Genomic DNA, 46,376 nt, shown 5'->3' with positions numbered 1-46,376 from the left:
CCACGTCGTCGTCGACCGACCCCGCCGGCCAGGTGAGGTGGTGGTCGGCCACGGTCGTGACCCCGGACAGCAGCGCCTCCGCCAGCCCCACCGACGCCGCGGCACCCACGAGCTCCTGGTCGACGCCCACGGCCCGGTAGTCGGCCGCCATCGCCGCCAGCCACTCGGACATGGGGACGTGCCGGGTCGCCGGCGACGTCCGGAAGGCCGACTGCAGCAGGTGGTGGTGGGCGTTCACCAGCCCCGGCGTCACCACGCACCCCGAGGCGTCGAGCGCCGCCGCGCCGCCGTCGAGCGACCCCACGACCCGGCCGTCGTCGCCGCACAGCACCTCGCCGCCCGGCACCTCCCGGACCCCCGTCCACACCAGCTCGGCACCCGTCACCCGCAGCACCCACGAAGGATGCCGACCCCAGGTCACGACAGCGTGAACTCCTCGTTTCGTCCCGGCCGCCGTCCGGACGCCACCGGTACCGTGCCGGGCGATGCGCCGTCTCGCCGACCTACGGGCCCCCGAGATCGCCGAGCGGCTGAGCCCGGCCTCGGTGGTGATCCAGCCGATCGCCGCCGTCGAGCAGCACGGCCCGCACCTCCCGCTGTCGACCGACCTGCTGATCGCCGAGAGCGTGGTCGACGCGGTGGTCGCCGAGCGGGGCGACGAGCTCGACCTGTGGGTGCTCCCGCCGCTGGCGTACGGCAAGTCGAACGAGCACGCCTGGTGCCCGGGCACGGTGTGGCTGGGCCCGGAGACGCTGCTCAAGGTGCTCAACGACGTCGGCCGCTCGATCGCCATGCTGCCCACCCGGCGGCTGGCGTTCGTGAACGGGCACGGCGGCAACTCGTCGCTGCTGTCGGTGGCCCTGCGGGAGCTGCGCCTGCACCACGGACTGTCGACGTTCCTGCTGCACCCCGGCGTGCCGCCCGACCAGGGTGGGGCATCGACCATCGAGGAGCTGGGCATGGGCATCCACGGCGGCCTGGGCGAGACGTCGCTGGTGCTGCACCTGCGGCCCGACCTGGTCGACATGGGCGCCGCCACCCGCCACGTCCCCGAGGGCCTGTCCGCCTACCGGCACGTTCGCTTCGGCGGCCCCGTCGCCTTCGGCTGGACGTCCGACGACTTCGGCCCCAGCGGCGTGATCGGCGACCCCACCGGCGCCTCGGCCGAGCGGGGCAAGCAGCAGTTCGAGGCCATCGTGGCGACCATGGGCGACGCGCTCGCCGAGGTCGCCCGCTTCACCCTCCCGGCCGGCTGACGGGCGACATCGATGCGGCTGGGCGTCTCACCGTACGGGTCCGACCGGGCGAGCACCCTGGCGTTCGCCGACGCCGCGGTCGCCGCCGGCATCGACACGCTGTGGCTGGGCGACGGCATGTTCCGCCGCCCCGACTTCGCCGGCTGGCGGGGCGGCCTCGAGTCGCTGACCGAGCTGGCGTGGCTGTCGGGTCGCTTCCCCGGCGCCCGGATCGGGATCACCGCGGCGGTGCTGCCGCTGCGCGACGTCGACTGGCTGGCCCGGGAGGCGGCCACGCTCGACCACCTCACCGAGGGCCGCTTCGTCCTGGCCGTCGCGGCCGGCTTCTGGCCCGACGAGCTGGTGTACCGGCGCATCGATCCCGAGCGTCGCGGCGCCGAGCTGCGCCTCCGCCTCCACATCCTCCAGCAGCGGCTGTCCGGCGACGGTCCGCTGTCACCCGCGCCCCACACACCCGGCGGGCCACCCATCTGGCTGGCCGGCGGCGCCGCCACGATGCGCCTCGCCCTCGCCCGCGACCTGCCCTACCAGGCGTCCCGCGCCCTGCCCGACGAGCTGGCGCCCCTCGCCGCCCGGTGGTTCGACGGGGGCGGCGGACTGCTGGCGCACCGCATCTACGTCGAGGCGGGGGAGCCGGGCCACGTGCCCGACGGCGTGCAGGTGGACCGCCACGTCCTCACCGGTTCGGCCGACCGGCTGGCCGACGGCCTCGCCCGCTTCGCGGCGATGGGCGTCGGCGACTGCTCGATGGTCCTCGGCCACGACGACGCCAGCGCCCGCCGTACGTTGGACATGTTGGCCACCTCGGTGCTGCCGCAACTGAACGAAATGTCGGTCGACGCACCGCGGTAGCCGGCCGTTCGTATCGAAGATCAGCCGCGAATCGTGCGATCGGACGACGGACAGCGCGAAAGACCGCGAAATTCGCACCTTTTTATGGATTGACCCTGGCGGTGGGTTGCAGTCGCTGCATTACGATGCGTGCCGTCTCTGAGGTGGACGGAGACGATCTGGGCCCTAGGGGGAGACAGGCATGGGACACCGCTCACGGTTCGTCGGGTTCGTTACCGCGGCCGCACTGATGCTCGGGATCTTGGCGGCGCCGGGCGCGTCGCAGGAGGCGCCCGACTTCACGTCGGCCGGAACGCTCACACCGACGGACGTCGTGTCCGCCGACAAGGCACCCACGAGCCAGCTCGCCCAGAGCGACGAGGCCCTCGTCGCCCGCACCGACGCCGCGTCGGCCCGGGTGATGATCAAGCTCGACTACGACTCGGTCGCCACCTACCAGGGCGGCGTCGACGACCTCGCCGCCACCAGCCCGTCGGTCACCGGCCAGGATCTCACCGGGCGGTCCCAGGCCGAGCGCGCCTACCAGGGCTACGTCGACGACCGGAAGGCCGAGATCGTTGCCGACCTGGAGGCCGCCGTGCCCCAGGTCGACGTGGGCTCGTCGCTCGACGTGGTCTACGGCGGCGTGTCGGCGACCGTGCCCGCCAACAAGGTGAAGGACCTGCTGAAGGTCGACGGCGTGGTCGCGGTCCAGGCGAACGCCCTCAACAAGGTGCTCACCGACAACAGCCCCGACTTCCTCGGCGCTCCTGCGGTGTACGACGCCCTGGGCACCACCGACAACGCCGGCGAGGGCGTGATCTACGGCAACCTCGACACCGGCGTCTGGCCGGAGCACCCGTCGTTCGCCGACCTCGGCAACCTCGCCGCCCCGCCCGCCCCTGCCGGCGGCGGCACCCGCGAGTGCAACTACGGCGACAACCCGCTGACCCCGGCGGCCGACGTGTTCGCCTGCCAGGACAAGCTCATCGGCGGTGCCCACTTCACCGACGACTACGACGCCTTCCAGGGCGACGACCCGCTGGCGGGCACCGCCCGCGACAGCAACGGCCACGGCACCCACACCGCGTCCACGTCGGCCGGCAACGCCGTCGACGAGTCGCCCGTGCAGGGCGTCGACCGGGGCGCGATCCACGGCCTCGCCCCCGGCGCCTGGGTGATGGAGTACAAGGTCTGCGGCCCGGGGGGCTGCTTCTCGTCCGACACCACGCGAGCCGTGCAGCAGGCGATCCTCGACGGCGTCGACGTGATCAACTACTCGATCTCCGGTGGCACCCAGCCCTTCTCCGACTCCACGGAGCTGGCCTTCCTGGATGCCTACGCCGCGGGCGTGCTCGTGTCGGCCTCGGCCGGCAACGAGGGCCCCGGTGCGGGCACCGCCAACCACCTCTCACCGTGGGTCACCACCATCGGCGCTTCCTCCCAGAACCGTCAGTGGACCACCACTCTGAACCTGACGGCCGGCAACGGCGACACGTTCTCGGTCGACGGCACCTCGATCACCGGTGAGGGCATCGACTCGCCGCTGCCCGTCGTGCTCGCCGCGACGGCCCCCGGGTACAACAACGCCCTCTGCACCACCCCGGCGCCCGCCGGCCTGTTCGACGGCAAGATCGTGGCCTGCGAGCGCGGCCCGAACCGGGTGCTCAAGGGCTTCAACGTCCTGCAGGGCGGGGCCGAGGGGATGATCCTCTACAACCCGACGCTCATGGAGATGATGAGCGACAGCCACTGGATCCCGACGGTCGCTCTGGCCGACGGTGCCGACTTCCTGGCGTTCCTCAACGGCCACACCGGCGTCACGGGGTCGTTCGCCCGGGGCGAGGCGGCCGAGAGCCAGGGCGACGTGATGACCGCGTTCTCGTCCCGTGGTCCGGGCGGGCTGTTCATCAAGCCCGACGTCACCGCCCCCGGCCTGCAGATCCTGGCCGGCGCCTCGCCGTTCCCCGGTGACCCGCTGGCCAGCGCCCCGCCGCCGGGCGATCTCTTCCAGTCGATCGCCGGCACGTCGATGTCGTCGCCCCACACCGCGGGCGCGGCGCTCCTGCTGGCCGACCTGCACCCCGACTGGACGCCGGGCCAGATCAAGTCGGCCCTCATGACCACCGCGGTCACCGACGTGGTCAAGCACGACGAGGTCACCCCGGCCGATCCGTTCGACATGGGCGCCGGCCGCATCGACCTGAGCACCGCCGGCACCGCGCCGCTGTCGTTCGACGAGACCGCCGACAACTTCTTCGCCCTCGGCAACGACCCGGTCAACGCCGTGCACCTCAACCTGCCGTCCGTGAACGCCCCGGTCATGCCGGGCGAGCTCTCCACCACCCGCGTGGTCGAGAACGTCAGCGGCCGGCGGCAGAGGTTCACCGTGAGCACGTCGGCGCCCTCCGGTGCCAAGATCACGGTGTCGCCGAAGAACTTCACGCTGGCCCCGGGACGCACCGCCACGCTGAGCATCACCATCGAGGCGCCGGTCCCCGGTCCGCAGCAGTTCGGGCAGATCGACATCGACGCCCAGCGCGGCTCCGACATGCACCTGCCCGTGGCCTTCGTGCCGCAGCAGGCGGAAGTGTCGCTGACGCAGACCTGTGCGCCGAACCCGATCCAGCGGGGCGGCACCTCGGCGTGCACCGTCCAGGCGGTGAACAACAGCGCCGAGGACACCACGGCCGATCTCTTCACCGAGGTCACCGGGGGCCTGCGGGTCGCCGGCACCGATGGCAACGCCGACTGGGTCGACAACCGGAACGCCCAGGCCCTCGACGTGCCGCTGGCCGGACGCAGTCCGGGCGTCCCGGCGGTCGATCCGGGCAGCCTGGCGGGCTACCTGCCGCTCGACACCTTCGGCATCACGCCGGTCGCCGTCGGCGACGAGCAGATCGTCAACTTCAACACGGCACCGTTCGACTTCGCGGGTGAGACGTGGAGCCGGATCGGCGTCGACTCCAACGGCTACGTCGTGGTCGGCGGTGGGGCGACCGAGGACAACAACTGCTGCAACCTGCCCGACGGTCCCGACCCGGCCCGGCCCAACAACGTGTTGGCGCCGTTCTGGACCGACCTCGACGGCACCGGCACCGCCGGCATCTTCGTGGCCACCCTCACCGACGGGGTGAGCGACTGGATCGTCGTCGAGCACCGGGTGAACGTCTTCGGCACCACCGACCTGCAGGTCTTCCAGACCTGGATCGGCATCAACGGCGTCGAGGACATCACCTACGCCTACGACCCGGCGAACCTGCCCACCAACGGCGGCCAGGACTTCCTGGTCGGCGCCGAGAACGTGCTCGGCGAGGGCGACATGGTCGCCACGCTCCCGACGGAGGACCTGCGGGTCACCAGCACCGATGCGGAGCCGGGCGACGCCTTCTCCTACGTCGTGTTCGTGCGGGGCGAGTCGCAGGGCACGTTCCCGGTCACGTCGTCGATGGCGGCCGACACGGTGCCGGGCATCACGGTGGTGAAGTCCGACATCACCGTCGACCGGCGCCGGTAGCGGTAGCAACCCTCGTTCCGGACCTGCCCCCGATCGGGGGCAGGTCCGGTAGCTTGCCGCCGTGACAGGCCTCAGCTACGACGACGCCGTCGCCACGGCGACCGCCGAGGGTGCGGTGTTCGAGACCACCGAGGTGGTGGTCGAGGGCATCGAGCAGACCGTGTTCAAGCACGCCCCGCCCACTCTGGGCGCGCTGTTCGGCTTGTGCCGGAGCCGGGGCGACCAGGTGTTCCTCGTCTACGAGGACGAGCGCTGGACGTTCGAGCGCTTCATGGCCGAGGTCGACGCCCTGGCGGCCACGCTGGTGGGGCGGTTCGGGGTGGAGCGGGGCGACCGCGTGGCGATCGCCATGCGCAACCTGCCCGAGTGGGTGGTGGGCTTCGCCGCCGCGGTGTCGGTGGGCGCCGTCTCGGTGTCGCTCAACGGCTGGTGGACCGCCGACGAGCTCGACTTCGCCCTCGACGACTCCGGCCCCAAGGTGCTGCTGGCCGATCCCGAGCGGGCCCGGCGGTCGGCGGCGTCGTGCGCCCGGCTGGGGATCGACCTGGTGGTCGCCCGGGGCGGCGAGGGCGAGGGCCGGGAGGGCGCGGTGCCCGAGGGCGCCCACCGCTGGGAGGACGTGGTCGAGCCGGGCGCGCCCATGCCCGAGGTCGCCGTCGGCACCGACGACGACGCCACCATCCTCTACACCTCCGGTACCACCGGCCGTCCCAAGGGCGCGGTGTCGACGCACCGGGCCGTCACCCAGTCGCTGATGGCGTTCGCCTGCCGGTCGACGGTGGCGCGCCTGCGCAGCCCGTCCGACGCCGAGGACATCGCCGCCCAGCCGACGGTGTTCATCCTCATCGTGCCGCTGTTCCACGTGACCGGGTGCGTGGCGGTGTTGCTGTCGTGCGTGCTGGCGGGGCTGAAGCTGGTGATCATGCGCAAGTGGGACCCGGGCAAGGCGCTGGAGCACATCCAGGCCGAGCGGGTCACCAACTTCGTGGGCGTGCCCACCCAGGCGTGGGACCTGCTGGAGCACCCCCGGTTCGGCGAGTACGACACGTCGTCACTGGTCAGCGTGGGTGGCGGTGGGGCGCCGGCACCCCCGGAGCTGGTGCGCCGGGTGGAGGCCGGGTTCGCCCGGGGCCGCCCGTCGATCGGCTACGGCCTCACCGAGACCAACGCCTACGGGCCGCAGAACTCCGGTGACGACTACGTCACCCATCCGACCAGCACCGGCCGCTCGGTGCCGATCCTGGAGATCTCGATCCAGGACCCCTCGGGCCGGGCGCTGCCGGTCGGGGAGCGGGGCGAGATCTGCTTCAAGGGACCGCACCTCATCCGGGGCTACTGGAAGCGGCCCGACGCCACCGCCGAGGCGATCGTCGACGGCTGGCTCCACACCGGCGACCTGGGCCGCGTCGACGAGGACGGCTTCGTCTACGTGGAGGACCGGGTGAAGGACATGGTGCTGCGAGGCGGCGAGAACGTGTACTCCGCCGAGGTCGAGGCGGCGATCTACGAGTTCCCGGGCGTGCACGAGGCCGCGGTGTTCGGCGTGCCCCACGAGCGCCTGGGCGAGGAGGTGGCCGCCGCGGTCGTACCCCGGGACGGGGCGACGGTCGACACCGGCGAGCTGGAGACGTTCCTGGGCGAGCGCCTGGCGCCGTTCAAGGTGCCCTCCCGCTGGCTCGTCCTCGACGACCCCCTGCCCCGCAACGCCGCCGGCAAGTTCCTCAAGCGCGACCTCCGCGACCGACTCTCCTGACCGAAACTTCGACAGAGGTGGCGCCATAGCGACGCGTTCTGTCGAGATTTCGGGTGGGGTGGCCTACGCGAGGCGATGCGCTCGTCGTCGTCGAGGGGTGCCAGGAGGTCGAGCCCGGCCTGCGGGTCCCAGCGCCGGTCCTGCTCGACCAGCGTCAGGCGAGGGCGAAGATCCGGCGGAAGCGGGAACGGGCGGCCTTCGTGCCCTGCACCGAGAGGGTGTCGTCGGCGGCCAGGGTGTCGAGGGTGTCGCCCTGGCGGAGGCGGGCGAAGGCCCAGGCCGGGCCCTCGACGGTGACGGCGGCGGGGGAGTCGACCCGGCGTCGGCGGCCGGGCGGGAGCGACGAGAGGTGGACCGGACGTCCGCCGTCGACCACCAGGTCGTAGTGCTCGTCGACGTCGAGCCCCCGGGCCGCGAGCTCGTCGAACCAGGCCAGGAACACGGTCGGGGCCACCGAACGGGGCAGGATCGGCACGTCGGGCGTGGCCGGCTCCAGCTCCGGGGTGCCGAAGCGCACCAGGGCCCGGAGCACCGGGATCACGTCCTTGCCCCGGGTGGTGAGCGTGTAGACGTTGCGGGCCGCGGGCGGCGGGATGGTCTCGAGCACCACCAGGCCGTGCTCGGTGAGGCGCTTGAGCCGCTGCGACAGCACGTTGGGCGGGATGCCGGGCAGCTGCGCCCGCAGGTCGGTGAAGCGCTGCGGCCCGAGCGACAGCTCGCGCAGGACCAGCAGCGTCCAGCGGTCGCCGAGGACGTCGAGGCTGCGGGCGATGGGGCAGTACTGGTCGTAGCTCCCGGCCACGCCCGACACTGTAGCCAAGTTCACAAAAAGTATCTATTGATACGGATTCTGTATCAGTCGATACTGCACCCATGCCCACACCGAAACCCGGGGTCGTCCTGGCGACGGCGGCGATGGCCGTGTTCCTGGTCTTCCTCGACACGACGGCGCTGTTCGTCGCCTACCCGGACCTCCGGGCCGACTTCGCCGACGTGAGCCCGTCGCAGCTCTCGTGGGTGCTCAACAGCTACACGCTCACGGTCGCCGCCCTGCTCATCCCCGCCGGGCGGCTGGCCGACCGGGTGGGCCGCAAGCGGGTCTTCCTCGTCGCCACCGCCCTGTTCTGCGTCGGCTCCACGCTGTGCGGCCTGGCGCCGTCCGTCGAGCTGCTGATCGTCGCCCGGGTGCTGCAGGCGGTCGGCGCCGCCGGCCTGATCCCGTCGTCGCTGGGCCTGGTGCTGGTCGCCTACCCGCGGGAGCGGGTGCCGGTCGCCGTCGCCGTCTGGGGCGCGGTCGGCGCCGTGGCCGGGGCGGTCGGCCCCACGGCCGGCGCGGCGCTGGTCGAGGCCTGGGGCTGGCGGTCCGTGTTCTTCCTCAACATCCCGTTCGTCGTCGGTGTCCTCGTCGCCGGGCCCCGCCTGCTGCCGGAGTCGAAGGAGGCGACGACGGGGCGCCTCCCCGACCCGCTGTCGGTGGCGTTGCTGGCCGGCGGGCTCGCGGCGGTCGCCTTCGGAGTGGTGCAGACCGACGAGTGGGGCTGGACGAGCGCCGGGAGCCTCGGTGCCATGGCCGGCGGCGCCCTGGCCGTCGCCGTGTTCCTGTGGCGGTCGAGCCGGGTGGCCAACCCGCTGTTCCCGCTGGAGCTCTTCCGCATCAACGGTGTGCGCTGGGGGAACCTCGGCATGTTCACCTTCGCCGCCGTCTTCACGATGGCGTTCTTCGGCAACGTGCAGTTCCTCACCGGCGTGTGGGACTGGTCGGTGCTGAAGGCCGGCTTCGCCATCGCCCCCGGGCCGCTGTCGGTGGCGGTGCTGGCGCCGCTCGCCGGCCGCATCGCCGCCCGCCGGGGCCAGCGCCTGCTGCTGGTGCCCGGCGGCCTCGTCTACGGCGCCGGGGCGCTGTGGATGCTCACCCACGCGGAGGTCCGGCCCGACTACCTCGGCACCTTCCTGCCCGCCAACCTGCTGACCGGGCTCGGCGTCGCCCTGTGCCTGCCGCAGCTCTCCAGCGTGGCCGTGCAGCAGCTGCCGCCCGACCGGTCCGCCACCGGCTCGGGGATCAGCCAGTCGATCCGCCAGATGGGGGCGACGATCGGTGTGGCGGTGTTCGTCGCTCTGCTGGGCACTCCCGGGCCGGGCGAGGCGATCGACCGGTTCCAGCGGGTGTGGTGGTTCGTGATCGCCGGCGGCGTGGCCGTGTCGCTCTCGGCGCTGGCGCTGCGGCGTCCGGCCCCCGCGGCCGCGTCGCCACCGGCCGGGGCCGCCGCCGACCTTCCCGTCGCCGTGGAGGTGACGGCATGACCCCCCACTTCCGCCACGACACCGCCGTCACCCGGCTCAGCGACTCCCGCTGGCGGGCCGACCTCGCCACCCGCTGGTCGTCGCTGGTGGGGGTGCACGGCGGCTACGTGGCGGCGCTCGCCTCCCGGGCCATCGACGAGGCGGTCGGCGACCCCGGCCGCCCCGTCCGCACCCTGTCGGCCCAGTTCCTGCGGGCCCTGCGGCCCGGCCCCGTCGAGATCGGGGTCACGATCGAGCGCCGGGGTCAGAGCCTGGTGTTCGCGTCGGCCCGGGTCCACCAGGGCCACCGCACCTCGGTGCTGATCCGCACCACCAGCGCCGGCGGCTCGGCCCACAGCCTGATCTACGACGACCACCGTCCCCGGCCCCGACCCGCCCGGCCACCCGGCGGCGCACCCCGCTTCCTGGCCGAGCCCGTGAAGCACTTCGAGCAGGTCGAGGTGGTGATGGACCCCGACGTCGTGCCGTACTCGGGTGGTGGCCCCGCGTGGCTGGCGGCGTGGCTGCGGCCGCTCGACGACGAGCCGGTCGACAACGCCTGGCTGATCGCGGCCTGCGACATCCTGCCGCCGGCGTCGTTCTCGATGACCCCCGGCCCGACCCGCGCCGCCACGCTCGACTACACCGTCCACCTGCCGCTGGCCGACCCGTCGCTGCGGGTGCCGCCGGGGAGCCACGTGTACCTCGACTGCCGCTCGCCGCGGGCCGTCGACGGCATGGCGGTGGAGAACGGCGAGCTGTGGGGCCCGGACGGCACGGTGCTCGCCGTCAGCCGCCAGACCCGCCTCGCCGACGACCGGGTCCCGGCGGCGTTCGCGAAGGCCTGAGGGGTCGCCCGACGGGCCCGACCTCTACCTCGAGAAGTGGAGGCGGACGGTCGTCCCTCCGGCGTTCGACCGCAGCTGGAGGAGGCGGCACAGCTGGTTGGCCATCCACAGGCCGCGGCCGTCGATCTGGCCGTCGACCGGGGCCCGGCGGCCCACCAGGGGGTCGGCCAGCCGGCCGCGGTCGGTCACCTCGCACACCAGGGCGCCCGGCTCCGTCCACACGGCGACGGTGCCCTCGCCGCCGCCGTGGCGCAGGCTGTTGGCGGCCACCTCGTCGACCGCCAGCACCACGTCGGCGACCGTGGGGCCGTCGAGCCCGGCGGCCACGGCCTCGCCACCCACGAAGTGCCGCACCGGCCACAGGCGCCGGAACGTGAGCCGCAGCGGCGCCCCGGGCGGCGGGTCGAGCGGCTCGGCCAGCAGCTGCCCGACATCCGCGCGCTCGTGGGCCGCCCGCGCCTGGGCGACCACCGCCGGCTCCAGGCGGCCGGCGTCGTAGGGGCACAGCAGCCGGAAGCCCGGGGCGTCGGCGAAGGCGACGTCGAGCAGCGCCTCGTGGACGTGGCACTCCACCAGCTCGGCGGGGCTGCGACCCGGCCACACCGGCGCACTCACGCCCCATCCCACACCGCCGTGGTCGTCGAGGAAGCGCCGCCACAGCGGGATGATCCGGGCCGGGTTGGGGCCGACGGACGCCATGTCGGCGAACTGCACGGCGCCAGCGTCGTCGCCCAGGGCCGCCCGCAGCACGGCGATCGTGCGGGCCTCCGTGACCACGAGCGCGGGCCCGTCGGCGGCCAGCCCCTCACGCAGGAACGCGCCGGCCGACACGGCCAGCTCGCGGTCGTCCCTGTACAGCAGTGCCTGGTGCCGGAACCCGTCGTCCGCAGTCACGGGCCGGGGTCTACCCCGCGATCTGCGCTCCCCAACGGTTCGTCACGACCTTGTCAAGGAACCGGGATCAGCCGGAGAGCGTGGGGCCGGCGCGCTCGACCGTGATGCGGACGATGACGCGGTGGTCGCTCTCCATCACCGCGCGGTAGTCGGCCCAGTCGGGGTGCTCGCCGGAGATGCGGCGGTAGTACTCCACCAGGGGCTCCATGGCGTCGGGGAGCGACAGGACCTCGGCCGGGCCCTCCACCTGCACCCACTCGCCGAAGAACCCGTCGGTGAAGGCGCAGTACGTGGCGTACGGGAGGGCCCGCAGGTGGCGTACCTTGTAGGCGGTCTCCCGTGAGGAGATCTCCACCCGGCCCTCGTCGTCCACACCGGCGGTGACCGGCGACATCTGGGGAGTCCCGTCGGCCCTTGTCGTGGCGAGCACGCCACGGTGGTTCCGGCGGATGAAGTCGAGTGCAGCATCGCGGTCCATGCCACCGACGCTAGGGGGCGGCGGGCCTCAGCGGGCGCGGCCCGCGAAGGTCAGCAAACGAGCGTGCAAGGAGCCAGTAAGTCAATACTTCTGGCGGTTCCGCACGGAGTGTCTCATAATGGGTCACGAATCTGCTGGGGAGTTGGGAAACAGGGGGGAACTCGTGCCGAACGAAGTTCAGCGCGCCCGTGAGCGAGATCTGATCTGGGTCGAAACCCCGTTCGAGGAACCGACGGCCAAGGTCGTCGTCGCCGCGTCGCGGGCCGGAGCCTTCGGAATCCTCGACCTCGGAGTCGACACCGACCGGGCACTCCAGGCGCTCGCCACCGTCACCCGTCGCACCGACGCGCCCTTCGGCGTGCGGGTCGGCGAGCACTGCCGACTCGGGTCGGACGACCTGCCCGCCGCCGTCGACACCGTGGTCCTCGCCGACCACACGCTGGTCGGCGACTGGCGCCACGCCACGCTGGCGAGGATCGTGGTCGAGGTCCGCTCGGCCGACGAGGCCCGCGCCGCGCTCGCCGCCGGGGCCGACGGCCTCGTCGCGCGCGGCGCCGAGAGCGGTGGCCGGGTCGGCACCACCGGCGCCTTCGTGCTGGGCCAGCAGGTCCGGGAGCTCCTCGCCGACACCGGTGACGACGACCGGCCGCTGTGGGTCCAGGGCGGCATCGGACGCCACACCGCCGCGGCCGCCATCGTCGGCGGCGCCACCGGCGTGGTGCTCGACGCCCAGGTCGCGCTGCTCCGGGAGAGCCACCTGCCCCGGGCCGTCCGCCAGGCCGTCGCCGCCATGGACGGCAGCGAGACCCGGGTCGTCGGCGACCACCGCCTCTACAGCCGGCCCGACCTCTGGGTCGCCGACCTCGACGCCCGCACCACCGCCGGCGACCTCGCCGGCCGCCTCGGCGCGACCAGCCTCACCGAGCAGGCCGTCCCCGCCGGGCAGGACGCCGCCTTCGCGGCCCGCTTCGCCCAGCGCTACGGCACCGTCGGCCGCATGGTCACCGGGCTGCGCCAGGAGATCGAGGACCACATCCGAGCGGCCCGCACCGAAGAGCCCCTCAAGCCGGGCAACGGCGTCGCCCCCGAGCTGGGCACCACCTACCCGGTGGTCCAGGGCCCGATGACCCGGGTGTCGGACCGCGCCGCGTTCGCCGGCAAGGTGGCCGAGGGCGGCGGCATGCCGTTCCTCGCCCTCGCCCTGCTGCGGGGCGAGTCCGAGGTCCGCCCCCTCCTGGAGGAGACGAAGGAGCTGCTGGGCGAGCGTCCCTGGGGCGTCGGAGTGCTCGGCTTCGTCCCCAAGGAGCTGCGCGACGAGCAGCTCTCGGTGATCCGCGACGTGCGGCCCCCGCTGGCGCTCATCGCCGGCGGCCGCCCCTCGCAGGCGGTCACCCTCGAAGAGGTCGGCATCCGCACGTTCCTGCACGTGCCCGCGCCCGGCCTCCTGGAGCGCTTCCTCAAGGACGGCGCCCGCCGCTTCGTGTTCGAGGGCTTCGAGTGCGGCGGCCACACCGGCCCCCGGTCGAGCTACGCCCTCTGGGAGTCGCAGATCGAGGTGCTCACCGAGTGGGCGGCCCAGACCGGCAAGGGTCGCATGGACGACCTCGACCTGCTGTTCGCCGGCGGCATCCACGACGAGCGCTCCGCCGCCATGATCGCCGCTCTCACCGGGCCCCTGGCCGCGGCCGGGGCACGGGTGGGCGTGCTGATGGGCACCGCCTACCTCTTCACCGAGGAGGCCGTCGCCGGCGGCGCCATCGGCGAGGAGTTCCAGGCCCAGGCGCTGGCCTGCGAGCGCACCGCGCTGCTCGAGTCCGGCCCCGGGCACGTCACCCGCTGCGCCGAGTCCCCGTTCGTCGACACCTTCGAGCAGACCCGCCGCCGCCTCGTCGACGAGGGGGCCGACCACCAGGTGGTGTGGGCCGAGCTGGAGGGCCTCAACCTCGGCCGGTTGCGCGTTGCCTCCAAGGGCCTGAAGCGCGACGGTGACGTGATCGTCGCGGTCGACCGCGACGAGCAGCGCGACGAGGGGATGTTCATGATCGGGGACGTCGCGACGCTGCGCAGCGAGCGGACGACGGTGCACGACCTGCACGAGGCGGTGACGACGGGCGCCACCGCGCACCTCGCCGCGGTCGCCGAGCAGCTCGACGTCGCCGGCCTGGCGCACCCGCGTCCCGTACCCCAGCCCGTCGACGTCGCCATCGTCGGCATGGCCGCGGTCATGCCCGGCGCCGACGACGTGGAGGAGTTCTGGCGCAACATCGTGGAGGGCGTCAACTCGATCACCGAGGTGCCGCCCGAGCGCTGGGACGTCGACACCTACTTCGACCCCGAGTGGGACCACCAGACCGCCAGCCAGCGTGACGGCAGCGCCTCCAAGTGGGGCGGCTTCCTGCGGGAGATCGCCTTCGACGCCCTCGCCTACGGCATCCCGCCCGCGTCGCTGGCCGCCATCGAGCCGGTCCAGCTGCTGAGCCTCAAGATCGCCGCCGACGCCCTCACCGACGCCGGCTACGACGACCGCCCGTTCGACCGCGAGAACACCTCGGTGGTCTTCGGCGCCGAGGGCAGCACCGACCAGTCGGCCGCGTCCGGGTTCCGGGCCATGTACCCGTCGTACATGGGCGAGATCCCGCCCGAGCTCGACGAGTGGCTGCCGCACGTCACCGAGGACTCCTTCGCCGGGCTGCTCCCCAACGTGATCGCCGGCCGCATCGCCAACCGCCTCGACCTGGGTGGCCGCAACCTCACCGTCGACGCCGCCTGCGCCTCGTCGCTGGCCGCGGTCGACGTCGCCTGCTCCGAGCTGGCGGCCGGGTCGGCCAACGTCGTGCTGTGCGGCGGCGCCGACCTGCACAACGGCATCCAGGACTTCCTGCTGTTCACCAGCGTCCACGCCCTGTCGACCACCGGCCAGTGCCGCACGTTCGACTCGTCGGCCGACGGCATCGCCCTGGGCGAGGGCGTGGCCTGCGTGGTGCTCAAGCGCCTCGCCGACGCCGAGCGCGACGGCGACCGGGTGTACGCGGTGATCAGGTCGGTCGGCGCCTCGTCGGACGGCCGCCACCTGGGCCTCACCGCGCCACGCCAGGAGGGCCAGGAGCGCGCCCTGCGTCGGGCCTACGCCCAGGCGCAGATCGATCCGCAGGACGTCGGCCTGGTGGAGGCCCACGGCACCGGCACGGTGGTGGGCGACCGCACCGAGCTGTCGACCCTCACCCAGGTCTTCACCCAGGCCGGCATGGCCACGGCGTCGTGCGTGGTGGGGTCGGTGAAGTCGAACGTGGGGCACACCAAGTGCGCCGCCGGGCTGGCCGGCCTCATCAAGGCGGCAAAGGCCGTGTACCACGGCGTCCTCCCGCCGACCCTCAACGTCGAGCAGCCCAACCAGGCCTGGGACCAGGCGACGAGCCCGTTCGTGTTCCTCGACGAGTCCCGCCCGTGGACCGACGAGCGCCGGATCGCCGGCGTCAGCGCCTTCGGCTTCGGCGGCACCAACTTCCACGTGGTGATCGAGTCGCACCCCGACGACGACGTGCCCGCGCGGGCCGTCGACTCCTGGCCGGCCGAGCTGTTCGTCTTCCGGGGCGAGCAGCCGGTGGTCGACAAGGCGCTGGCCGACCTGGCCGCCCGCCTGGACGAGCCCGGTGCGGTGCGCCACGCCTGGCGCTTCCGCGACATCGCCGCGGCGGTGTCGGGCAGCGGCCGGGGAGCCGTGAAGGTCGCCATCGTCGCCTCCGACGCCGACGACCTGCGGGCCAAGGTCGAGCGGGCCCGCGCCGGCACCACCGCGCCTGGCGTCTACCTGCCCGACCCCGCGCTCGTCGGCGCCGACGACCGGGAGACGCCCCGCGTCGCCTTCCTGTTCCCCGGGCAGGGCAGCCAGCGTCCCGGCATGGCCGGCGACCTGCTGGTCGGCTTTGCCGAGACCCGCCCGCTGCTGCAGCTGGGCGAGCGCTGGGCGGCCACGATGCTGCCGCCCGCGGCCTTCGGGGCCGACGCCCGCGACGCCCAGCAGCAGGCCGTCACCGACACCCGCGTGGCCCAGCCGACCCTCGGCGTCGCCGGCCTCACGGCGGCCCGGGTGCTGGCCCGCTTCGGCGTCGAGCCGGACATGCTCGCCGGCCACAGCTACGGCGAGCTGGTGGCGCTGTGCCTCTCCGGTGCCTTCGACGAGCGCACCCTGCTGGAGCTGAGCGAGGCCCGGGGCGAGGCCATGCTCGCCGCCGTGCCCGACGGTGACGCCGGGGGCATGGTCGCGGTGTCGGCGTCGCGGGCCCGGCTCGACGAGGTGCTCGCGGGCGTCGACGTGGTCGTGGCCAACGACAACCACCCCGAGCAGCTCGTGATCGCCGGCCCGACCTCGGCGGTGGAGGAGAGCCTGCGCCGTCTGAAGGAGGCCCGCATCACGTGCCGGCGCCTGCCGGTCGCCTGCGCCTTCCACAGCCCGGTGGTGGCCGCGGCCGCCGAGACGCTGGCCCGGCGCCTGGAGGAGGCGCCCCTGTCGGCCCCCGAGCTGCCGGTCTACAGCAACCTCAGCGCCGACCTGTACCCGTCCGACGTGGCCAAGCTGCGCGACCTGCTGTCGTCGCAGGTGGCCAACGGCGTGCGGTTCACCGAGGAGGTGCGGGCGATGTACGCCGCCGGCGCCCGGGTGTTCGTGGAGGTCGGGCCCGGCCGCACGCTCACCGGCTGCGTCGACAAGATCCTGGCCGACCGCCCGCACGTCGCCGTCGCCACCGACCGTCCCGGTGACAGCGGTGTCACGGCGCTGCTGCACGCCCTCGCCCGCCTGGCGGTCGCGGGGGTGGTGGTCGACGTGGCCGAGCTGTTCGAGGGCCGGAGCGTCGAGCCGGCGCTCTGGTCGAAGCCCGGCCGGCCGGCAGGATGGACCGTGAGTGGCCACCTCGTGCGGCAGGCCGACGGCGAGACCGTGCCGGGCGGCCTGAAGCCGGCGACGTCGGTGCCGGAGATCGTGCTGGCCGCGCCCGCCAACGGTGACGGCAACGGCCATGCCCCGGCGTCGGACCAGGTGCTCGTCGAGTACTTCAAGGCCGCGCAGCAGATCATCGGTGCCGGCCACCAGCTGGTGATGAACCACCTCGGGATCGCCCCGACGCAGGCAGCGTCCGTTGTCGCCGTACCAGCGATCCCCGCCGTGCCCCCGGTGGCCCCGGCCCCGGCCCTGACCCCCGCGCCCGCGGCGCTCGCAGACGCCGAGCGCACGGCCGTGGCCGGCGAGGCCGAGAAGAAGGGTAAGCCGTTGCCGTCGCCCGAGGAGATGCTGGCGAAGCTCACGGCGATCGTGTCGGGGCGGACGGGTTACCCGGAGGACATGTTGGGGCCGGACCTCGACGTGGAGGCCGACCTGTCGATCGACTCGATCAAGCGGTTGGAGATCCTCTCGGAGCTGGCCGACGAGATCGGGATGTCCGACGACGGGAACCTCGACGCGTTCGAGGACCTGGTCGCGGAGCTGGCGTCGCGCAAGACCCTGCGCGGCATCGTCGACTTCCTCTTCGAGCACGCCGATCTCCTGGGTGGCGGTGAGGAGGCCGCGGCTCCGGCAGCGGCTCCCGTTCCGGCGGGACGTAAGCCGTTGCCCTCGCCGGAGGAGATGCTGGTTCGCCTCACCACGATCGTCTCGGGGCGGACGGGTTACCCGGAGGACATGCTGGGTCCGGACCTCGACGTGGAGGCCGACCTGTCGATCGACTCGATCAAGCGCTTGGAGATCCTCTCGGAGCTGGCCGACGAGATCGGGATGTCCGACGACGGGAACCTCGACGCGTTCGAGGACCTGGTCGCGGAGCTGGCATCGCGCAAGACCCTCCGCGGCATCGTCGACTTCCTCTTCGAACACGTCGACCTCCTCGGCGGAGAAGCGCCTGCGGGGTCACCTGTCGAGGCCGACGAAGAAGAAAGCGACGAAGAGGAAAGCGATGAGATCCCCTCGGGCGCCAACCGGTTCGTCGTCACGCTCGACGACCAGCCGTTGGAGCAGACCCGGGACCTCGCCGGCCTCGAGGTCCTCGTCACCGGCACCAGCCCCGTCGCCCGGGCCATCGCCGACGAGCTGGGCGGGCGCGGCGCCGACGCCCAGGTCCAGGCCGACGCCGTCGCCTACCGGGGCAGCGCCGGGATCGTCGTCCTCACCGACCTCCTCGACGGCGTCGCCCGCAATGCCGCCGGGCCCGAGGCGGTGATCGAGATCCCCGAGCTGTACGCCCGGGTGCGGGCGCTGCTGCTCGACACCGCCAGCGACATCGTGGTCGTCACCCCGCTCGGCGGGGGCCTCGGCATCGACCCGCCGTCGCCCCTCCGGCCCGGCCACGGCCCCGCCGCCGACCCGCCCGACGCCCTGCCCGTGGGCGCCGGCGTCCGCGGCCTGGTGAAGACCGCGTGGCTCGAGTTCGACCGCCGCGTGCGCCTGGTCGACGTCGACCCGCTCGCCCTCGCCGCCGAGCTGGCCACCGTGCTCGCCGACGAGGTCGCCCAACGCTTCGCCCCCGTCGAGGTGGCGTGGCACGACGGTGTGCGGCGGGCGTCGCGCATCGGCGTGCGGCCCGAGATCCCCGCCGGCTCCGAGCTGCCCCTCGGCCCCGACTCCGTGGTGCTGCTCACCGGCGGCGCCCGGGGCATCACCGCCCGGGTGGCCTTGGCGCTGGCCCAGCGGTCGGGCTGCCGGGTGGAGCTGGCCGGCCGGTCCCCGCTGCCCGAGGGCGTCGAGGACCCCGACATCGCCGCCTGCACCGAGCGCGTGAGCCTGCGCGCCGCCCTCATCCGGGCCGGCTGGCGGGAGCCGAAGGCGATCGAGGGCGAGTGCGACCGGATCCTGGCCGCCCGCGAGGTGCGGGCGACGCTCGCCGGCCTGGCCGCGGCCGGCTCGGGCGTCGAGTACCACCAGGTCGACGTGCGTGACACAGCGGCGCTCGAGGCCGTCGTCGACTCCATCTACGCCCGCCACGGCCGGCTCGACGGGGTGGTCCACGGGGCCGGCATCCTCGACGACCACTTCATCGTCGACAAGACGCCCGAGGCGTTCGAGCGGGTGTTCGCCACCAAGGTCGACGGCGCCCGCACCGTGCTGCGCACCGTCCGCCGGGCGGTCACCGCCGGCGACCGCAGCCGGCCCGCCTTCGTCGTGTTCTTCGGCAGCACCGCCGGCGTGTGCGGCAACCGGGGCCAGGCCGACTACGCCGCCGCCAACGACGCCCTCGACGCCATGGCCGCCGCCAACCGCGACGTCGCCGACAGCATCTTCGCCCTCGACTGGGGACCGTGGTCGTCGGAGGCCGGGATGGTGTCCGACGCGCTGGCTGCCATCTTCCGGTCGGCCGGCATGGGCCTCATCCAGGTCGACGACGGCACTGCGGTGATGCTCGACGAGATCGGCGCCGCCATCGCCACCGGCGACTACTCCCGGCCCCACCAGGTGACGGTGGCCCGCTGCGCGCCGGCGCTGATCGCCGCCGCCTTCGGCCAGGGCTCCGGACAGGGGGTGTGACACGCCGCGCATGCTCTTCGCCACGGCCGAGCTGGGACGGTCCAAGACCCGCTTCGGGTTCCTGACGCTCGGGGCGGGTCTCCTCGTCTTCGTGCTGCTGTTCCAGCAGGCGCTGCTGGCGGCCGTGCTCGACGGGATGTCCGGCGCGCTCACGCACCAGTCGGCGCCGGTGCTGGTGTACGCCCGCCAGGCGCAGCGCTCGTTCGCCGGCAGCCTGGTCACGCCGGACCAGGTGGCCAACGTGACCGGCGCCGAGGGCGTGGCCGACGCCGCCGAGCTGGCGGTCACGCTGCTGAGCTTCCGGGCGCCGGGCAGCGAGGAGCGGGTCAACGCCTCGGTGATCGGCCACCGGCCGGGCCGGGCCGGCGAGCCCGTCGGGATCACCGACGGCCGGTCCGCCGAGGCACCGGGTGAGGTCGTGGCCAGCGGCGAGGACGCCAAGGGCTTCGGGGTCGGCGACACGATCGTGGTGGAGCCGGGCAACAACGAGCTGAAGGTGGTCGGCCTGACCGAAGGGGGGCGCCTCAACGTCGGCGCCACCCTGTGGACGCCGTGGGACACGTACCTCGACCTCGTCCACGACGTCGCGCCCGACGTGCCACTGGTGCCGCCGTCGATCCTGGCGCTGCAGCCCGAGCCGGGCGTGTCGGCCGCGCAGCTCGTGGGGTCGATCAACGAGAGCTTCCCCGAGCTGGAGGCGCTCACCCGGGAGGACGCTGCCGAGCTGACGCCGGGCCGCAGCTCGATCCAGCTCGCCTTCGTGGCGGTGCTGGGGCTGGGCTACCTGGTGGTGGCGGTGGTCATCGGGTTCTTCTTCCTCACGATGACGCTGCAGAAGGAGTCGTCGACCACGCTGCTGCGGGCCGTCGGGGCGCGGGGCAACTACCTCGTCCGCTGCCTGCTCTACCAGGTGGCGGTGGTGACGCTCGGCGGTCTGGCGATCGGCACCCTGATGATGCTGATCGCCGCGCCCCTGCTGGGGTCGACGGTGTCGGTGAAGGTCGACCCCATGGTGATCCTCAGCACCGCGGTGCCGGCGCTGGCCGTGTCGCTGCTGGGCGCCATCCCGCCACTGCGCCGCCTCCTCCGGACCGACCCGTTCGCCGTCGTCGGCCGCCCCTCGCTCGGCGGGCTGGGGTAGGGGCCGACCGTGAGGATCGCGTGGCGGGAGCTGTTCCGGCGGCCGAAGGCGTTCCTGGTGCCCATGGGCGCGCTGCTGCTGCTGGCGCTGCTCCTGCTGTACCCGAGCGCCATCCTCGACGGCGTGGTGGGCGACGGCACCGCCGCCATGCGCAACGCCCAGGCCGACCTGATCGTCTTCGCCCGCGACGCCAACGGCGTGATCCTGCGCTCGCGGGTCGAGCCCACCACCCGGGCGGCCGTCTCGGGGGTGGCGGGGGTCGAGAAGGTCGCCACCTTCGACGTCGCCCTGTTCACGGGCACGGTGTCGGGCGAGGAGGAGCCGGTCGGCTTCGCCGTCCTGACGTCCGACGAGAAGATCGACTCCGCTGCTCCCGGTCCCGGCGAGGCCTACGTCGACGCCACGCTCCAGGACCGGGCGGGGATCGAGGAGGGCAGTGAGATCGTGCTCGGCCCCTTCCGGCTGCCGCTGAAGGTGGTCGGCTTCACCCACGGCACCAACCTGCTGTTCAACGGCGGGATGGTGGTCGACAAGGCGACGTGGCTCGCCGCCTTCGGTCAGGCGCCCGCCGCCGAGGGCGCCAGCACACCGGTCGCCGCCGCGGCGTCGCAGGCGCTGCTGGTGAGCGTCGACCCCGACGCCGACGTGGACGACGTCGCCACCGCGATCGACGACTCGACCGGGAGCGAGACCCAGACCCTCACCCGGTCGGCCGCGGTGCGGGCCATCCCCGGCGTCGAGCAGCAGGAGTCGACGTTCGGCTACATCCGCATCGTCACCCTGGTGGTGGCGCTGGTGGTGGTGGGCCTCTTCCTGTCGTTCGTCACGCTGGAGCGGGCTCCGCTCTACGCCGTGATGAAGGCGCTGGGGGCGTCGTCGTGGCAGCTCTTCCTCGCCCTGGTGACGCAGGTGCTGCTCATCACCGACCTGGCCGTGTACGCCGCCGCGCTGGTCACGTGGGGCCTCACCCGCCTGCCCCTCGAGCTGCCGACGGAGATGCGCATGGGGCGGTTCATCGAGACGGCGGTGGCGTTGCGGACGGCGGCCCTCATCGGCAGCGTCCTGTCGCTGCGGCGCGTGATGCGCATCGACCCCGCGGACGCGATCGGTTGAGGACGGAGAGCTGATGCCGAGCGATGCGCTGGAGATGACGGGGGTCTCGAAGATCTACGAGGTCGGCGGGGTCGAACTGGTCGCCCTCGAAAGCGTCGACCTGAACGTCGGCAGCGACGAGGTGGTCACGCTGCTGGGGCCGTCGGGGTCGGGCAAGACGACGCTGCTGTCGATCTCCGGGGGCCTGCTGTCGCCGACCTCCGGTCGGATCGTGGTGGCCGGCGAGGACATCACCCGGCTGTCGGCCCGGCGGCTCACCTCCTTCCGGCGGGAGCGGGTCGGCTTCATCTTCCAGGCCGTGAACCTGGTGCCGTTCCTGACCGCCCGCGAGAACCTGCTGGTGGTGGCCGAGCTGGCGAAGCGCAAGCGGGGGGAGGCCAAGCGCCGCGCCGAGCGGCTGCTGGAGGAGCTCGGTCTCGGTGGACGGATGAGCAACCTGCCGTCGCAGCTGTCGGGTGGCGAGCGCCAGCGGGTGGCCATCGGGCGGGCCCTGATGAACTCCCCCGAGCTGGTGCTGATCGACGAGCCGACGTCGGCCCTCGACTCCGACCTGGGTCAGCAGGTGATGGAGCTGATCGTGTCGGAGGTGAAGGCGCGGGGCGCGGCGGCGATCGTCGTCACCCACGACGCCCGGATCACCCGCTACGGCGACCGCATCCTCAACATGGCCGACGGCCGCATCGTCGGGGCCGTCGAGCGGGACGAGTGGACGCACCACCGTCCCGCCCTCATGGCGGCCCCCGCCGAGCCGGAGGCGCCGGCGCTGCCGATGCGGATGCCGGCCACCCAGCGTCAGGCCGAGCGCCAGGCCGCCGCCGCTGCCCAGCTCGGCCCCAACGCCCTGCCCCCGGCCGGTCCCCGCCGCCAGGTCCCGGGCCGCGCCCCGGCGGCGCCGGCGGCTCAGAGCCCCTTCACCCCCGCCGCGGCGGGCGACGAGGGGCTGCCGGGGGATCGTCGGGTCTCGGACTCGCCGCTGGACCCGGAGCTGGCCGGCCTGGGTCAGCCCCCGGTCCGCCACGACGAGCCCGGCCGCGACTGGACACCGGCGCCCGACGGGCAGATCGGGCGCCCGGCGGCGCAGCAGGACCTCCCGGACACGCCGATGCGGCGGCTCGCGGCCCGGCGTCCGCCGACGCCGCCCGACGGGGCACGGATGCCGGCCGCCCGCAACGATCCTGCCGGCGGGCCCGCGGCGCCGCAGGGCCGCCCGGACCTGCCGAGGCGGTCGCCGGCGGCCCAAGGGCAGGACACCGGCGACGACGCATGGATGCCGGCCGCCCCGAGGCAGCGGCCGCCGGCATCGCAGGCCCGCCCGATCGCCATGACGACGCCGATGCGGATGCCCGACCAGGAGCCGGCGCCCACCATCTGGCCCCGGCCGGCGTCGCCGCCCCGGCCGAACATGCCCTCGGTCGGCGCGCCGGTGGTCCGGGAGCCCGGCCCGCCGTCGGGTCCGCCCCCACGCCGTCGCCCGCCCGCGTCGGCCTTCCCCGAGTACGGCGCGCCCACGCAGGAGCCGGCACCGCTGCTCCCCGAGCGTCGCCCGCCCCCGGCGCCGTCGCGGCCGCCCGAGACGGGGTCGCAGCCCCTGCTGCCCGGCCTCCCCGGGCCGCCGCCGAACGTCCCGACCGGTCCGACGCCGCGGGTCCCGACATCCCGCGGTCCGGCGATCCCGCCGCTGGTCCCGGGCCTCCCGCCTGCCGGCGGCCGGGCCTCCCGCCACGACCAGCCCGACAGCGGCCGCCAGCCGCAGTACCGCCACGGCGGCCCCCTTCCCGAGGGCTCCGGCGGCCCCCCACCCCGGGAGCCGGCCGGCCCGCCGTCCCGCCAGTACCCGACGGTCGAGGGAGCCCCCGACTGGGACCGCCCCGCACCCCCGCCCGCGGCCCGCCGCCGAGGCGGCCCGCCGCCCCGCGGGAACCCCGTAGGCGCCGGTGGTCCGGGCCGGCCGGGCGCAGGACGTCGGAGCGAACCGCCGTCCCGTGAGCACCCGACGACCCAGGGGCCTCCGCCGCAGACCCAGGGGCCCCCGCCGCAGGCGCCTCCGCCGCCGCGACCGCGGCCGGCCCGGCGGCCGGATGCCATACCGCCCCTGGTGCCGGGGTTGCCGCCGGCCGGCGGGCGGGCGTCGCGGCACGACGAACCGCGGGACCACGGGGAGTCGCCGGAGCGACCGTCGGCACGGTTGGAGCGCCTGCGACAGCGCCCACCGGAAGGCCCGGAGCTGCGCAAGGCGCCGTCCCACCGGCCGTCGCTGCCGCCCCCGGAGAGCCTGCGCCGCGACCAGTCGGACGAGGGCTGGCCGCCGGAGCTCGAATGGCGGCCGCCGACACCGCCGAGGGGAACGCCCCGAGCCGGCGCCCCCGACCCCGACGACGACCGTCTCTGGCCCGGGAACTGGTGGGGTGAGGAAGGCCGAGAGGGCTACGACGACGTCTGACAGCTGGGAGAAGGACCGATGTCGCTGAACCGCCATACCCGACGCGTGCTCCGGGGTGCCTTGTGGGCACTGGCCGCCGCGCACCTGGCCGAGGCCGTGGTGCTGCGCCGCCGTCGCGAGCGCCTGGCCGCGCTGTACGACCCCGGCACCCCGCACGACATCGCCGACAAGCTCGGCCTCCTGTCGGCAACGGGCGTCGACGTCGATGCCGCCACCCGCACCGCGGCCGCGGCCGAGATGGAGCTCGACGGCGTCGAGGTGGTCGACCTGGTGCCGGGCGACCTGCCGGCCGAGCGGGCGCTGCGGCTGCTCCGCCGGGTGAACCCCGACCAGCTGACCGAGGACCTCACGTACTCGCCCGGCGGCGCCCACGAGGCGCTCGCCCTGCACCCGTCGCTGGTCGAGCGGATGCGGGTCGACCCCCGGGAGCAGGCCGACGACCGCCACGCCATGGTCCGCCGCACCGTGAAGGCGCAGCGCTACGCCCCGACGACGGCGGTGCTGCGGGTGGCGCCCCACCTGCAGGCCAGCCCCTACGGCCCGCTCGACCGCTGGCGCGAGCTGGAGGGCGTGACCGCCGCCGGGCGGCCGTTCGTGTCGCTGTCCCCGGTGATCGTCGGCGCCCAGGTCGCCCAGCTGGCGGCCCTGGCGGCCGGAGTCGTGCTCGCCCCGACGGCCGCGCTGGCGGCGCTGGCGGCGTGGAGCGCCAAGCCGGCGCTGGTGTTCGGCACCGGCACGCCGCCGACGCCCGGCACCGAGCCCGGCACCGAACCCGAGCCCGACGGGGGTGCCGCCCTCCGGCCCCCCGACGTTGTCCCCGCCAGCCTGCTGCGCTTCCCCCGCCTGCTGGCCGACGCCCTCGGCACCGCGGTCGCCGGTCGTCGGGAGACGCTCGCCGCCAAGGAGCGCCGCCTCGCCGAACCGCAACTGGCGTCGCCGCCCGCCGACCGGCTGTTCCACGCCCGCCGCGACGACTGCCCCTGGTGCGGCGCCACCGACATCGCGGGCCGGATCGACGTGCCCGACCTGTTCCAACACAAGCCCGGCCGGTTCCACCTCGACGAGTGCCGGGGCTGCGGCCACGTCTTCCAGAACCCGCAGCTCACCCCCGCCGGCCTGGACTACTACTACGCCGACTTCTACGAGGGCATCGGCGAGGAGACCTGGGAGCTGGTCTTCGCCGGCGGCATGAGGCACAACGGCAACCGCCTCGACGCCATCGACCGGGTGGCGACGCCCGCCCGGTGGCTCGACGTCGGCGCCGGTCACGGCCACTTCTGCCTCGCCGCCCGGCAGCGGTTCCCGGAAGTCCGCTTCGAGGGCGTCGACATGAGCGAGACCGTGCGGGAGGCACAGCGCCGCGGCCGCGTCGACGTCGCCCACGTCGGCCTGTTCATCGAGCTGGCCGAGGAGCTGCCCCGCACCTACGACGTCGTCAGCATGCACCACTACCTGGAGCACACCCTCGATCCGAAGCCGGAGCTGGCGGCGGCGGCCAAGGTGCTGGCGCCCGGCGGGCATCTGATGATCGAGGTGCCCGACCCCGCGACGCCGTGGGCCCGGCGCCTGGGTCGCTTCTGGTACTACTGGGTGCAGCCCCAGCACCTGCACTTCGTGCGTTGCGAGGAGCTGGTGCAGCACCTCGAGACGGAGGGCTTCGAGGTGGTGCAGGTGGCGCGGGCCGAGGCCACCCTGGGCTTCGACCTGACGGGCCCGACCCTCCTCCGGCTCCAGCACTTCGCCCGCAGCCCGCACATGCCGTGGCTGCCGCTGCCGACGCTGGGCCTGCGGTTGAAGCGTCTGGCGATGACCGTCGCCGGAGCCCCGCTGCTGCTCGCCACCGTCACGGCCGACCTGGTGATGGGCGCCCTGCCGACCGACGGCCGGGTGGGCAACGCCTACCGGGTGGTCGCCCGCAAGCCCGAGGTCGAGTCGGCCGAGGTCGGGTCTGCCGAGGTCGGGTCTGCCGAGGTGGACGCCGGTGGCTGAGCGGTCGCTGGCGGCCTACCTGGTTCTGCCGCGACCCGACGAGGCGAGGGCGAAGGCGCCGCTGGCACTGCTCGGGTTCGGGTTGGTGCTCACGGGCGACGTGCCGGGTGACCGGGTGTCCCTGGCGACGGTGCTGGTGGCGTGGGCAACCTTCGAGCTGGTCCTCTACCAGGCCCGCTACATGCTCAACGACCTGGCTGACGCCGAGGTCGACCGCCTCCACGTCGCCGCCGAGGCCCGTGCCCGCCTGCCGGCCGGCGCCCGGGCCCGACGCTGGTCGATCGGCGTGCTGCTGGGCCGGATCGCCGTGGCGCTCGCGGTGATCGCCCTGCTGCCGGGCTCCGCGCGCGGGACCATGCTGTGGGCGGCGCTCGGTGTGGTCGGGGCGACGGCGGCCTACGAGGCCGTGCGCGCCCCCATGCGTCGTGGCGGCCCCACGTCTTTGCAGGAAAAACGCCCCAATAGGGCACTTTTCCTGCAAAGACGAGGAGCGTTGGCGGTGATGGTGTTGGTCGGCGCGGGCTACGCCATCCGGGTGGGCTTCGGCGTGGCGCTGGCGGGCGCCGACGGCCCGGTGGTCGCCGCGGCGGTCGTCCTCGGCTGGCTCTTCGGCACGACCGGCGTGGTGATGGCGTGGCTGCTGGAGGCGGCCGGCCTGCGCGAGGGCGGCGACGAGACCGTCCTGGCCCGCAAGGCGCACATCGCCACCATCGTCGACCTGGTCGGCGACGACCCCGCCCACCTCGACCGCCCCATCCTGCGGGGTGGGGGCGCCCGCCTCACCGCCGGCCTGCTGGCGGCGTCGTCGGCCGCGGCGGTGGCGCTCGGCGTCGCCCTGGGCGGTTCGCCGGGCGTCGGGAAGGTCGTCGCCCTGGTCGCCCTGACCACGATCGCGGTCCCGGTCCTCCTGGTGGCGTGGCCGTCGCCCTGGGCCGGCCTGCCCGCGGTCGCCATCGCCCTGGGCGCCGCTGCCGGCCTCGCCACCGCCGCCGGCCGTGACGAGATGCTGCTCCTGCTGGCCGTGGTGGTGACGACGGTGGCGGTCGCCCGCACCTTCACCCCCGCGACGATCGCCCTCAACCCGGCGGCTGCACGTCCCGACGCCGGAAGTCCCGACGCAGCACCCGCCGGCCACGTTGACGCATCACCCGGGGCCACCACGGCTCGTCCGGTGCCGGCTCGTGGGCATGACGGGGCTGCAGCCAGATCCCACCCAGGTTCCGAGCCAGCCGCCCGTCGGTGAGCGGCTGGTCGCCGTAGACGGCGGCGCCGACCAGCTCGGCCCGCAGCCGCCGCAGCGGCAGGAGGCGGACGTAGGGCTTGCGGGCCTTGGTCAGGGCGTGGACCACCAACGTGTCGTGGTCCAGCACCGGCAGGACGAACCGGGCGTTCGACACGAACGCCACCCGCCGCAGCAGGCCCCCCTCGGCGGCGGCGGCGAGCACCGCGGCCATGGCGTCGTCGCGCTGCTCCGGGGTCGACCCGTAGTCGACCAGGGTGTTCTCCAGGTCGACGACCAGCACCTCGCCGTGCTTCCCGGCCAGCTCCACGGCCTCGGCGACGCCGTCGACCAGCACCCAGTCGGTCGGGGGCCGGCTCACGACGTCACGGCGTCCAGGCGACGGCGAAGCGGGGGATCACCACGATCGCGATGCTGCTGGGCGTCACGTCGGGGGCCTCGGGCACGGACTGCACCTCGACGCCCGGGTTGCGGGCCCGCAGCGCGGCGGCGGCCTCCTCGGCCACGACCGCGGCGTCGGCACCGTCGACCACCTCGCGGGTCTCGATGTCACGCCACTCCCCGTCGCCCAGCACGGCCACGGCCAGCCAGTTGAGCGTCGACACCGTGATGCGCAGGTCGTGGCCCTCGGGGATCAGCGGGCAGACGGCGCGGTAGCGGTGCTCGCCCTCGGCCACCAGCGACACCTGCACCGGGTACGACTCGATGCCGTGGTGCTCGCCCAACCAGCGGCGCACGGCCTCCTTGGCGGTGACCAGGTCGATCAGCCAGCGGCGCTGCTCCAGCAGGTTCATGCCGGCGTACCGCTCCCGCTCGGCCCGCGACAGGAAGCGGCGCCCGGTCAGGTCGCGCCCCGCCCCGGTGGGCCAGCGCTCGATCGTCACGCTCCACCCGCCCGGCTGCGGCTCGTCGGCGTAGTGGGTCTCGGTCAGGTGGTACACGGGCTCCATCACCTGGTCGATGTGGAACACGTTCGACATCCACCCCTCCACCCGGCACCACACCCGTCCGTCGGGCAGCACCAGCACGCCGTCGGCCTTCACCAGGTCGAGCTGCAGCTCCTGGATGCGCACGTCGCAGTGGACGTCGACGCCGGGCTCGAGCGGCGGGCCGAAGAACTGGATGCGGTCGACGCCGATCGGCAGCGGCGACTCGCCCGGGTTGCGCTGCTCGATCACCCAGTAGGCGATGATCTTCCCCAGGTTGTCGAGCAGCGATCCCGGGGTGTCGAGGTGGTGGAACTCGGCGAGGATGCCGTCGTCGCCGGTCGGCCCCAGCGTGTCGATCCCCTGGAACTTCGGGCCGTGGAACATGATCCGCTTGGCGAACATCTCCTCGGCGGTGACCTTGGGGACGTGGGCGTTCGCCAGCGGGGAGGTCTCGTGGCGGGGCGCGGGCGGGAAGGACCCGACCCGGACGTTGGCCCGGCAGTAGGGGCCGAGGGCCACGCTGAGCACGTCGTCGCCCTTGGGGACGATCGTGATGTCGACGTCCTGGGGGTCCGACAGGTCGAGCCAGCGGAGGTTGCGCACCCCGAACACCTCGACCACGTCGCGCCCGCCCGCGTACTCGGCGGCGACGTCCTGCAGGAGCTGGATCTGGGTGGTCATGGCGACGATTGGGAAGCCGTCGGTGACGTCGGGCCAGCCCTCGGGCTGGTGGTACAGCGCGTGGTCGAGCGTCTCCGGCATGGCCTCGATCGAGAGCCGCCGGGTCACGGTCACCTTCTCGGTCGGCCACGGCAGCGTCGCCGGTGCGACCGGGGCGGGCAGCGGTCGTTCTGCCAGGGCCACCGCCGTCGCCGTCGCCGCCGTCGCCGGCGACAACCGCGCCGCCAGGGCGTCGAGGACGTCGCCGGACGCGCGCGTTGCCGCGCTCAGTAAGTCGATCGCGCCCCGCACCGCCACCGGACCTTGAAGGGAAACGACCGGTATGGGGTCGTTTTCCTTCAAAGATGGGGGTTCGATGCCGGTGAGCGCCTCCGGGCGGACGGCCACGCCCTCCACCCACAGCGCCGTGAGCGTCCGCCAGGCCTGGGCCAGCGCCGAGCGCTTGGCGGTCACGGCCGGGACGGTGGCGTGGTCGAGGTCGGCGAGCGTGTCGTCGACGAAGCCGGTGAGCGTCCCCACCCCCACCTGCACGAAGATCCGGACGCCGGCCTCGTGGTACAGCCGCTCGACCATGGGCCGGAACCGCACCGGCTCCACCAGGTGGCGGAGGTGCAGCTCGATGATCTCGGCACGGTCGGTGGGGTACGGCCCGGTCGTGGTCGCCGACCACGTCGGGGTCCCCGCCGCGGTGATCGACATGCCTTCGAGGTAGTGCCGGAACTCCACCAGCGAGGGCTCGATGAACGGCGTGTGGAACCCGGACTGGAAGTCGAGCGTGTAGCCGAGGATCCCCGCGTCCCGGAGCGCCGCCAGCGCCTGCTGGGCGGCGGCCGGCGGCCCGCAGACCACCGTCTGGCCGGGGCAGTTGTCGTGCGACACCACCACGTGCTCGATCCCGGCGATCACCGGGGCCACGGCGTCGGCGCCGGCCGACAGGGCCACGAAGTCGAGGTCGGGCAGGTCGACGCCGCCCAGGTCGATGCCGTCGAGCAGGCGGTCGGCGTCCTGGCGGGCGAACATCCCGGACGCCACCGAGGCGCCCCACTCGCCGATGCTGTGGCCGGCCAGGGCGTCGGGCGCCACGCCGAGGCGCCGCAGCACCTGGTCGAGGAAGATCCCGAGTCGCACGATGGAGGCGCTGCGGTGGGCGACGCTGTCGTCGACCAGCGCCGGGGCGTCGAGGTGGAGGCGCCGGGCCAGGCCCGTCAGGTCGTCGTCGACCAGGCCGAACGTGGGCTCGACGCCGGGGAACAGGAAGGCGACCTTGCCGCCCCCGTCGGCCAGCCCCCGGGCCGTGAACCACAGGTCGCTGCGCCCCCTCCACGGCTCGCCTTCGGTCAGCATCCGCCGCGCCAGCCGCAGCTTCCGCTCGTTCGGCTCCACGATGCCGACCCGCGCCGGCCCGGAGCCGAGCGACGTGAGCTTCGCGGCGGGAGGAGAGGCGTCGAGCTGGTCGAGCCGATCCAGCAGCTCAGCGGTGCTGTCGCCGGCGACCCACCAGACGGCCGGGTCGTCCTCGGTGTCGCTCACGACGGTCCGGCCTCGACGTGGCCGCGGACGATCTCGGTGCCGGTGGCGACCATCCCCTGGACGATCCGCAGGTACTCGGTGACCACGGCCAGGTCGGCGTCCGACAGCGAGCTGCCGTTCCCGTTCACGGGCGCGACCGGCGCCGGCGCCGGCTCCGGTGTGTCGTTGGCGAAGCGGACGACCGGCGCCTCGTCGGCCGGGTGGAGGCCCTTGGGCAGGCTGTCACCCGACGCGGCCCGGGCGTAGTGCCCGTCGACGATCCACCCCGGCTTCCGCGACGGCGACGTCCACCGCTCCGGCTCCGACCCCCGCCCGTCGTGCAGGCTGCCGAGGTCGAGGCCGACCCCCGCGGCCGCGAGCTGGGCGACCGCATGCAGGAGAGTGGTAATGCCGTGCTCACCGGGGACGTCGGCAGAGATCTCGCCCGCAGTCGCGGTGACCCCTAGCGCTGCCAGCGCCGCGGTCACGGTGGCTCGGGCCGCGGCGACAGCCGGCTCGGCCACCTCGGCCAGCGCCCCCCGCTGCCGCTCGCCCTCGTCGCCGAACGCCTGCCGCGGCCACATCCGCTCCGTGAGCCCAGGGTCGTCCAGCACCGAACGGGCAGCCCCGAAGGCGACCGCCAGGTCGGCGACCATCCCCGGCCGCACCGACTCGGCATCGGGCAGCCGCACACCCACCGGCCCGGACGTCGGCCGGTACACACCCCGCGGCGACCGACCGGCCCGCGCCGCGGCGACCTTGGCGGCCAGGTCGTCCAGGTCGTCGGCCACCACCACCAGCCGCAACGGCTCGTTCCCCGATGCCGACTCGGCGGCGGCGACGTCGCGCAGCCGCCAGCGGTCGGCCTGCCGGGGCGGGACCAGCTCCTCCGCCAGCCGGTCCGACAGCTCCTCCAGCCGCCGGCCCAGCGCGGCGTCGTCGGCGGCGTGGAAGGCGAACAGCTCCGACGGCCAGTGGGGCCGCCCCGAGCCGACCGGCTGCCCGGCAGCAGCCCGATGGTTCTCGAGGATGGCGTGGAAGTTCGTGCCCCCGAACCCGAACGACGACACCGCCACCATCCGCCGCTCGTCGAGCCACGGCCGGGCCCGGTCGAGGAACACGAACGGCGACGTCGCCGGGTCCCACTCCTCGATCGGCGTGCGGATGTGGAGGGTCGGCGGCTGCACCCCGTGGTAGGCGGACTTGGCCGCCTTGATCAGCGACGCGATGCCGGAGGCGCACTTGGTGTGGCCGATGTTCGACTTCACCGACCCGATCACCACCGACCCCGGCGCCGCCCCCGCCTCGGCGAAGATCTCCGTGGTGGTGAGCAGCTCGGTGCGGTCGCCGGTGGGGGTGCCGGTGCCGTGCGCCTCCACCATTCCGATCTCGGCCGGCGACACCCCGGTCACCTCGTAGGCCCGCCGCACCGCCCGCATCTGGCCCTCCTGGCGGGGGGCGGTGAGCCCGAGGTGCCGGCCGTCGGACGACCCGGCGACCCCTTGCACCAGGGCGTAGATCCGGTCGCCGTCGCGCTCGGCGTCCTCCAACCGCTTGAGCACGAGGCAGCCGCAGCCCTCGGCGAGGGTCATGCCGTCGGCGTCGACGTCGAAGGCCCGGCAGCGCCCGCTGCGGGCCAGTGCCTGGGCGGCGGTGAAGCTGACGTAGTCGACCAGGCCGTTGTGCAGGTCGACGCCGCCGCACAGCACCACGTCGCTGCTGCGGCCGCGGAGCTCGTTGCAGGCGATGTCGAGGGCCACCAGGGCCGAGGCGCAGGCGGAGTCGACGATGAGGTTCTTGCCGCCGAGGTCGAGGCGGTTGGCCACCCGGCCGGCGATCACCGACGTGAGCACCCCGGGCAGGCCGTCCTCCGTGAGCTGCGGCAGGTGGGCCGACAGCTCGGGCGGCAGGTCCCCGGCGGTGATGCCGTGGCTGCGCAGCAGCAGGCGCAGCATGAAGCCGGCCGGCAGCTCGGACGCCCCACCCGAGCCGGTGGCGTAGATCACCGACGTGTGCTCGCGGTCGAGCTCACGAGCCCCGCCGGGCCCGTAGCCGGCGTCGGCCAGCGCGCCGGTGGCGACCTTGAGGGCCAGGAGCTGGGCGGGGTCGATGCTGGCGAGGCTGGCGGGCGGGATCCCCCAGGCCAGGGCGTCGAAGCCCACCTCGGGCACGAAGCCGCCCCACTTCGACACCGACATCGGCTCGTGCAGCCCGCCACCACTCGCAGCCCCGCCGTCGTGGTCAGGGTCGTAGTGGCGGCTCTGGTCCCAGCGGGAGGCGGGCACCTCGGTCACCGAGTCGACGCCGTCGACGATGTTCGCCCAGAACGTCTCGACGTCCGGCGCGCCGGGCATGACGCAGGCCATGCCGACGATGGCGACCTCCCCAGCTCCCCCCATCCCACCCAGTATCCCGACGCTCCGGAAGGGTGTCAAGAAACTCGAAGAGACGACACATAACCGTCAGTAGCTATCCCAAACACGCCAGCGGTTGTCAACAATTGAGGATGTCGCATAGCCTGCCCGAAACGGCAGACGTGGAACTTGATGGGGGAGATCCATGACCAGCCCACCGACTGTGGCGAACCCGCGCGAAGAGCTCTTCAGCACCGTTCACCAGACCGTCGAGGACGCCATCGTGTCCGTCGTCGGCCGCTGGTACTACGACGAGTGCCAGGTGGGGCTCGACTCGACCTTCGCCGAGGACATCGAGCTCGAGAGCATGGAGGTGATGGAGATCGCCGAGAACCTCATCGAGACGTACGAGGGCAAGGTCGACTTCGTCAGCTGGTTCTCGGCCATGGAGCTGGAGGAGCTCGTGGAGCTGACGCTCGGCGACGTGGTCGAGTTCGTCGTCGTCGCACTCGAGCAGCAGGCCGCGTAGACGGGCATCGAGCCGAGCCGGCCGGAGCCGAGACGTGGCGACAGTCCAAGCGAACGGCGTCGACCTGCGGGTGAACCGCTACTGGGTCGGCCCCGAGGGCGACCGGCCGGTCGTCGTCTTCATCCACGGGCTCGGCATCGTCGACCACTCGGGTCTCGCCTTCACGCTGGGGATGCCGCTGGCGAGCGACGCCGACGTGATCCTCTACGCCCTCCGCGGCCACGGCCACTCGCAGGTGGCGCCCTCGGGCTACAACGTGGTCGACCACGTGGCCGACCTGGTGGCGCTGCTCGACGCCCTCGACGTCGACGCGCCCGTCCACATCGTGGGCTGCAGCTACGGCGGGGCGGTCGCCACGGTCACGGCCATGGAGCACCCCGACCGGGTGGCGTCGCTGTTCCTGGTCGACCCGCTGTTCTCCAGCCCGGACTGGATCAGCCGCGTCCTGCCGGCGATGGAGGCCGCGGCGGCGCTGGTCGACCGCGACTACACGATCGACGAGGTGATGGCCGCGCTCGGCGGGCTGGTGACGCGCCGCAAGGCCGCCCTCGTCGCCGAGCGGGCCCACCGCCTGCTGGTCGGCACCACCATCCTCGACGACCTCCGCAGTGAGCCGGAGCTGGGCGTCGACGACTACGCCCGCATCCGCTGCCCGGTCGGCGCCGTGTACGGCACGGCGTCGGAGATGCTCCCGCTGGCGGACGTGCTGCGCACCTACGTCCCGTCGGTCGACCTGCACGCCATCGACGGGGCGGACCACCTGGGGATCTTCGGTCGCACCAAGGAGCTGGGCGCGCTCATCCGCGGCCACGTGCTGGCGCAACACACCGCCCGCGTACCGGGTTGACGGCGTGGCCCGGTTCCTGTTCGTCGTCCCGCCCCTGGTCGGCCACACCAATCCGACGATCCCGCTGGGCCGCGAGCTGACCCGCCGCGGCCACGCCGTGGCCTGGACCGGGCACCCCGAGGTGATCGCCGACCTCCTGCCCGACGACCTCACCTTCATCCCGGTGGCCGACGCCATGCCCGACGACGTGGTGGCCGCGGTCGAGCGCCGGCTCACCAAGAGCACCGGCGGCATCGGCGGCTTCTCCACCCTGTGGAACGACTGCGTGCTGCCGATCGCCCACCAGATGCTGCCCGGCGTCCGGGCCGCGGTGGACGACTTCGGCGCCGACGCCCTGGTGGTCGACCAGCACGCCCTGGCCGGCGCGGCGGTGGCCGAGGAGCGGGGCCTGCCCTGGGCGACCTCGGCGACCAGCTCCGCCGACCTGGTCGACCCGCTCGACGGCCTGCCCAAGGTGTCCGCCTGGCTGCACGAGCAGATGAGCGCCGTGCTGGTGGCGGCCGGGGTCGACCCGCCGCGGGCCGAGGCCGTCGACCCCCGCTTCTCGCCCCACCTGGTGCTGGCCTTCACCACCCGCGACCTGGTCGGGCCGACGGTCGCGGCTTCCGGCAACTGCACCTTCGTGGGCCCGTCGTTCGACGAGCGGCCCGACGACACGGACTTCCCCTGGGACTGGCTCGACGGCGCCAAGCGCAACGTCCTGGTCACCCTGGGCACCCTCAACTGGCAGACGGGCGGCCGCTTCTTCGCTGTCGCCGCCGAGGCGTTCGCCTCCTACGCGGCCGGCGAGGCCCGGGCGGTCTTCGTCGCCCCTGCCGACCTGGTGCCCGACCCGCCTCCGAACGTGCTGGTGGCACCCCGTGTGCCGCAGCTGGCGCTGTTGCCGCACCTCGACGCGGTCGTGTGCCACGGGGGCCACAACACGGTGTGCGAGAGCCTGGCCCACGGCGTGCCGTTGGTGGTCGCGGCGGTGCGCGACGACCAGCCGATCGTCGCCGACCAGGTGGTTCGTTCCGGGGCCGGTGTGCGGGTGAAGTTCACCCGGGTGACCGGCCCGGCCCTTCGGGAGGCGGTCGACACGGTGCTCGACGATCCCTCCTACCGGACCGCGGCCGAGCGCGTGCAAGCGTCGTTCGCCGCATCGGACGGCCCCGCCGGGGCCGCCGACCGCCTGGAGGCGCTCGTCGTCGACGTGCCTGCGCGCTCCACCTCCACGAAGGGACCGTGACGATGGTGAGCCTCCCGTACATCGACGACGAGATCGCGCGCATGGATGCCGGCGGTGCGCCGCCGGCCTACCTCCGGCACTTCCACTGGGGTCACTACGACGACCTCGACGGCTTCGACGACAGCGCCGAGGGCTACGTCTCGGCGGCGGAGACCATGACCGAGCGGGTGGTCGCCGCCGGCCGGGTCGCCGACGACCGTCGCATCCTCGACGTGGGCTGCGGCTTCGGCGGCACGCTCGACCTCATCCGCGGCCGCAACCCCGGCTGCCGGCTGGCGGGGATCAACATCGACGAGCGCCAGCTCAGCTGGGCGCGGCGGCTGCTCGGTGAGAGCGCGGCGGCGATCCCGTTCGTGACCGCCGACGGCTGCGTGCTGCCGGTCCGTGACGCCGCGATCGACCACGTGCTGGCAGTCGAGTGCGTGTTCCACTTCCCCAGCCGCAAGCGCTTCTTCCGGGAGGTCGCCCGGGTGCTGCAACCCGGCGGCACGCTGGCGCTGTCGGACTTCGTGCTGGCCACCGGGTCGGCCGCGTCGGTGGCGCTCAACGTGCGGTCGGCCGGCCTGGGCGAGTGGTACGGCCGGTCGGCCACGCCGCTGACGTCCGTCGCCTACGAGCGGCTGGGACGCAGCGTGGGCCTGGAGCTGCTGGTCGACGACGACGTCACCGAGCGCACGCTGCCCACCTACCCGGCGCTGCGGCGGCTCTACAAGGAGTCCGGCGCGGTCGACGGGGTGATCACGGTCGACTCCGTCGAGCAGCTGGCCCGGGGCGGCGGCTGGGAGTACCACGTGCTGGCCTTCCGCAAGCCGGCCGGGGCCGAGGCCGGGGCCGGGGCCGACGGATGAGCGTCAACTTCTCGTACGTCGACTCGGCGCTGCAGCACATGGAGGACGGCGAGCCGCCGCCCTTCTGGCGCCACTTCCACTGGGGCCTGTTCGACGAGCCCGACCGCGCCGACGACAGCCCCGAGCGCTACTTCGTCGCCGCCGAGGCCATGACCGACCACGTGATCGCAGCGGCCGGGGTGGGCGCGGGCCGTCGGGTCCTCGACGTGGGCTGCGGCTTCGGCGGCACGCTCGACCACATCCGCAGCCGCCACGACGGGTGCCGGCTCGTCGGCCTGAACATCGACGAGCGCCAGGTGCGCTGGGCGGGCCGCCTGCTCGACCGCGGTGAGTCGCCCGTCTCGTTCGTGACCGCCGACGGCTGCCGGCTGCCGGTGGCCGACGGGTCGCTCGACCACGTGCTGGCCGTCGAGTGCATCTTCCACTTCCCCAGCCGCAAGGCGTTCTTCGTCGAGGTCGCCCGGGTGCTGCGGCCGGGCGGGACGCTGGCGCTGTCGGACTTCCTGATGGCGCCGGGCGCGCTGGCGCAGGTGGCCGAGACGATGGCGTCGTCGGCGGCGGGGGTGGGGGAGGACAGCTGGTACGGCCACATGGCCAAGCCGCTGACGTCGTCGGGCTACGAGCGGCTGGCCCGCCGCACCGGCCTGGAGCCGCTGGTCGACGACGACGTCAACCGGCGCACCCTGCCCACCTACGCGGCGCTGCGGCGCCTCGCCGCCGAGGACACCAGCTCCGACGGGGTCACCAGCATCGACGGCATCGAGGCCCTGGCGATCACCGGCGACCTCGCCTACCACGTGCTGTCGTTCCGCAAGCCCTGACTACGACGTCCACTCGACGCTGCGGGACCACAGCTCGGCGGCCAGCTCCGGGGTGGCGACCGGGCTCGGCTCCTTCGGCTCCCGGCGCTCGAAGTAGCGCCCGCTGAGGTGCTCGATGCCGGGCTCGGTGGCGCAGTGGAGCGACGCCAGGGCGCCGTCCTCCACCGAGGTCATGAAGCGGACGGCGATCGGCCGGATGGGCCACGGCACCTTCCGCCAGATGTTCGAGGCGACGACGCCCGGGTGCACCGCGTACGTGGTGACGCCGGTGCCGTCGAGCCGCCGGGCCAGCTCCTGGGTGAAGAGCACGTTGCACAGCTTCGACACCTGGTACTCCTTCAGGCCCCCGAAGCTCCTGGTGGGCCGGAGCTGGGCGTCGAAGTCGATCCGCTTGGGGCCGTAGTGGGCGTCGCTGGCCACGTTGACCACCCGGGTCTTGCCCTGGTCCCGGAGGTGCTCCAGCAGCAGGCTGGTGAGCAGGAAGTGGCCCAGGTGGTTGACGCCGAAGGTGCGCTCGAAGCCCTGGGCGGTGACCCCCTTGTGACCGGCGAGGCCGGCGTTGTTCACCAGCACGTCGAGTGGCTCGTCGCGGTCGAGCACCTGCCGGGCGCAGGCCCGCACCGACGCGAGGTCGTCGAGGTCGAGGGGGACGTGCTCGGCCCGTCCGGGGCCGGCCAGCGCGGCGATCTCGTCGACCACGGCCGCCGTCGGTCCGGCCGACCGGCACGCCAGGAGCACCTGCGCCCCTCGCCGCCCCAGCCCGAGCGCGGTGGTCCGCCCGATGCCCGAGCTGGCCCCGGTGACCAGGAGGGTCCGGCCGTCCAAGTCGTACGTCTCGTCGTTCCCCATCGTCAACAATCCCGTCAGCCCAGCGGATAGCAGTCAACATTCTGGTGTTGGGGGAGTGCCTAGTCCATAATTTCCGGACGGCTCCGAGCCGAGCAGGGGGATGTTCGATGCGTGCTGTAGCCCGTTGGGTGTTGGGGATCTTGGCGGTCGTCCATGTGGTCGAGGCCTTGGAGCTGCGGCGGCGCCGAGCGCGCCTGGCCGCGCTGCCGGCGCCCACCGGAGCGCCCGGCGAGCCGCTCGACGTGGTGGCCGCGACCGGCAGCGGCATGGTCGCCGGCACCCTGGCCGCGGTCGGGGCGGAGATGGCGACCAGCGGCGCCGAGGTGGTCGACCTGGTGCCCGCCGACCTGCCGCCCGTCCGGCTCCTGCGCCTGCTGCGCCGCCTCGAGCCCCCGCGGCTCGGCACCGACCCGTACTACACACCCGGCGGCGCCCACGAGACCGTGGTGCTGCACCCGTCGGTGACCCGCCGCATCGGCTGGGACCTCGACGCCCTCGCCGACGAGCCGCTCGACCGCGGCGACATGGTGCGCCGCACCCTCCACGCCCAGCGCCACGCCCCGACGGCGTCGGCGATCCGCATCGCCCCCGGTGTGTCCGCGGCGCCGTCGACGCCCGAGCAGCGCTGGCGCGAGCTGGAGGAGCTGCTGGCCCCCGCCTGGCCCTACGGCGCCCTCGCCCCGGTCTTCGTCGGCTTCGAGACCGTGCACCTGGCGGCGATGACCGCCGGCTTCCTCGTCGCCCCCTGGGCGGCGCTCGCGGCGCTGGCCACCTGGAGCGCCCAGCCGGCGCTGGTCCTCGGCACGCAGGGCGACGACGGCACGTCGGCCCCCGTCACCGCCAGCCTGCTGCGGCTCCCGCAGGCCTGGCTCGAGAACCTGGGCACCTGCCTGGCCGGGGCCAGGGCGACCCGGGCCCGGGAGGCACAGCGGGCCGAGACACCCGTGCCGGAGGTGCCGGACGAGGACGTCCTCTTCGAGCCCCGTCGCAAGACCTGCGCCTGGTGCGACTCGCCCGACCTCGTCGGCCGGCTCGACATCACCGACCTGCTGCAGAGCAAGGCCGGCGAGTTCCACCTCGACGAGTGCACCGCCTGCGGTCACATCTTCCAGAACCCCGCGCTCACGATCGCCGGCCTCGACCACTACTACGAGGACGCCTACGACGGCATCGGCGAGGAGCTGGCCGAGACCAGCTTCGCGGCGCTGGGGCCCATCTACCGCAGCCGGGTCGAGACCATGGCCCGCTTCACCGAGCCCCGCGCTTGGCTCGACGTCGGCACGGGCCACGCCCACTTCTGCCTGGCCGCCCGGGAGCGCTGGCCCGACATGGTGATCGACGGGCTCGACATGAGCGACACCGTGGAGGAGGCGCAACGTCGGGGCCGCATCGACACGGCCTACCTCGGCCAGTTCCCCGACCTGGCCGACGGCCTGCCCCGCTCCTACGACGTGGTCAGCATGCACCACTACATCGAGCACACCCGCGAGCCGCGCCGGGAGCTGGCGGCGGCCGCCAAGGTGGTGGAGCCGGGCGGCTACCTGATGATCGAGATGCCCGACCCGGCGTCGCCCTGGTCGCAGCGGCTGGGGCGCTTCTGGTGGCAGTGGGGCCAGCCCCAGCACCAGCACTTCGTCGCCTGCGAGCAGATGGTGGCGGCGGTGACCGACGTCGGCTTCGACGTGCTGTCGGTGGAGCGGGGGCCGGCGACGATGGGCGGCGACCTGTACAACTCGATCGGCCTGATGCTGCAGACCGTGGTCCGCAGCCCGCACCTGCCGTGGCTGCCGAAGGTCTCGGCCGGCTACCGGGCCCGGCGGCTGGCGCTGTACACGGCCGCCATCCCGGGACTGCTGGTCACCAAGGTCGCCGACGAGGTGAAGGACACCGTGCGTCGCGGGCGGGGCGACCGCTCGTCGGCCGGCAACGCCTACCGCCTGGTCGCCCGCCGCCGCTGAGCCGCTCGAGATTGCGACAGAACCGGCCCGAAACGGGCGTCTTCTGTCGCAGTCTCAGCTGTTCGCCAGCTCCCAGAAGCGGTTGCGGACGTCCTGCAGGGCCTTCTCGGGCTGGACGACGCCGGCCGCCGGGTGCCACGGGCCGACGAGGTCCGGGCCACCGTGGACGATGTCGGCCAGGTGGAGCGCCAGCTGGCACAGGTGGAAGGCCTGCCAGTACGCCAGCTCGGTCTCGTCGAGCGGCTCGCCGACGGTCCGCTCGTAGGCGGCCAGGTAGGCCGACGCCAGCGAGTCGCGGGCCATCTTGAGCATGGTCCGCTGGGCGACGTTGGCCACGTAGATGGGGCCGATCCAGAACGTGGTCAGGGTGGCGGCCACGTCGAACGCCGGCGGTCCCACCCGGGCCTGCATCCAGTTGACCGCCAGCTCGCGGGGCTCGTCGCCCCGCCACACGAACACGTAGCCGGGGTTGAGGTCGCCGTGGCAGAGGACGTCGGTATCGGTCCCGGTCCCCGGGTCGGGCCCGGTGGTGGCAGGACGGTGGGCCTGCAGCCAGCCCAGCTCGCGGTCGACCGGCTTGCGGCCCGCCGTCGTCGCTGCCGCCAGCTCGGCCAGCTCCTCGACCGGGTCGCTCGCCTCGTCGTCCGGCTCGGCGAGGTCGCCGACCGGCAGGCCGTGGAGCCGGGCGTGCATCCGGCCGAAGCTGGCGAGCAGGTCGGGCAGCGACATCAGCTCGGTGGTCATCAGCGTGAGCAGGTTCTCGCCGTCGGGCGGCCGGAACACCAGCAGGCCGTCGTCCTGGCGGTCGCACACCAGCTCCGGCGCCGGGAAGCCCCGGGCCTCGAGGCCCTGCACCCAGGTCGCCTCCCGGGCCAGCACGTCGCTGGCCGAGGTGCGGGCGACCAGCTGGCCGGACCACTCCGGGTCGTCGGTGTCGAGGGCGAAGGTGTAGGCGTCGGGGCCGGCCCCGGCGATGACCGGTTCCGGCCCCTCGGCGAGGGCGGGTCGGGCGCCCAGGGCCGCCTCGGCGGCGGCGAGCACGCGCTCGGCGGCGGTGTCGGGGTCGAAGCCGGTCGCCCCGGTGGCGTGGTCGGGGCGCTTCCGGCGCCGACGAAGTACAACCATCCTGCTTCCCCCAGAACGCACGGTCGCGGTCGCCGCACCGTAGCGCAGCGAAGTCAATAGCTGCCTCGATCTCAGCCCTCCTGGCCAATAGCCGCCCAGACGCCGGTCGCCGCGGCGGCACGGGCGTAGGCGGTGAAGTCCTTCGGCTCCCGGCCCAGCGCCCGCTGCACGCCGTCGGCGAGGTTGGCGTTGCGGCCGTCGAGGATCTCGGCGAACAGGTCGTTCAGCGCCGCCGCGTGCTCGGGCGGCAGGCCCACGCCGGTCAGGACCTCGGCGAACTGCTCCGACGTCACCGGCAGGTAGCGGATCTCCCGTCCCGACGCTGCGGACAGCTCGGCGGCCGCGTCGGCGAAGGTCAGCAGCCGGGGGCCGGTCACCTCGTAGAGCTCGCCGGCGTGGCCCGGCCGGGTGAGCGCCGCGGTCGCGATGTCGGCGACGTCGTCGAGGTCGACGAACGGCACCCCCACGTCGCCAGCGGGCAGCGCCAGCATCCCGGCGAGCACCGGGTCGAGCAGGAAGCCCTCGCTGAAGTTCTGCGCGAACCAGTCGCAGCGCACGACGGTCCAGTCGGCGCCGGCGTCCTGGACGACCTTCTCGCTCGCGACCGCTTCCGGCTCGCCCCGCCCGGACAGCAGCACCAGGTGCCGCACACCCGCCGCCACGGCCAGCTCGGCGAAGCCGCGGATCTGCTCGGTCGCCCCAGGGAACGCCAGGTCGGGGTAGTAGGAGACGTAGGCCTTGGTGGCTCCCTCGAGCACCGGGGCCCAGGTGGACGGGTCCTCCCAGTCGAACGGGATCGCCGACGACCGGGAGGCCCGGCGGACGGGCAGGCCGACGGCGTCGAGCCGCTCGGCCACCCGGCGCCCGGACTTGCCGGTGCCGCCGACGACGAGGACGAGGTCTTCAGGGTTGGTGTGTTCGCTCATGGGAGCCAGTGAAACGCCACCGGGTGAGACGGGCCATAGTCAGGAAGCTCGAATCCATGTGTCAGCGTCTACCATGACCCCATGGACGCACTGGTGGGCTTCCTCAACGGTCCTCGGGCGCGCGGCGCCTTCCTGCTGCGGGTGCTGATGGACCCGCCGTGGTCGATCCGGGTGCAGGACGAGTCGCCGCTGTCGGTGGTGGCCATGAGCCGGGGCGAGGCGTGGATCGTGCGCGGCGATGGCGACGTCACCCGGCTGGGGGCCGGCGACGTGGCGATCATCCGCGGCCCCGAGCACTACGTGTTCGCCGACCACCCGGACACCCCGCCGCACGTGATCGTCCACCCCGGCCAGCGCTGCGCCACCCTCGACGGCGAGGACCTGGCGGAGGCCATGGGCCTGGGCGTCCGCACCTGGGGCAACAGCACCGAGGGCACGTCGGCCATGATGATCGGCACCTACGAGGAGAGCAGCGAGATCGGCCGGCGCCTGCTCGAGGCCCTCCCCGTGCAGCTGGTGGTCCGCGGCGACAGCTGGGACTCGCCGTTGGTGCCGCTGCTCGCCGACGAGATCGGCAAGGACGAGCCGGGCCAGGAGGCCGTGCTCGACCGCCTCCTCGACCTGCTGCTGATCGCCGTGCTGCGGACCTGGTTCTCGCGGCCCGAGGCCGAGGCCCCGGCCTGGTACGAGGCCTACGGCGACCCGGTGGTGGGCCGGGCCCTGCGGATGCTGCACAACGACCCGTCGTACCCGTGGACGGTGGCGTCGCTGGCGTCGGAGCTGGGCGTGTCGCGGGCCGCGCTGGCCCGGCGCTTCAGCGAGCTGGTGGGCGAGCCGCCGATGAGCTTCCTCACCGGCTGGCGCCTGGCGCTGGCCGCCGACCTGCTGCGGGAGCCGGACGCCACGGTCGGCAGCGTCGCCCGCGAGGTGGGTTACGGCAGCGCCTTCGCCCTCAGCTCGGCCTTCAAGCGGGTGCGCGGGGTCAGCCCCCGCCAGCACCAGGTGGCTGCCCTGGCCGCCCTGGCCGGCCAGTAGCCGAGGTCGCGGGCGTCAGTCCTCGCCGCCGCGGACCAGGCGCAGGGTGCGCGCCGGAGCGGGCTCCGGAGCCGGCTCGGGTCGGGGTGCCTCGCCGCCGGGCACCAGTCGGGCCGTGACCGCGGTGCCGATGCCCAGGTGCGAGTCGACCACGAGCGTGCCGCCGATCACCGCCGCCGACGCCCGCATCACCGCGATGCCCGAGCCCTCGGGCACGGACGCCAGGTCGAAGCCGGTGCCGTCGTCGCCCACGCACATGGCGATCGAGTCCTGGTCCGCCTCGATCACCACGTCGATCCGGGTGGCGTTGCTGTGGCGCCACACGTTGTGCAGGGCCTCCTGGGCGACCTGCAGCAGCACGGTCTCGGAGATCCAGTCGAGGGCGATGTCGTCGGTCATCTCCAGCGACAGGCGCGGCGCCGGGTGGTCGCCGTAGATGCTGGCCAGGTAGGCACGCATGGGGATGCCGAGGCGCTCGCTGCGGCTGCCCCCGCCGTGGCCGTCGAGCGGGCGGATCGCCTGCACCAGCTCCCGCACCGACTCGGCGTGGCGGGCCAGGTCACCGCTCACCAGGGCCGACGCCTTGGCCAGCGCCGAGCCCGAGTCGGTGGGCGCGTCGCCGGCTCCGGCGCCGGCCAGGAGGCTGAACGACGTGTAGGCGGCGACCGCCTGCTCGTAGAGCTGGGCGGCGAAGTGGTGGCGGTCGTGGAGGCTGCGGTCGAGCAGCTGGGTCATCAGCCGCTGCCGCTCGTCGGAGGCCTGCTCCACCTGGCGGTACAACCGCCGGGTCTCGCCGACCGCGGCCATCTGGCGCAACCCGCCGAGCACGAACATCAGCGACACCACGGCCAGGGCGAAGGGCACGGCCCACGAGCGCTCGTCGGCCACGCTGGCGGTGGCGACCAGGAGCGCCCCGAGGCCCGCCAGCGAGATCACGGTGCTCAGCGAACCGCCCCGCACCTGCGCCGCCAGCGGCAGCCGGCCCAGGCCCTGGCGCAGCAGCAGCGGCACGTTGAGAGGGATGAGCAGGTACTGGCTCATGCACAGGGCGGTGAGGGCGACGATCGGCGGTGCCGGCAGGTCGAAGCCCGACGCGCCCTGGGCGATCTGGAGCGCCACGTTCACGGTGCCGACGGTGCCCAGGGCCAGGGCGCACACCTCGAACACGCCCCGTCCAGGGCCGAGCCGGACCGCGAGCATCGCCGCCCAGTAGGTGCCGGCGAGGACGAAGAGCATGGACACGGCGAGGGGCACGGTGAACCACGACGCCTCGGCCTCGACGACGGCCGGCCACCACAGCACCGCCAGCGGGGCGGCGACGGCGACGGTGGCCATGATCGACTCGATCACGTCGACCGACAGCGCCCGCCGACCCGAGCGGCTGCGCACGAGCATGGCGACGCCGATGGCGTGGGCCAGCCCGCTGACCACCACGACCGGTACGCCCAGGGCGTTGCCCCAGGTCCAGCCGGTGGCGAGCCCGACGAGGATGCCCACGCCGGTGAGGAACGACGCCGCCAGGCCGACGTACAGCGCCATGTAGGCGGGGCGGTCGCGGGACGGTGTCCGCCAGAAGGCGAACCAGCCCACCACCAGCGCCGGCGCGGTGTAGGCGCCGCACGCCATGTAGATGAGCACGAACAGGTAGGTGCCCCGGGTTTCCACGAACGCCGACACGATCGTGATGAACGGCAGCGAGACCGCCACCCACAGGAGCCCGAGGCCGCGCACGAGCGGGGAGAAGAGGACGTCGGTCTTCGGCCTGTCGGTCATGTGCCTCTCCCCAGGGCTCACGCGGAACTTACTTCGGGTTGACCAGCACTGTCTGCCGAGACGCTCCAACTGACACATCGTCGAGTGCGATGATCTGGTTACTGCTCGTCTTCGGACAGTATCGACGCAAAGGTCAATAAAATCCTTGACAGCTGACACCGAGATCCGAAAACTGCCATCCGTGGGGGGAGGGACTGGGACACGCCCTGTGGCCGCGCTGGCCTACAACCCGGCGCTCGACGGGGTGCGGGGGCTCGCGATCGCCGCGGTCCTGCTGTTCCACGGCGGCTTCGCCTGGGCGCGGGGCGGCTACCTGGGCGTCTCCACGTTCTTCACGCTCAGCGGCTTCCTCATCGCGTCGCTGCTGCTCGCCGAGCACGCCCGGGCGGGGCGCATCGGCCTCACCGCGTTCTGGGCGCGCCGCATGCGCCGGCTGCTCCCCGCCGCCACCATCACCCTGGGCGCCCTGGTGGCGAGCATCCCCGTCACCACCGAGCAGTGGGAGCGCAACCTCCCCGGCGACGTCACCGCCTCGGCGCTGCAGGTCGCCAACTGGCGGTTCCTGTTCGACGACCGCGACTACGGGCAGCTCTTCGCCGCGCCCTCCCCGGCCACGCACTTCTGGAGCCTGGCGATCGAGGAGCAGTTCTACTGGCTGTTCCCGCTGGTGGTCGTAGGTGCGATGGCGCTGTTCCGGGGCTCGCGGCGGGCGCTCGGCGGTGTGCTGGTCGGCCTGCTCGGCGTATCGGCCGTGCTCAGCTGGCTCTACCGGGACCAGACGTCGGTCGTCTACTACTCCACCCCGATCCGCATGGGCGAGATCCTGGTGGGCGCGCTGCTGGCGGTCGTGCTCGTCGCGCCGCTCCGGGGCTGGGTGGCGCGGGTCGTCGCCGTCGCCGGGGTCGCCGCCCTGGTCTACAGCGCCTGGGCCTGGTGGAACGTCGAGCAGTCCTCCACGTTCGTCACCCGTGGTGGCCTCCTGCTGTACGCCGTCGCGTCGGGCGCCGTGGTGGCTGCGGCCTGCGTGCCGGGGCCGGTGCGGCGGCTGCTGGCGGTCGAGCCGCTCCGGCTGCTGGGCCTGATCTCCTACGGCGTCTACCTCTACCACTGGCCGTTGTTCCTGCTGATCGACCCGGCGCGCACCGACCGCCTGCTGACCCGGCTCGGCGCCGACGGCGCGCACCTGCGGTCGTGGAGCCTCCTGGTGGTGCGGATGGTGGTGGTGCTGGCGGTCGCCGTCGCGTCGTACCGCTGGGTGGAGCTGCCGATCCGGCGGGGCTGGCGGCCGAGCGTGCCCCGGGTCCCCCTTCCCGCCCTGGCCGCCGGGGGTGTCGCCGCGGTGCTGCTGACGGCGTTCGCCGTGCCCCGGGTGTCGCCGCCGCCGCCCGACCCGTTCGTCTCCCTCGTCTCCGTCGACCAGGGGCCCGACCCGGCGATGGTGCCGCCCGACGCGATCGTGGGCGTGGTGGTGGGCGACTCCACCGTGGTGCGGTCGGCCTGGGGCCTCACCGCCTGGGGCATGGACAACGGCAACGAGATGGTGCTGGTCAGCGGGTCGGCCGAGGCCGGCTGCAGCATCGGCGACGAGGGCGAGGTCGAGTACCGGGGCGAGCGGTCCGCCCTCCGGGGTGAGCGGTGTGCCGTGTGGAAGGAGCGCCTGCTCCGCAGCATCGA

General features: G+C 73.8%; 30 protein-coding genes. 20 read left to right on the top strand and 10 right to left on the bottom strand.

The features are described 5' to 3' along the window. Positions 1 to 421 (bottom strand): amidohydrolase family protein (locus VK611_08640; protein ID HMG41384.1); only part of this gene is annotated, 421 nt, incomplete at its 3' end. Between the two features lie 64 nt (positions 422 to 485). On the opposite strand from VK611_08640, the gene VK611_08635 reads away from it, so the two are divergent. From VK611_08635 to VK611_08620, 4 genes are all read left to right on the top strand, one after another. Then, positions 486 to 1,256, top strand: coding sequence for a creatininase family protein (locus tag VK611_08635; GenBank protein HMG41383.1), 771 nt, complete (start codon positions 486 to 488; stop codon positions 1,254 to 1,256). 12 nt (positions 1,257 to 1,268) lie between these two features. Next, positions 1,269 to 2,108: an LLM class flavin-dependent oxidoreductase gene (locus VK611_08630; protein HMG41382.1), complete on the top strand. Its 840-nt coding sequence runs from the start codon at positions 1,269 to 1,271 to the stop codon at positions 2,106 to 2,108. A gap of 229 nt (positions 2,109 to 2,337) precedes the next feature. Beyond that, on the top strand, positions 2,338 to 5,604 hold the full coding sequence (locus tag VK611_08625; GenBank protein HMG41381.1) for a S8 family serine peptidase: 3,267 nt from the start codon (positions 2,338 to 2,340) through the stop codon (positions 5,602 to 5,604). A 61-nt stretch (positions 5,605 to 5,665) separates the two neighbouring features. After that, positions 5,666 to 7,357 (top strand): AMP-binding protein, encoded by a 1,692-nt coding sequence (locus tag VK611_08620; protein HMG41380.1) that lies wholly within the window; start codon positions 5,666 to 5,668, stop codon positions 7,355 to 7,357. Positions 7,358 to 7,511: 154 nt separating this feature from the next. Here VK611_08620 and VK611_08615 read toward each other — a convergent pair whose 3' ends face one another. Beyond that, complete coding sequence (locus tag VK611_08615) at positions 7,512 to 8,159, bottom strand: helix-turn-helix domain-containing protein (GenBank protein HMG41379.1); 648 nt, start codon at positions 8,157 to 8,159, stop codon at positions 7,512 to 7,514. Positions 8,160 to 8,230: 71 nt separating this feature from the next. Here VK611_08615 and VK611_08610 point away from each other — a divergent pair, with 71 nt between their 5' ends. Both VK611_08610 and VK611_08605 read left to right on the top strand, forming a co-directional pair. Then, complete coding sequence (locus VK611_08610) at positions 8,231 to 9,658, top strand: DHA2 family efflux MFS transporter permease subunit (GenBank protein ID HMG41378.1); 1,428 nt, start codon at positions 8,231 to 8,233, stop codon at positions 9,656 to 9,658. Then, complete coding sequence (locus VK611_08605) at positions 9,655 to 10,485, top strand: thioesterase family protein (protein HMG41377.1); 831 nt, start codon at positions 9,655 to 9,657, stop codon at positions 10,483 to 10,485. The genes VK611_08610 and VK611_08605 overlap by 4 nt, the downstream gene beginning before the upstream one ends. Positions 10,486 to 10,509: 24 nt before the next feature. On the opposite strand, the gene VK611_08600 is transcribed toward VK611_08605, so the two are convergent. Both VK611_08600 and VK611_08595 read right to left on the bottom strand, forming a co-directional pair. After that, positions 10,510 to 11,379, bottom strand: a complete 870-nt coding sequence (locus VK611_08600) for a sensor histidine kinase (GenBank protein ID HMG41376.1) — start codon at positions 11,377 to 11,379, stop codon at positions 10,510 to 10,512. Positions 11,380 to 11,446: 67 nt separating this feature from the next. Next, on the bottom strand, positions 11,447 to 11,857 hold the full coding sequence (locus VK611_08595; protein HMG41375.1) for a PPOX class F420-dependent oxidoreductase: 411 nt from the start codon (positions 11,855 to 11,857) through the stop codon (positions 11,447 to 11,449). Positions 11,858 to 12,020: 163 nt separating this feature from the next. Between VK611_08595 and VK611_08590 the strand changes: the two genes are divergently transcribed. The 6 genes from VK611_08590 to VK611_08565 are packed head-to-tail and all read left to right on the top strand — an operon-like array spanning position 12,021 to position 27,293. Beyond that, complete coding sequence (locus VK611_08590; GenBank protein HMG41374.1) at positions 12,021 to 19,367, top strand: SDR family NAD(P)-dependent oxidoreductase; 7,347 nt, start codon at positions 12,021 to 12,023, stop codon at positions 19,365 to 19,367. 10 nt (positions 19,368 to 19,377) lie between these two features. Further along, on the top strand, positions 19,378 to 20,508 hold the full coding sequence (locus VK611_08585) for an ABC transporter permease (protein HMG41373.1): 1,131 nt from the start codon (positions 19,378 to 19,380) through the stop codon (positions 20,506 to 20,508). Positions 20,509 to 20,517: 9 nt separating this feature from the next. Further along, positions 20,518 to 21,621, top strand: a complete 1,104-nt coding sequence (locus VK611_08580) for an ABC transporter permease (protein HMG41372.1) — start codon at positions 20,518 to 20,520, stop codon at positions 21,619 to 21,621. A 13-nt stretch (positions 21,622 to 21,634) separates the two neighbouring features. Further along, on the top strand, positions 21,635 to 24,061 hold the full coding sequence (locus VK611_08575; protein ID HMG41371.1) for an ATP-binding cassette domain-containing protein: 2,427 nt from the start codon (positions 21,635 to 21,637) through the stop codon (positions 24,059 to 24,061). Between the two features lie 45 nt (positions 24,062 to 24,106). After that, positions 24,107 to 26,050 (top strand): class I SAM-dependent methyltransferase, encoded by a 1,944-nt coding sequence (locus VK611_08570; GenBank protein HMG41370.1) that lies wholly within the window; start codon positions 24,107 to 24,109, stop codon positions 26,048 to 26,050. Further along, positions 26,043 to 27,293, top strand: coding sequence for a hypothetical protein (locus VK611_08565; GenBank protein ID HMG41369.1), 1,251 nt, complete (start codon positions 26,043 to 26,045; stop codon positions 27,291 to 27,293). The genes VK611_08570 and VK611_08565 overlap by 8 nt, the downstream gene beginning before the upstream one ends. Before the next feature lie 362 nt (positions 27,294 to 27,655). Here the strand turns inward: VK611_08565 and VK611_08560 are convergent, their stop codons facing one another. Then, complete coding sequence (locus VK611_08560) at positions 27,656 to 30,430, bottom strand: acyltransferase domain-containing protein (GenBank protein ID HMG41368.1); 2,775 nt, start codon at positions 30,428 to 30,430, stop codon at positions 27,656 to 27,658. Further along, positions 30,427 to 32,808 carry a polyketide synthase gene (locus VK611_08555; protein ID HMG41367.1) on the bottom strand — a complete coding sequence of 794 codons (2,382 nt, stop codon included), beginning with the start codon at positions 32,806 to 32,808 and terminating at the stop codon, positions 30,427 to 30,429. The genes VK611_08560 and VK611_08555 overlap by 4 nt, the downstream gene beginning before the upstream one ends. Positions 32,809 to 32,968: 160 nt before the next feature. On the opposite strand from VK611_08555, the gene VK611_08550 reads away from it, so the two are divergent. Genes VK611_08550 through VK611_08530 form a run of 5 tightly spaced genes read left to right on the top strand, consistent with a single transcriptional unit; the run spans position 32,969 to position 37,036 of the window. Continuing rightward, complete coding sequence (locus VK611_08550) at positions 32,969 to 33,292, top strand: hypothetical protein (GenBank protein HMG41366.1); 324 nt, start codon at positions 32,969 to 32,971, stop codon at positions 33,290 to 33,292. 34 nt (positions 33,293 to 33,326) lie between these two features. Continuing rightward, on the top strand, positions 33,327 to 34,139 hold the full coding sequence (locus VK611_08545; GenBank protein HMG41365.1) for an alpha/beta fold hydrolase: 813 nt from the start codon (positions 33,327 to 33,329) through the stop codon (positions 34,137 to 34,139). A 4-nt stretch (positions 34,140 to 34,143) separates the two neighbouring features. Beyond that, positions 34,144 to 35,367, top strand: coding sequence for a glycosyltransferase (locus tag VK611_08540; GenBank protein ID HMG41364.1), 1,224 nt, complete (start codon positions 34,144 to 34,146; stop codon positions 35,365 to 35,367). Positions 35,368 to 35,369: 2 nt separating this feature from the next. Continuing rightward, a complete protein-coding gene (locus VK611_08535) occupies positions 35,370 to 36,215 on the top strand; it encodes a class I SAM-dependent methyltransferase (protein HMG41363.1) in 846 nt (281 codons plus the stop codon). Beyond that, entirely contained in the window at positions 36,212 to 37,036 is an 825-nt protein-coding gene (locus tag VK611_08530; GenBank protein HMG41362.1) for a class I SAM-dependent methyltransferase, read from the top strand. The genes VK611_08535 and VK611_08530 overlap by 4 nt, the downstream gene beginning before the upstream one ends. Here VK611_08530 and VK611_08525 read toward each other — a convergent pair whose 3' ends face one another. After that, a complete protein-coding gene (locus VK611_08525) occupies positions 37,037 to 37,885 on the bottom strand; it encodes an SDR family oxidoreductase (protein HMG41361.1) in 849 nt (282 codons plus the stop codon). A gap of 140 nt (positions 37,886 to 38,025) precedes the next feature. On the opposite strand from VK611_08525, the gene VK611_08520 reads away from it, so the two are divergent. Then, on the top strand, positions 38,026 to 39,843 hold the full coding sequence (locus VK611_08520; protein HMG41360.1) for a class I SAM-dependent methyltransferase: 1,818 nt from the start codon (positions 38,026 to 38,028) through the stop codon (positions 39,841 to 39,843). A 54-nt stretch (positions 39,844 to 39,897) separates the two neighbouring features. Here the strand turns inward: VK611_08520 and VK611_08515 are convergent, their stop codons facing one another. Both VK611_08515 and VK611_08510 read right to left on the bottom strand, forming a co-directional pair. Then, the gene (locus VK611_08515) at positions 39,898 to 40,968 is read right to left on the bottom strand and encodes a phosphotransferase (GenBank protein HMG41359.1); all 1,071 of its coding nucleotides are present in this window, start codon (positions 40,966 to 40,968) and stop codon (positions 39,898 to 39,900) included. Positions 40,969 to 41,039: 71 nt separating this feature from the next. Then, positions 41,040 to 41,894 carry a hypothetical protein gene (locus tag VK611_08510; protein HMG41358.1) on the bottom strand — a complete coding sequence of 285 codons (855 nt, stop codon included), beginning with the start codon at positions 41,892 to 41,894 and terminating at the stop codon, positions 41,040 to 41,042. Between the two features lie 81 nt (positions 41,895 to 41,975). Between VK611_08510 and VK611_08505 the strand changes: the two genes are divergently transcribed. Next, a complete protein-coding gene (locus tag VK611_08505; GenBank protein HMG41357.1) occupies positions 41,976 to 42,929 on the top strand; it encodes an AraC family transcriptional regulator in 954 nt (317 codons plus the stop codon). 15 nt (positions 42,930 to 42,944) lie between these two features. Here VK611_08505 and VK611_08500 read toward each other — a convergent pair whose 3' ends face one another. Next, positions 42,945 to 44,702 (bottom strand): ATP-binding protein, encoded by a 1,758-nt coding sequence (locus VK611_08500; GenBank protein HMG41356.1) that lies wholly within the window; start codon positions 44,700 to 44,702, stop codon positions 42,945 to 42,947. 208 nt (positions 44,703 to 44,910) lie between these two features. On the opposite strand from VK611_08500, the gene VK611_08495 reads away from it, so the two are divergent. Continuing rightward, a partial coding sequence (locus VK611_08495; protein ID HMG41355.1) for an acyltransferase occupies positions 44,911 to 46,376 on the top strand: 1,466 nt, incomplete at its 3' end.

The organism is Acidimicrobiales bacterium (genome assembly GCA_035316325.1).
GTDB lineage: Bacteria > Actinomycetota > Acidimicrobiia > Acidimicrobiales > VFJN01 > DASXTK01.
Note: the sequence above shows the minus strand (reverse complement) of the source record. Positions and strands in the feature narration are given on the sequence as shown.

Coding starts and splice junctions, on each gene's coding strand:
- VK611_08635 (HMG41383.1), top strand. CDS start 486: ATGCGCCGTCTCGCCGACCTACGGGCCCCCGAGATCGCCGAGCGGCTG.
- VK611_08630 (HMG41382.1), top strand. CDS start 1,269: ATGCGGCTGGGCGTCTCACCGTACGGGTCCGACCGGGCGAGCACCCTG.
- VK611_08625 (HMG41381.1), top strand. CDS start 2,338: ATGCTCGGGATCTTGGCGGCGCCGGGCGCGTCGCAGGAGGCGCCCGAC.
- VK611_08610 (HMG41378.1), top strand. CDS start 8,231: ATGCCCACACCGAAACCCGGGGTCGTCCTGGCGACGGCGGCGATGGCC.
- VK611_08605 (HMG41377.1), top strand. CDS start 9,655: ATGACCCCCCACTTCCGCCACGACACCGCCGTCACCCGGCTCAGCGAC.
- VK611_08595 (HMG41375.1), bottom strand. CDS start 11,857: ATGGACCGCGATGCTGCACTCGACTTCATCCGCCGGAACCACCGTGGC.
- VK611_08585 (HMG41373.1), top strand. CDS start 19,378: ATGCTCTTCGCCACGGCCGAGCTGGGACGGTCCAAGACCCGCTTCGGG.
- VK611_08575 (HMG41371.1), top strand. CDS start 21,635: ATGCCGAGCGATGCGCTGGAGATGACGGGGGTCTCGAAGATCTACGAG.
- VK611_08555 (HMG41367.1), bottom strand. CDS start 32,808: ATGGGGGGAGCTGGGGAGGTCGCCATCGTCGGCATGGCCTGCGTCATG.
- VK611_08550 (HMG41366.1), top strand. CDS start 32,969: ATGACCAGCCCACCGACTGTGGCGAACCCGCGCGAAGAGCTCTTCAGC.
- VK611_08535 (HMG41363.1), top strand. CDS start 35,370: ATGGTGAGCCTCCCGTACATCGACGACGAGATCGCGCGCATGGATGCC.
- VK611_08530 (HMG41362.1), top strand. CDS start 36,212: ATGAGCGTCAACTTCTCGTACGTCGACTCGGCGCTGCAGCACATGGAG.
- VK611_08525 (HMG41361.1), bottom strand. CDS start 37,885: ATGGGGAACGACGAGACGTACGACTTGGACGGCCGGACCCTCCTGGTC.
- VK611_08515 (HMG41359.1), bottom strand. CDS start 40,968: ATGGTTGTACTTCGTCGGCGCCGGAAGCGCCCCGACCACGCCACCGGG.
- VK611_08510 (HMG41358.1), bottom strand. CDS start 41,894: ATGAGCGAACACACCAACCCTGAAGACCTCGTCCTCGTCGTCGGCGGC.
- VK611_08505 (HMG41357.1), top strand. CDS start 41,976: ATGGACGCACTGGTGGGCTTCCTCAACGGTCCTCGGGCGCGCGGCGCC.
- VK611_08500 (HMG41356.1), bottom strand. CDS start 44,702: ATGACCGACAGGCCGAAGACCGACGTCCTCTTCTCCCCGCTCGTGCGC.